Here is a 46,742-nt window from a genome sequence, read left to right as displayed (position 1 = left end):
CTTCAGAATTATTTTTAATCTTTTTTGAGTTTTTTCGATTGTTTTTGATGAACTCCTAATAATACTCTTTACTCCACCTCTTTTTAGCAACTAGAATCTTAATAAATACAGACCTTTTAATTATTCATTCTTCTTAAAAAAATGATTCTTTATCTCGAATTCTTTTTTTTATCTAGATAAACAGTTAGAAAAAAAGGAGTGTTTGGAATTAATAAATAGAAAAATCGTCAGTTACAACTCTCTGAAAACTTAAAATTGTCATTTTATTTTTTTTAAAAAAAGTAATCTTGCTCGTTCTAATTGGAAATAAACGTTAAAAAAAACTTCTTTATACATTATATAAATGCTTAAAGCAGACTTCTAAATTCTAATTCAACTGTGTTAGGGATTGAAATGGCATCCTTTTTATCAGTATATTAATACCCAATACCTATATTATTACCTGAATTTTAGTGAAAAAATAATACCTTTTATATTTAGCATAAAAAGATATAATGCAAAGCCCGACCTTTTTTATGAGAATACCTTTTTGTTCGTTAAAATCCGTGCTTATTATTTAATTCTAAAACACTCCTTATAAACTACAAAAAGGGAACACACTGAAAAAAGAAACAAACTCTATTTTACTTTTTTCGGTTTCTTCTTCTTTTTTCGCTGCTTGGCAAACATCTCTTTATACTTTTCTACATTGACCTCTGCCTTTCTCTCTATAATTGCTGTCTGAAAATCGAAATTTAGTTTGGTTTCTTGCTTCTTCAATACTCCGTCTTGAAATGCTCGCTGTAAAATATCTTCGATTAAGAAATCTTCATTTACAGATTCTGGATGATATTCGTCTTTTAATGATAGCTTAAATATGTTTGCTGTTGAATTATACCAAAAAGCTTTCCAGCCACTTCTTAAGCCTTTTATATTATTAAATGCTGTTTTACCTGTTTGACGATGAATCAATTTTATTAAAATACGACCTTCTGTTCTCGTCATTTTTTTAATTTGTTCTGTAAACTCGCCTTCTATATATTTCTGAATTAATAAGGTATATTTTCTCTTTTTACTTTTAGATTGTATATTCTCTAACCTACTGTTCAAAGTATCTAATCTTTCTGACGCCAATTTTGCAAACGGATATGCCTTCATTACTTTTTTACGAAACCATAAATAATAACGAATATCTTCTTTGGATTTAAATTTTGGCTTTGGTAATATTGAAAACTCATTTAGCTGAACTGTTAACGTATCTCCAGGTTTTACAAATACATAGTCTTCTAAACTTTTAGGCAAAGAATCTATTTCTCTTTTTTGGGCTAAAACCGAAAAAGAACATATCATTATATATATGTATACTATTTTTTTCAAATACTGTTATTTTATTAATGATTTAGAGAACTTAAAAATTTGATTTTTTTAATATAATTAGCTAGAAAACTTAGCTTCTTTCCATACTTCTAATTAATCTTGTCTATAAAATCTTGTTCAGAAATTATTGCTATTCCTAAATCTTGTGCTTTTGTTAATTTACTTGGCCCCATATTATCACCAGCAATAATAAAATTTGTCTTTTTAGAAATTGAAGAACTTACTTTACCTCCATTATCTTCAATTGCTTTTTTAAGTTCATTTCTACTCATTTGATGAAAAACGCCTGAAACCACAAAAACTTGTCCGTCTAATTTATTTGTTTGATTTTCCAAACTTTCTGCTGAAACTTCTAATTGAACTCCAGCTGCTTTTAAACGATTAATTAATTGAATGTTTCCTAAATCGTTGGAAAAATCAATAATACTTTGCGCAATTCTATCGCCAATTTCATCAACATTTATCAATTCTTCAAAAGTAGCAGTCATTAATTTATCAATCGATTTAAAATGTTTTGCCAATTTCTTGGCTACAGTTTCTCCTACAAAACGTATACCAAGTGCAAATAAAACTTTTTCAAAAGGAATATTTTTTGATTTTTCTATTCCTTCAATCATATTTTGAGCAGATTTTTCTGCCATTCTTTCTAACGGAATTACTTGCTCAACTTTTAAATCGTACAAATCTGCATAGTTTTCAATTAGCCCTTCTTTGCGTAACAAATCTACAGTTTCACCTCCTAAACCATCAATATCCATTGCTTTTCTGCTGATAAAATGCTGAATTCTTCCTGTAATTTGTGGTGCACAACCAAACTCATTTGGGCAATAATGTTTTGCATCACCTTCTGTTCTTACTAATGGAGTATTACATTCTGGGCAATTTGTAGCGTAAATTGTTGGCTCAGAATTTTCTGGTCTTTTAGACAAATCAACAGCAATAATTTTTGGAATAATTTCTCCGCCTTTTTCTACAAAAACAGTATCTCCTACTCTAATATCTAATTTTTCAATTTGATCTGCATTGTGCAAAGAAGCGCGTTTTACTGTAGTTCCTGCTAATTGCACAGGTTCTAAATTTGCAACCGGTGTTATTGCACCCGTTCTACCAACTTGATAGGTAATTTCATTTAAAATTGTAGCAACTTGTTCTGCTTTAAATTTATAAGCAATTGCCCATCTTGGCGCTTTTGCTGTATAGCCTAATTCTTCTTGTTGTTGTAAATTGTTTACTTTAACTACAACTCCGTCTGTTTCGTAAGGCAATTCATGACGCTTTAAATCCCAATTATTTATAAAATCAAAAACTTCATCAATAGATTTTGCTAAAGCGATTGTTTCAGGAACTTTAAACCCTACTTTTCTTGCATTTTCTAAACTTTCAAAATGCGTTTTATATTTTCTTTCTGATGTTACTACTTGATACAACAAACAATCTAATGGACGTTTTGCAACTTCTGCACTATCTTGTAATTTTAAACTTCCGCTTGCAGTATTTCTGGGGTTTCTATATTCTTCTTCTCCGTTTTCAACACGTTCTTCGTTCATTTTAATAAAACCATCTAAAGGCAAAATGATTTCTCCACGCATTTCAAAATTACGGACGAAATCTGAATTTACACTTAAAGGAATTGATTTTATGGTACGAATATTTGTTGAAACATCATCTCCTTGAAATCCATCTCCTCTAGTAACTGCTTTTATAAACTGACCGTTTTCATAGGTTAAATTTATAGAAGCTCCATCAAACTTTAATTCGCAAGAATATTCTATTTCTGATGTTCCAAGCATTTTTTGAATCCGTTTTTCCCAATCTAACAAATCTTCTTTTGAATACGAATTATCTAAAGAATACATTCTATTTAAATGAGTAACTGTTTCAAAATTTTTGGTGATTGCTCCTCCTACTCTTTGCGTTGGCGAATTCGAATCAAAAAAAACTGGATTTTCTTCTTCTAATTTTTCTAACTCTTTCAATTTTATATCAAAATCAAAATCTGATATGGTTGCATTATCTAACACATAATAATTATAATTATGGTTATTTAACTCTTCTCTAAGTAAATTTATTTTTTCTTGAATAGTCATTATTTTGATAAGAAAAATTATTTTTTAATATTTAAAATTTGTACATTTAATGCATATTCAAATATGGAATAATCCTAATGAAATACGGCATAAAAATACATAAAATTTCTACAGTTGATGCACTTTCTGACGCTTGGACAATAGAAGATTTTAAAGAGCTGTTAAAAAGGTTTGATTTTGCGAATGATGAAGTGAATGATTTTAAAGAATTACAAGATTTACTTTTTATGGCAATTGCTGATAGAGAGCCAAGTGAAGCTGCTACCATTGTATTAGATTATAGATTATCTGATAATTTAAATGCTGGTCAAATAGATTCTCTTTCTTATGAAATGTTAGTTGACAAAATTTCTGAAGAATACCCCGTAATTAGTTTACACAAAGAACTTTTTTCCATAAACCAACTTTTAAACAAGGCATTTAAGGGTAAATTTCCAAACACAAAAGCAACTATTGTAGATTTTGAAATTACACCTAAAGGAAATGCAGATACCAATATTACCAAAGAAATTGTTTTAAAAAGTATTACTCAAAATTTAGATAGTCATAATTTAATAAAACGTTTGTTTGGCAAACAATTAAGTGCTGAAGAAAAGTTTGAAGAAGCAAATGATGTTATTTGGGAACTTCAAAAAAATGACAACCAATATAAATTAATTACTTCTGATTATTGGATGGGTAAAAATGAGTTTTTAAGTGATAAATTTGAAGCTAATATTGCCTTTTTTGATGAAGAATAATTATTTTATGCTTAAGAACTAAAAACAGATTTTATTACCTTTTAGTGAAAAAGGAAATGTTTTTAAACCCTTTAAGTTTTTTTATAAAACTTGAAGGGTTTCTTTTATTAGCAAAAAATCAAAAAAAAAGATATTGGTTTATAATTATTCTAAAAGCTGATAAAAAAACTTAGCCCTGATTGAACGGTCTGTTTGAGCTCTTTTTTGTTTTTTACAAAAAAAGCGAGTAGTGAAAGCAGGAAATAGCTTCTAAAAAAAGCCCAAAACATTTTATCATTTTGGACTTTTCATACATTTAAGGATAATATTTTACTTTCTTAAAATAAATTGAATTCATCTAGAGTTTTACTAATAATACGTAAATCTTCTAACTTTTGCTATGTGTTTTGCTAAACGCATTACTTGATGAGAATACCCGTATTCGTTATCGTACCAAACATAAACTACAATTGTTTCTTTGTCTGTAATTGTAGCTGTACTATCGAAAATTGATGGAGCTGTTGTACCAATAACATCTGAAGAAACCAATTCTGGATCTAACGAATATTTTATTTGTTCTACTAAATCGCCCTCTAAAGCGTACTTTTTTATAATTGAATTTATTGCTTCTGCTGAAACTGGAACTCTTAATTGTAAATTTAAAATTGCTAAAGATCCATTAGGTACAGGAACTCTAATTGCATTGGATGTTAATTTACCTGACAAAGCCGGTATTGCTTTTGAAACTGCTGCACCTGCTCCTGTTTCTGTAATTACCATATTTAAAGCTGCGGCTCTTCCTCTTCTAGATTTATTGTGCATATTGTCTACCAAATTCTGATCGTTTGTGTACGCGTGAATGGTTTCTAAATGCCCTTTTTTAATTCCGAAATTATCTTCTAAAACTTTTAAAATTGGTGTAATTGCATTGGTTGTACAAGAAGCCGCAGAAAAAATATCTATGTTATCAGAATTGTACTGTTTGTGATTTACACCATGAACAATATTAGGAACTCCTTTTGCTGGTGCCGTGATTAAAACTTTACTTGCTCCTTTAGATTTTAAATGTCTGCTTAATGCTTCATTATCTCTAAAAGCGCCTGTATTATCAATAATTAATGCGTTATTAATATTATATGCTGTGTAATCTATTTCTTCTGGATTATTTGCAGTAATCATAAAAACGGTTGTTCCGTTTATAATTAAAGCTTTGTGTTCAATATCTGTTTCTACGGTTCCTAAAAAATCTCCATGAACAGAATCTACACTTAATAAAGAGGCTCTTTTATCTAAAACAGCTTGTGTAATTTCGCCACGAGTTACAATTGCTCTTAAACGTAATTGAGAACCTTTGCCCATTTTGGTCATTAATTCTCTTGCTAACAAACGCCCAATTCTACCAAAACCATATAAAACAACATCTTTTGGCGTAATGTCTTTAAATTCGGTTGCATTTTTTAATTGCTTTTGTACAAAAGCTACTTTGTCTTCACACCCTTTTGGATTTAAATGACACTCATAAGCTAATTTACCAATATCTAATTTTGAGGATGGCAAATCTATTTTCTGAATTGCTTTTGCAATATTTAACGCATCAATAATTGTAATTGGTTTGTTTACAAATTCTTTAGCATAATTAATTAAATTTAAAACTTCACTCGCTCTTTTGTCTACTAATGGATTTCTAAATAACACTAATTCTATCGATTTATCATACCATAAATCATTTACAATATTTATAAATTTAATAGTAGCTCTTCTTGTTATTGCTTGTATAGCAACTTCTTTTTCGTAATCTAAATTTGTTAGCATAGTTCTTTTAGTAATTTTTATAAATGTAAAAGTATTTCTTTTTTTTAAAACACGAAATCGATTTCGTATAAAAGTTTAGTACATAAAAAAATCCTGATGTTTTAAATCAGGATTCTTTATTAAAATTTATTTTAACAAATTATCTAAAACGTAACATTTCTTTTTCCCCCTCTGTATTTACCATTTCTAATACAATAGAATATCTACTTTTCGCTACACTTTCTAAAAGTTTCACGGCTTCTTCTGCAGTTTCAACTTCTTCATCATTAATTTTTGTGATGATAAAATTCTTTAAACTGTTTTTTGAATCTCTGTCTCCTGTTTCAATAATTTTAACTCCGTATTTAATATTATTTCTTTTTAATTCTTCTTTTGATAAGTTTTTTAATTCCCAATTAAAAGATTTAGAAATATATTGTTTTTCTTTTTTACTTAGTTTAACGGTTTTTGTTAATAATTCTCCGCTTCTATCAACAGTAATATTTACAGTTTCTCCTGGTCTTTTTGCTGTTAATTGACCTCTTAATTCAGAGAATTTAGTAATATCAATATTATTTACTTTTACTATAATGTCATTTTCTTTTAATCCTGCTTTTGCTGCACCTTGCCCTTTTTCTACAGCCATTATTTTTACGCCTTCTATTTTATCATTATCAACCGGAGAAAAACGAATACCAATTACCGCTTCTTGTACAGCGCCAAATTCTAGTAAATCGTCAATCACTTTTTTTGCAATGTTTGATGGAACTGCAAATGAATATCCAACAAAAGAACCTGTTTTAGAAGAAATTGCAGTATTAATTCCTACCAATTCTCCTCTTGTATTTACCAAAGCTCCACCACTATTTCCAGGATTTACTGCGGCGTCAGTTTGTATAAAAGAATCAATTGCAGAGTTACCTTCTAAATCTCTACCTTTTGCACTTACAATTCCTGCAGTTACTGTTGATGTTAAATTATACGGATTACCAACTGCTAAAACCCATTCCCCTACTTTTATAGCATCAGAATCTGCAAAAGGCACAAAAGGCAAATCCATTTCTGTATCAATTTTTAACAACGCAATGTCATTCTCTTTATCTGTCCCTATTAATTTAGCACTGTATGTTTTCTTATTATTTAAGGTAATATCAATTTCGTTTGCACTATCAACAACATGATTATTTGTTACAATATAACCATCCGAAGAAATGATTACACCACTTCCTGTACCAACTTGCTCATATTTTCGTGTTCCATTTCCGTTACCAAAGAAAATATCTAAAGGGTTTGATTGTGTTCTAATTGCTGTGTTTTTAACATGTACAACCGCATTTAAAGATTTTTCTGCAGCAATAGTAAAATCTATTGCAGATGCAGCAACTGCTGTTGAATGACCATCAATAGTTGGCGTATAATTTGTTTGAACTGTTTGCATTTTTTCTGGCACATTCCTTTCAATAACTACATTGTCTTTAAAAAGCATTTTGTAACCACCTAAAGTAATTGCGCCTCCTAAAATTGCCATTCCTAATAAACCAAAAAATTTCTTCATAATTCTAAATTTTTAATTATTCATTACTCAAATATACAGATTAAACTTTTTCAAAAAATCTGTTTAACTTAGTTTTAACTGATTTTAACCACGTTTTAACACAGCTTTTTAATACTTGAAATTAGTATCTTTGTTTTATGAATTTAACATTTTACAAGTATCAAGGAACTGGTAATGATTTTGTGATGATAGATAACAGAACAAAAATCTTTCCAAAAGAAAATACTGACATTATTTCGCATTTGGCTGACAGACATTTTGGTGTTGGTGCAGACGGAATTATTTTAATCGAAAATGATGAAAATTTCGACTTTAAAATGATTTATTTTAATGCGGATGGAAGTGAAACTTTTTGTGGAAATGGCGGAAGATGTGCTGTTGCTTTTGCTAAATATTTAGAAATTATTGATTCAGAAACTACTTTTATCGCTTTTGATGGTGAACATTTTGCTACCATTAATAACAGAATTATTTCTCTTAAAATGATTAATGTTGATGAAATAAAAGTAAATGAAAATTCAGTTTTTGCATATACAGGCACACAGCATCATGTAGAATTGGTTGATGACTTAAATGAATATCCTGTTTTTGAAAACGGAAAAAAAATTAGATATTCTTATGAAAATCCAGGAAGTAATGTAAACTTTGTTCAGCAAATTAATGACAGTACTTTTAGAGTAAGAACGTATGAAAAAGGTGTTGAAGATGAAACTTTAGCTTGCGGAACAGGAGTTACAGCGGTTGCCATTGCAATGCACAAAACGAACAAAACAAACAGCAATTTAATTTCTTTACCTGTTGAAGGTGGCGTTTTAGAAGTTTCTTTTACGGAAGAAAATAGTATTTACAAAAATGTATTTTTAAAAGGACCTGCAAAATTTGTTTTTAAAGGAAGTCTAGAAATATAATGAATACACTTATAGGAGAAAAAATAAATTTAAGAGCTCTTGAACCAGAAGATTTAGAATTTCTATATCAAATAGAAAACAACGAATCTTTTTGGGAAGTTAGCCATACTCAAACTCCATTTTCTAAATACATTTTAAAACAGTATTTAGAAAATGCACATTTAGATATCTACGAAAGCAAACAACTACGTTTATTAATTGAAGATAAATCAACAAAAAAACAAATAGGAATGATTGATTTGTTTGATTTTAATCCGCAACACAAAAGAGCTGGCATTGGCATTCTAATTCATCCTGATTTTCAAAAAAAAGGTTTTGCCTCAGAAGCTTTATCTCTTTTAATAAATTATTCATTTACGTATTTACAATTACATCAATTATTTGCAACTATTACCACAGATAATGATAAAAGCTTAACTTTATTTAAAAAACATAACTTTGTAAAAATTGGCATCAAAAAAGATTGGATTTTATCCGAAGGAAAATTTAAGGATGAAGTTTTATTTCAGTTGATAAAAGAGTAGTTTTGCATTTCAATTAAAAAATAAAATACCTTGGGTAAAAAATTTACATATACTGCTATAATTACCGTTCTATTAATTGGTGGAATTATTGGATACAACTATTATCAGAAAATATTTGGAAAAGCGATTACAAAAGAAACTGTTCTTTTTGTGTATTCTACAGATAGTTTGGTAAATATTAAAGACAAAATAGCTGAATATTCTAAACACCCAAGTACTTTTTTATTAGTTGCAGCAAAGAAGAATTTTTCGAAACCTAAAAGCGGAAGATATATTTTAAAAGAAGGCATGTCTAACAACGATCTTGTTAACATGTTAAGAATCGGTAATCAAACTGCCTTAAATGTTTCTTTTAATAATCAAGATACTTTAGAGAAATTTGCTGGTAGAATTGCAGAACAATTAGAAATTGATTCCTTATCTATCTTAAACTCTTTTACTGATGCAAAATTTTTATCAGAAAATAAACTTACACCAAAATCTGTTTTGCAAATCTGTATTCCTAATAGTTACCAAATTTATTGGAATGTTTCTGCTGATGGATTTAGAGATAAATTATTATTAGAATACAATCGTTTTTGGAATTCATCAAGATTAGAAAAAGCCAAAGCTTTAAAAATGTCTAAAGAAGAAGTTATTACTTTAGCATCTATCGTTCAAAAAGAAACTGCAAAAAATTCTGAACGCCCAATTGTTGCTGGTTTGTATTTAAATCGACTAAAATACGGCTGGCCTTTACAAGCAGATCCAACAATTATTTATAGCATTAGAGAACAAAAAGGACAAGATTTTGCCGTAAAAAGAGTTTTAACGGCAGATTTAGAGATAAATTCGCCATATAATACTTATAAAAATATTGGATTACCACCAACTTTAATTTCAATGCCAGACATTTCTAGCATTGATGCAGTTCTAAATGCAACAAAGCACAAATACATGTACATGTGCGCCAGTATTGATAAAATTGGGTATCATACCTTTGCAAAAACACTTACTCAACATAACAATAATGCCGCTAAATATCATATTTGGTTAAATAAACAAGGTGTAAATAGATAAAAATTAAATTCTTAAATAATTGCGTTTTATTTATTAATATCACATTACGAAACCATTTAGTAATCGTAAATCAATAATGAAAATTGTCATATACTTCGATTACAATAATTTTTATATTTTTTAACATATTGATTATCAATCATTTTAATTTTATGTATTAATTTTGCCCCCGCAAAACAGAAAGTAGAATTATTACATGGTAATCAAAAAGTTTTTATATTTAAGTAGTTCGATTGTAGTACTAGCAACTACAACTTCTTTAACTACTTTAGAAGAAGACAAACCGGTTTCATATCCAAAGTATTTAGAGTATAACATTCCATACTTACAAAAAAACTTTGTAGCTTTTAAACAAGCTGTTGCATTTAAAGAATCTCAAGGAAGATATACTGTAGTAAATACTTTAGGTTATTTAGGCAAATATCAATTTGGTAGAACAACTTTAGAGCGATTAAATATTTATAACACTAGAGATTTTTTACTAAATCCAGAATTACAAGAACAAGCTTTTATTGCTTTGTGTAAAGTTAATAAATGGATTTTAAGAAAAGACATTAAACGCTCTGTAGGAAAAGTAATTAACGGAATTACAATTACAGAATCTGGAATTTTAGCTGCTGCTCATTTAAGTGGAGCTGGTAATGTAAAAAATTACTTAAGAAGTAATGGTAAAGATTGTTTTTCTGATGCTTACGGAACAACAATTAAAAGCTATTTAAAAAAGTTTGGCGGTTATGATGTTTCTAATATCGAGGCAGACAAAAACGCAAAAGCTTAATTACTTCTGAATTATAAAAATAGCTGGCTTTTTATGTAAATCTGGCTTTTGACGCTTCCAATCTTTTACCATCATTGTTTTTATATATTCTGATGGTAATGTGATATCTGCGGCAATACATAAATGCGTTATTGGTGCTAAAGTATCTTTTAACTCAGTAAACATTTTTTCGTTTCTATAAGGAGTTTCTATAAAAATTTGCGATTGATTTTTGTCTTTAGATAATTTTTCTAAATCTTTAATCGCATTTTTTCTAGCTCCTTTGTCAATTGGTAAATAGCCATTAAAAGCAAAATTTTGTCCGTTCATTCCAGACCCCATCATTGCCATTAAAATAGACGAAGGACCAACTAAAGGAACTACTTGTATATTTTTTTGATGCGCCAATTTTACCATACTTGCACCAGGATCTGCAATTGCAGGAACTCCTGCTTCAGACAATAAACCAACACTAATTCCTTTTTGGCAAACATCTAAATAGGTTAAAGTTTCTATTTCTTCTGCATATTTATCTAAAGACATAATGTGCAAAGAAGATTGTTTTTTTTCTGGAGTTATTTTTTTTATAAATCTTCTTGCAGATTTTTCATTTTCTACAATAAAGTAATCTAATTGATCTATTACATTTTTTACTGATAAAGGCATTACTTCTAAAGGTTCTGTATCTCCTAAAGTTGTGGGAATTAAATAGAGTTTACCAATCATTTTTTATATTTTAAATAGCTTTTTTTTAGATTTTTACTAATAAAAAAGCATTTTAACTAGACAATTTGTTTGCTATAATTTCGCAAGCTTCATCTAACATTTTATACACATTTTCAAAACCCTGATTTCCTCCATGATAAGGATCTGGAACTGATAAATTTTTAGTTGGATGTGTTTCGTTTAAAATCAAATGTACTTTGTTTTCATCAGCTGTATTTCTAGCCAACATCAAAATATTTTGATAATTACTTTCATCCATCACATAAATATAATCAAAAGAATCAAAATCTTTTACTGAAAATTTTCTTGCTCTTTGGTTTGTAATATCTATTCCGTATTTTTTAGCAACTTTTATAGAGCGAACATCTGGCAGATTGCCAATATGATAAGCTCCTGTTCCGGCAGAATCTACAAAAACGATTTTATTATCTACTTTTGAAACTAAAATTCCTTCTGCTAATGGCGAACGACAAATATTACCCAAGCAAACCATAAGTACATTTATCATTATAAAATATTTTTTTAGAACGTTAACTTCTTAGTTAAATCGTCAACGTATTTTCTAAATTGTTTATCAGTTTCTGTAAGATTATCTACGGTTTTACAAGCATGTAAAACTGTTGCATGATCTCTTTGCCCAATTTGATTACCAATACTTGCTAAAGAAGTTTTAGTTAATCTTTTTGCAAAATACATAGCTAATTGACGCGCCTGAACAATATGTCTTTTTCTAGTTTTAGATTGTAAAGTAGCAACATCCATATCAAAATATTTAGAAACTTCTTTTTGAATATAATCTATAGAAACTTCTTTCTTAGTATTTTTTACAAACTTATCTACAATCTGTTTCGCTAACTCTATAGAAAACTCTTTTCTATTAAATGACGCTTGAGCAATCATAGAAATAAGAACACCTTCTAACTCTCTTACATTAGATTTAATGTTTTTCGCAATATATTCAATAATATCTACTGGCATTTCTACGCCATCTCTGTACAATTTATTTTGTAAAATAGATATCCTAGTTTCATAATCTGGCGATTGTAATTCTGCTGATAATCCCCATTTAAAACGAGATAATAAGCGCTGTTCAATATCTTGCATATCAACAGGCGCTTTATCCGAAGTTAAAATAACTTGTTTACCATTTTGATGCAAATGATTAAAAATATGGAAGAATACATCTTGCGTTCCAGCTTTACCAGATAAAAATTGAACATCATCAATAATTAAAACATCAATCATTTGGTAAAAATGAATAAAATCATTTCTGGTGTTCGATTTTACTGAATCTATAAATTGTTGTGTAAATTTTTCCGAAGAAATATATAAAACAGTTTTATCTGGATATTTGTCTTTAATATCTACACCAATTGCGTGCGATAAATGTGTTTTACCTAAACCAACACCACCATAAATTAATAACGGATTAAAAGAAGTTCCACCTGGTTTATTAGCAACTGCCATTCCTGCAGAACGCGCTAATCTGTTAGAATCGCCTTCAATAAAATTTGCAAAACTGTAATTTGCATTTAATTGAGATTCTATTTTTACTTTTTGTAAACCTGGTATAATAAAAGGATTTCTTAGTTCCCTTTTACTAGACGAATCTAAAGGCACAGTAACTTTTTGTGGCTTTAAAGGATCTCTATTAGAACTAGGAATTTTTACAATTTGGGGTCTATTACTACTGTAATTATTTTCCATTTTTACATCGTAAATCAATTTGGCTTCATTTCCTAATTGTCTTACTAATGCAACACGTAATAATTTAATATAATGCTCTTCTAACCATTCGTAAAAAAATTTACTAGGCACTTGAATAGTTAACGCTTCTCCAGAAAGTTTTACAGGTTTTATAGGTTCAAACCATGTTTTATAGGCTTGAGGCTTAATGTTATCTTTTATAAAAGATAAACAGTCTGTCCATACGGATTCAGCAGTGAAACTCATTTATTAATATAGTAAATTCTATGGTTCTTAAATATGGTGAAAACCACCAATAATCTCTCTTTTTCTTAAGCACTACAAAAGTGTGAATAAAAAACAGTATAAAAAAACTTAATTGCTATTGATTCTTAATTATTTTTTACGTAGACTGTCAAAAATTTTAATATTTATAAATATTGAAGAAATCATCTACAAAAACAAGAGTTAGATATTCAGAAACAGATCAAATGGGCGTTGTTTACCACGGTAATTATGCTCAATATTTTGAATTAGGCAGAACCGAATGGCTTCGTAAACTGGGAGTTACCTACAAAGCAATGGAAACGAGCGGTATAATGCTTCCTGTAATTTCCTTAACTTGTAACTTTATCAAATCTGCAATTTATGACGATCTATTAACTATTGAAACTTTTTTAAAGAAAAAACCAATGGTAAAAATCGAGTTTGAATATAAAATAACCAATCAAAATAATGAACTTATTTGTACAGGAAGTTCTGTTTTGGCATTTATGAACATGAAAACGATGAAACCAGCAAGATGTCCAGACTACTTATTAACAAGTTTAGGTTTCTAATTCTTTAATTTCTACCTTATATAAATTATCAAAAATCGTAAAAATTGCTTCAGCTTCTTTTTTTCTGATAGAAATTACATACTCGCAAGCTACCTCTAATTTTTGCTTTATAATTTCTATATTTTTCTCTTTGATGATTCTTTGAACGGCATTCATTAAATCGTATTGAAAATTTAGCTGATAATAAACATCGATTGTCTTTTCTTGAATATTTGATGCTTCTAAAGTAATTTGTGCAGAAGTTTTATAAGCAGAAATTAAACCACCAACGCCTAATTTTGTTCCACCAAAATAACGAACAGAAACAATTAAAACATTAGTAACTTCAAAAGATTGTATTTGTCCGTAAATTGGCAAACCTGCAGAATTATTTGGCTCGCCATCATCATTAGCTCTATATTTTATATTCTCTACTCCTATTTGATAAGCATAACAAAAATGCCGTGCAGAGTGATGTTTTTTCTTTAATTCTTCTAAAAATTGTTTTACATTATCTTCATTTAAAACAGGAAATGCATACCCAAAAAACTTACTTCCTTTTACTTTAAAAAGGGTTTCTTCGGATGGCTTTAAAATAGTTTTATAGCTGTCTGTTTCCATTAAGCCAAAGCTACAATTACAATTCCTAAAACAGCCAACAGAACGCCAATTTTATTTTTTAAGCTAAACTGTTCTTTAAAAACTAATATACCTACTAATGTTGATACAATTACAATACCAACATTATTAATGGTAAATAAGGTTGAACTTTCAAAACCTTCCGTTTGTAAAGCTTTTATCAAAAAAACGATAGAAAAATAATTTGGAACACCTAAAATAACACCAGCAATAATATTTTTAACTCCAAAAGATTCTTTCTTTTTAATAGTTTTTATCAGTAAAATAATTAATCCGAAGAAAGCTGCACAAGCAAATAAACTTCCAGAAAAAATAGAAACATCTTCTTTTTCTACATAAGAAAATTGAACAAATTTCAAAGTAGTATCAATTATTCCAGATCCTAAAAACAATAAAACAGGAAACAATAAACCAGCTTTTTTATGCGCAGTTTTTTCTTCTTTTACAGAAGCTAAATAAACAGCCACTAACGCAATTATTATTCCTAAAACCTTTAAGAATGTAACAGATTCACGATACAGAAATACCCCAAAAAACACAGGAATTACTACAGACATTTTTCCTGCAACAGAAGCCACAGAAATTCCGTTTATATGCGCTGTTTTAGCCATAATAAAAAAGATAGAAACAAATAAAGCACCTAAAAGAACAGCACCAAAAAACCAAGGCTGTTTTGGCACTTCTACAATAGAAAAGCTTCTTTCTGCTAAAGTAAAACCTAAGGTTAAAGCAATAATATAATTTACAAAAATTGCTTTTAAAACATCTACTTTATAAATACCAAAATATTTAAAAACAACAAATAACCCTGTAGAAAAAAGGACACTTAAAAATAAATAAATCAATTAATTAAATTTTATCAAACAAACTGGTTACTTCTTCTTTTTCTGGTATTAAATTCCAAACTTTAATACCTAATGTACTCGCAGAATCTGTATTTTCTTTTAAATCATCTACAAACAAAGTTTCATCTGCAACTAAATTATTTGTATTTAAAACAAACTCATAAATTTCTTTATCTGGTTTTCTAAAATTAATTTCGTGCGATAAATAAAATTGCTCAAAACAGTTTTTAAATTCATTATAAAAAACTTCTCCTAAAGAATTTTTAACCCAATTTATGTGCAATTCATTTGTGTTACTTAACAAAAATAATCTGTATTTTTTACTTGCTGATAATTCTTTTAAAAAGTCTAAACGTTTTTTAGGAAAATCTAACAAAATAGCATTCCAAGCATTTACTAAGTCTGCTTTTTCTATTCCGAATTTATCATGATAAAAATTGATAAAATTTGCTGTTGTCATCAAACCTTTTTCGTATTGATGATAAACGCCAATCATTTCTTCTGTAATTTCTGTAACTCCTAAAGCTGCCATTTTTCTATACGTTGCAGGTTTATCTAAGTTGATAAAAATATCTCCAAAATCGAAGATGATGTTTTTAATCATTTTCATATATTTTTAAAATATCGTTTTTAATTCTTGTTTCTGATGTAATTTGTGCAGAAAAAACGGGAGCTTTTATTCCGTTTTTAAAAGAAGATTCTCCTGTAAAAACTTTTGCTTCATCCCATAAATTGGCATCAATAAAAGTTTGTAATGTTTGTGTACCGCCTTCTATAATTACAGATTGAATTTGATGTTTTTGTAAAACGGCAACAATTTGTTTAGCAACGTTTTTAGAGAAATCAATAGTTTCAAAACAAATTGCTTCACACTGTTCGCAATGACAATTTTCTTTTTCTGTAATTACAATTGTTTTTACACTTCCATCAAAAACATTCATTTCTTTTGGAATTCGTAAATTTTTATCCAATACAACTCTTATTGGATTGTTGCCAAACCAACTTCTAACATTTAATTTAGGATTATCTGCAATAACTGTATTTGTACCAACTAAAATTGCGTGTTCTTCGCTTCTAAATTTATGCACTAATTGTTGCGAATAATTGTTAGAAATCCAAACAGGAGCTTGTAAATTTCTTTTTAAAGGAGCTATAAAACCATTTGTAGTTTCTGCCCATTTTAAAATTATAAAAGGTCTTTTTTTCTCTTGAACTGTAAAAAATCGTTTATGATGCTCTTTACATTCTGCTTCTAAAACACCTACAATTACATTAATTCCGGCATTTTTTAAACGTTCAATTCCTTTACCTGCAACTAGAGAATTAGAATCTACACAACCAATAACTACATTTTTAAATTTATGTTTTACCAACAAATCTGCACAAGGTGGCGTTTTACCAAAATGAGAACAAGGCTCTAACGTAACATAAATGGTTGCTTCTTTTAAAAGCGCTTTGTCTTTTACCGAATTTACAGCATTTACTTCTGCATGATTTCCTCCATAGTTTGAAGTAAATCCTTCGCCTATAATTTTATTTTGATATACAATTACTGCTCCAACACTAGGATTTGGTCGTGCAGAACCAATTCCGTTTTTGGCAATTTGTAAACAACGTTTTATGTAAAATTCGTTTTTAATAATGTGCATAAATTATAAAAAGCTGCAATAAATTCTGCTTAAAATTTAATTTTTATTTCTTCTGTTTTATCTACTATAAACTCTTTTTTATAACCAAAAACAACGTAATCTAGTTTCCCTGTAATTCTAACATTTACTTTTTTGGTTAAAAATGAATTGATTAAACCTCCTAAAACACCATTTTTATCAGAACTTAAAATTCTTTTTGTAGATATATTTGCTGTTAATGGAATTGAAAAATCTCTACGAGAAGGAACTTTAAATTCATCAGAAAAAACTTGAGCAACCTCAACATTATTTACAAATATTAAAATATCATCCGTAGAAATTTTACCACTAACATCATTTGGATTTTTAAAATATACATTTGCTTTCAAACGAATTGTATCCGAAGAAAAACTAAGAACTTGTACGTCATCAACCTTTACAAAAACTGGCGGTTTTTTAACAGAACAACTATATAAAAATAAAAATAATCCTAAAAAATAGAGTGCTTTTTTCATCAAAAAATATTAAAAAAATAGGTAACTTGCTTTTGCAAAAATACAGTAATAAATGTCAAGTACAGATTTTATCATAAGAGAAATTATTCATCAAGATAATGCACAAGTTGCAAAAGTAATTAGAGACGTTTTAATAGAATTTGGTGTACCAAAAGTTGGAACTGCTTATGAAGATAAAGCAACTGATTTAATGTTTGAAAACTTTCAAAAACCAACTTCTACTTACTATGTAATTGAACACAATAATAAAATTGTTGGCGGCGCAGGAATTGCACAATTAGATAATTTTGATGGTAAAACATGCGAACTTCAAAAAATGTATTTTTTACCAATTAGCAGAGGAAAAGGTTTAGGTAAAAAACTAATTTCCTGCTGTTTAAAAAAAGCAAAAGATTTAGGATTTGAAAATTGTTATTTAGAAACGCTACCTTATATGGAAGCTGCACGAGCATTATATAAAAAAAATGGTTTTGTAAATCTTGATAAACCTATAGGAAACACCGGTCATTATTCGTGTAATGTTTGGATGATAAAAACACTATAATTTTTTAAAAACGATAAAAGTGAATAAAAAACCATTACACCCTTTTATGACAGTAAGTCTTTATAGAGAAGAATTTTCTACAAAACTTTCTGACATTTATCCTAAAACAGAAATAGATTCTTTTTTCTTTATTTTGATGGATGAATTTCTAAATTTAAAAAGAATCAACATTACTTTACAACCAGATTTTAGAATTCCGTACGATATATTTATACTTTTACAAAACGCTTTAGAACGCTTAAAAAATGAAGAACCAATTCAATATATAATTGGCAATACAGAGTTTTATGGATTTCCTTTTTTGGTTGATGAAAATACGTTAATTCCAAGACCAGAAACCGAAGAATTGGTAGAATGGATTCTTTTAGAAGTTGAAAAATTAGAGAGTTTAAAAGTAGGTAAACCATTAAATATTCTTGATATTGGAACCGGAACAGGTTGCATACCAATTTCTTTAGCAAAAAATTTACCAACTGCAATTATTTCTGCAATTGATGTTTCTTCTGATGCATTAAAAATTGCTAAAAAAAATGCTGATTTAAATAACGTTGAAATTGAGTTTATAGAAACAGACATTTTAAAAACGAATTCTCTTTCTAAACAATTTGATATTATAATTTCTAATCCGCCTTATGTTAGAGAATTAGAAAAAGTAGAAATACAGAATAATGTTTTACAAAACGAACCTCATTTAGCATTGTTTGTTTCTGATGAAAATCCGTTAATTTTTTATGATAAAATTGCTGATTTGGCAAAAAAACAGCTTACTAAAAACGGATTACTTTTCTTTGAAATTAATCAATATTTAGGGAATGAAACGGTAAAAATGTTAGAAAAAAAGGGTTTTAAAAACATTGAACTGCGTAAAGATTTATTTGGTAATAATAGAATGATAAAAGCTATAAATAGTTAGTTTTAATCAAATTAAAAAAGAGCTAAAACTTAACGCATAAATCAACATAAATTAGCACAACACTTATTTACAATAAAGCTTTAAATTCTATATTCTATAACTGGTAATTTTAACATTCACAATAAATGAGGTAAAAAAAATCTCAGGTAAATTAATTAACCTGAGATTTTAAACTGACAAAGTTTAAGGGGAAAGCATTCGTTTTATTCAATTTTATTTCCTTTCTGATCAAAATACATTACATCTCCAAATTTTTCTAGAGTTCCTTTTAGTTCAGAAACTTTTCCTTTAATTGAAATAACAGTTTTAAAAGGATCTATGTATTTTTGAGACATAGCCATAATATCATCTACATTTACTTCATAATATTTTTCTACTTTGCTTTGTAAGTAATCATCTGAAAGATGATATAAATCCTTTTGCATAGCAAACGTAATATAAGGAATTGGCGCAATTGCATTTAAAGATCGTGTATAACTACCAATTAAACTATTTTTAGCAATTTTTAAATCAGAAGCGCTTACTTTTCCATTTCTTAATCGCAACATTTCTAAAATAATGTTTTCTATAGCATACGCAGTTTGATCATTACGAACACTTGTACTTACACTTCCGCTACCACCAACCGCAGAAGCGCCAACAGAAGATCTTATAAAATAACAAAGTCCTTTATCTTCTCTTAAATTTTTATATAAATAAGACAACTGACTTGCACCAAAAATTTCATTTAATACTTGTAGCTTTAAATCATCATTAAAATAAGTATATGCATCTCCTAAATGCCATCTAAAAGAAATCTTCGACTGTACCGCATTTGGCGCATCTACAACCACTATTTTTCTTCTTTTAATAATAGAAGTTTTTTTTGTTATCGGGCTATTTTTAACATAAGGTTCTCCAGGTTTCCAAGCACCAAAATAATGCGTCATTAATTTTTTACATTCTTTTTCTGTAAAATCTCCAACAACTACTATTAAAGAATTATTAGATACAATTCTATCATTTTTAAACTTTTCGATATCAGAAATTGTTAAACCTTTATAGTTCGCCTTTACTGTCTTTTTTGTTTTTGCAACTTTTTCTTCACTTCCAAATAATAAGGAATCTATAATTTTTTCAACAGAAAATTCTTTTTTACGTGTATTTACTTTAGTCGTTTTCTTACGATCTTTCTCTACTTGTTCTTCTCGTCTTTTTTGTATGTATTTATCAGTAATAACAGGATGTAATAATGCATCTGCATAGACATCTAATAAAAGATCTATATCTTGTTTCATACCTTTAATTGTACCGCCATTCATACTTGCATTTAACATGGCACCATAATACTTGGCTATAGAATCAATTTCTCCGTTAGGATATTTTTCTGATAATTTATTTGAATACGCAGAATTTAAAATTTTCTTTTCTGCTAGTCGAGTTTCCTCATCATAACCTGGTAATTCTATATTTACTGATATTGTAAATTTTGGAAAATCTTTTACAGGAGCCAAATAAACACGAAGCCCATTTTCTAGTTGAATAGGAATTAATTTACCTACATTTAATTTTGCAGGCTCATCTGCTTCTGGTGGCATAGAACGGTCTACTTGAGCAAACGTTTTAAAACTACAACAAATGGCAAATATTAATATATAAATGTTTTTCATTTTTTTTGATAAATTATTCTGGGTGATAAACAATTACTACTTGATTCTTTTTATCTAAATATTTTTTAGCAACTCGCTGAATATCTTTACTTGTTACTTTATTTATATTTTCTATCAAATTTTTAATATCTGATGTCTTATTGTATAAATGATAAAAACTAGTAACCTTATCTGCAAATGTTTCTGCGTGATAAAAATAATCTACATAAATAGCTTCGAATTGTTTTTTTACCTGTTGTAATAAAACAGGATTTACAGGTTCATTTTTTAATAATGTTAATTGTTCTTCTATTTTTTCTTGTAAATATGACTCGCTATTTTTATTTTTAACAGTAGCAGTAATACGCAATGTGCCTATTTTTTCCCAAAAATCTGCTGATGCATTAATGCGCTTAATAATTGTATCTTTTTCTATATTTAGATGATTTTCGAAATAAGAATAATCTCTATCTCCAGATAAAATAGCACTTATTATTTGCATTGTCGAAGCATCAGAATTACTTTGTGACATTAATGGATACCCTATTAATATAGATTCATTTTTTAAACCTTTTACAGTTCTTTCTGTATGCTTTTCAAGTCCAGAGATTCTATCAAAATTTTTAGGCCTTTTTATCTTTTTCCCTTTAGGAATATCTTTAAAATAAAGTTTTATCCATTTTTTAGTTTCCTTAATATCAATATTACCAGAAACCACTAAACAGGCATTATTAGGAATATAATATGTTTTTAAAAAAGCATCAAAATCTTCTTTAGAAGCCACATTAAGATCGTTCATAGAACCTATCATATTATGTCCGTAAGTTTCATCAGAAAACATTTTAGACATCATTTCAAAATAAGAATTTCCTAAAGGTTTATTATCATAACGCATTCTCTTTTCTTCCTTTACGATTTCTCTTTCACGATTAATTCCTTCTGGCGTAATTACCGGATGTAACATTCTTTCTGATTCTGCCCAAAGCCCCAATTTAAATTCGTGCGCAGGCAATAATTGATAATAATAAGTTACATCATAACTGGTATATGCATTACAATATCCACCAGCATCTAAAATAATTTTTTCAAATTTTCCTTGCGGGATATTTTTTGTTCCGTGAAATAAAAGATGCTCGTAAAAATGAGCATATCCTGTTTTACCAACTTCCTCATTCTTAGATCCCACATGATATTTAGTACCAACAATTACATTAGGTTCATTTACATCTTTATGAAGAATAACGTGTAATCCGTTTGCTAAATCATATTCTTCTAAATGAACATTATTCATCTTTTGCGCACAAATAAAAAGCGGAATAAAAAAGATGACTATTTTAAATAATGACTTCATTTTTTTGTTTTTAAATTTTTTAAATACTACTAATTCTTACATCAGAAAGTTTGCATTTCAATTAAAAATAGAGTTTAAGACCAACAACCAAGCTTAAATAATCATCGCTTTTTGAAATATAATTAACTGTTTCGTTAGATAAGTTTGTAGCTTTCCAATAATCTCCAGTTACAGAACATTCTAATTTATTTTCATTTTTAAGTTTTACATCAAAACCTAATTTGGTATTAAGATTAAAAGAACTTGTACCAACATAATCTGCAACACTATTACCAATCCAGTCTACATAAATATTATTGGCTGCATAAGGGTTGTTTTGTATATCTAAAACATGATGATATAACCCAGAAATATTTGTAAAAAGCGCCCATTTAGTAGAAACCACTTTATGTAAGCCAACAGCTATTTTAGGTTCTAAAAATTGATAATCGAATTGATATGCATAGTTTAAATCTAACTGCTCTACATTAAAATAATTTACACCTAAACTTACTTTATTTAATAGTTTTTTATAAAATAAAACAGTAGCTTCTGTTTTAAAATTATAGTTTGTAGCATTAAAGTTTTTAGCATAATATGTACCAACTTCTTGCCAAACTTTACCTTTTCCTTTTAAATATTGAGCATTTAAATTAATAGAAACTAAACGGTTCTTATGATACTGATTAAAAACAACATTAAATTGCTGATTTAAAAAACTATACTTCGTTAACTCTTCGTTCTCATCTAACCTTACAATGTTTTTATCAATCCATCGTTCTACGCCATATTTGGTAGCACTTTCTACAGATAAATCCCAATTATTTTGTTTTAGAAGCCAATACAATTGTATTTGAGGTATTACTCTTTTGGTTTGAAAGCCGTTATCTATATTTTTAATATAAGAACCTAAACCGGTGTTTAAATAATAATTTGCAGTAAGTTCTGTGTTATTTTCTGGAAACTTGTTTCCTAGTTCAGAATCTGTTTTAAAAAATTCTGTACTTACAGCTAAACTCAATAAATGCTTTTTGTTAAATTGATAACTAGCAGAAAGCTTTCCATTAATTTTTAAAGCCGTTAGCTCATTTCTAGTATCTGTTTTTCTAAAATAAAAATTGGTATCATAATTTAAATAACCACCTAAACTTAATTTAGAGTTTAGTTTATTAGCTGCACTTATTTCAAAATTATAATTCTGATGATTCCATAAACCTGTTGTTTTCTGAAAAAAATAATATGGAGAATTATATTCTGAAATACCATAGGTTAAATTATTTTCTACATCTTCTATTCTAGTATTTAAATATTCTAAGCCACCATAAAAAGTCCAATTGGTGTTTTCTAAAGGTGCCAAAGAAGCCGTTTTTAAATACAATCCGTTTTGTTTTTTATATTCTTGCGGATGCCTTAATTTCCCCTCAGCATATAAATACTTACCTTCTCCATAAGAAAACTTTGTAAGATTAGATTGATTGATTAACGATGGTATTTGAAAATACCTATTTTCAAACATTTCAAATTGAAAATCTCTCTCAATAACTGACAAACTATTTAAAGTTCTAGCTGTTTGAGAAAAACTATTTAACACAATAAACAATAAAGAGAATGTTAAAAACACTCTCTTTATTGTTACATGGTTTATTTTATTATTCATTATAACCATATTTATCTGGAAAATCTATTGCTTCAAAATCTATAGTTGAATTATTTGTATCTAATAAAATAGTTCTACCAAAACGAGCAGTAGCTACTTCATCAATTTTTCTTCTATTACTTATACCTGTATAAGAAACAGCTCTATCTGCAGTTAAATATGTAAATCCACCATCTATAGAAGAAGGCATACGTTTAAAATCTGCCGCTGCTGAATTATCTAAAATCTCTACACCATCTACAACATTTTCAATAGAAATTTTCATTATTTTATAGGTAGTAGTAGATCCTGGTTTTGTATAATCTACAATACTAGAAGCATCAAAAGTTGCATCACTACTAACTAAAACAATACTTCCTGGTGTAGATAATCTAAAAAAGTTAGTACCTTCAAACATATACGTATTGGTCATGTTTGGTACTGCTGGGTTATCAAACTCGAAAAAAGAATTTCCGGCACGTCCTTGTGCTTCTAACCAATCTATAGAATAATGCTCTAAAGTTGCATCTGTATTATCTAACTCTCCATCTGGATTTGCACTAGCTTCTTTATAATTAATTGCATTAAGTGCTATTACAATACTCTTACCAGCAGCTACTGGGTAATCTGTTCCTGTTCCTGGTATTTGACTCATCACATCTGTATACACATAATTTTCATCTGTTAATACGCTGTAAACTGAAACGCTCCCTGTTGCACCAGAATCTCCAAATAAATTAGCTATATACATACCATCTGCGTATAAAGTCTCTGATGAATTATTAAAAATTTCAATAAATGAATCTTTAAATAGAGTAACAAAACCAGATCCTGATGTGTAAATTTCTTTAAGCACCAAACCTCCGTCTTGGTTAACTGCATCTACTTCTAATGTGGTTGCAACCGTTTCTTGTTTTGCAATTATTATATTATTTGCTGTACCACTTAAAGTATAGTCGTCTGTAGAATGTGCTATTACTGCTGTATAAGTTCCTACAGGAATATCAGAAAAAATTGCCAAACCATTTGCATCTGTATTCATTGTTAAAGTAGAATTATCAATCGTCTGTGTAATTGTTACATCTATATCTGTTAAAGATATATCACTAAGACCACTTGCCAATGTTACTTGAATTTCTAAATTTCCTAAATTAGGAATATCATCTTCATTATCGCAACTAATTGTTACAGATATTAAAAGGAATAATGCAATTAACTTTGTTAAACCTAGTTGTTTTAAAATTGTTTTTTTCATGTTGTTGTTTTACTATTATTGATTTATTTTTATTGAATTACTATTTAATTAATAAGGTTAAATTAAACCCTACTGATATTTTATTATTTAATGTTCTTCTACTTCCTAAAAACTCATAAGTTGGGTTGTTCCATGGAGCGTTATTGGCGTAAAAACTAAAAGAATGCCCTTGTTTAGTTTCTTTACGTATCTGCAAATTAAAATTACTATAAAATGGAGTTGAATCAGAAATATAAGAATTTGCATCTTTTTTTAAATCGTCGAATTCTGGATTCATCCTGTTTTCTTCCGGAATTTCTATATAAGTACCATCTATATCATAATATGCAAATGGATATATATTTGTACGCGTATATTGGCTACTTTCTTTAAAGTTTAGTTCTGCAGAAAGGGTTAAAACGAAACGTAAAGAAGGTATATGTTGTATTAATGTTAAAGTACCAAAACTTCTAATAGACTTTCTTACAGAATTATCATAAACACCATATCTTACAGAATTATCGCCAACAACATAATTAGATTTATCTATATCAAAACCTGTATTTGTTACTACACTTTCTAAATAACTATATCTAAAATTAAACTGTGTATTTGTTGCTTTTATTTTCTCTGGACTTATTGTCGCTTCAACTCCATTAGTTAAAACGTAATAATTGTTATTCATTACTTTTACCGTTCTTGGTATGTTATTTACCTCTCCGGTAAGTTCAACTGTTGGTTGCACACCTATTGGCGCATCTACCACTTCATAAACAGCTTTTGGCAATAATAACAACTCATCTGTTGTAGAAATACCTCTACGCATATCTTTTTTAAAATAGGTGAAATTAAAATTCATGAAAGAAGGTGACCAATCAAAACCAATTTCTTTTAAATCTGAATAATTAGGTTTTAAATGCTCGTTTGTGGGTTGATATACATAGGTTGTTACAATTGCTAAACGTTCTTCTGGGTTCTCTGCATAATATTGAAAATTGATATAATCTATATATGCCCTTCCTGGATATAATTGTACCATTGCTGGTGCCTTGTAAGAAACTCCCCAAGCTCCTCTAGCTGTAAAATTATTATGCTTTGATGAAAAAGACATACGTGGAGACAGCAAGTTATAGCGCTCTAACATATTATCATACCTAAGTCCTAAATTTAATTGTTGCTTAGAAGCATCTCCAGAACGTTTTATAATTGTTTGATGATAAGCTGAAAAAGTTTTAGAAGCCGGAATTTTCTCAAAAGTTGCAGATCTACTTCCTGCAATATCTTGTGTATGTGCAATATTTCCTGTAGCAACTCTACCACTACCAGTATTGTCATCAAAAGAATACTGCAAACCTGTTTCAAAATTAAAATCGAAGCTCTTAAAACTTGCATTTTGAGAAGCATCAATTCTTCCATTTAAATTGATTGGTTTACCTTTTATATCTCTTGTTTGATTAAATGCATTTGCAGAATATGTAGTAGCATAAGTTGCACTTTCTATAGACTCTATAATAGGAAAAGGTCCGTTAATAACATAAGTATCATAAAAAGAATGTTGATTTACAACACTACCACTAAAATTGTAACTTACTTTTCCTAAAAATGATGACCTAAAATCTCCAGACAGTGTAGCTTGAAAAGAAGTACTTTTTACATCAGCTTCATTTTTAAAAACTTCTTCTGGTTCATGACGATTACCATCATCTGAGTGACCTATTCTTAGAGAAGTAAAATGATTCCATTGTACATCTTTAAATACAGGTAATTTCCAACGAAGTCCTAAATTAAAACTTTGATAAAACAACTTTCGTTCTGTTGGCGATCCAGAAGAATACGCGTAAGATAAATCTGTATTTAAAACACCAAATTTATTTAATTCATATCCTTTTGCTACAGACGCTTGATAATTTGTTGATGAAACATTTGCAGAAACAATATAAGGAGATTTACCTACTTTACTTTTTACTAAAATTCCACCAGATGATAAATTACCATATTTTGGTGAGGCAATACCTGTAATAATTTCTACAGATTCTACATTAGCTAATGTTATACTTCTTAAATCTACACCGCCGCCAACAACTGCTTTTCCTCCATCTAAAGTAGATGAGTTTTTTGTTTGCATATTAGCATCTGTACTAATTGCTGCGCCATCAATAATAATAGCTGTACCAAAAGAGTTTACATCAGAACTTACGGCACTTCGTAAATTTGCTTGCTTTGTAGACGTTAAGTTTGTTTGTTCAATTTTATTACCAGGAATTAAACTAAGTACATCGCCTAAATTCATAGCCTGAACTTGTTTCATAGCTTGGCTACCTATTTTATAGGTAGATGTACCTTCTCTACTTACTGTTTTTTTTGCAGTAACTACAACTTCATCTAATCCTAATAAATCTTCTTTAAGAGTAATTTTAATATTAGACAAGTTTGATTCTAAAGACAAATCAATCTCAACTGTTTTATATCCTAAGAGACTAACAGTTAATTTAAAATTTTCATGAGGTATGGTCATCAAAAACTCCCCATTTTTATTCGTAAAGGTTCCAAGGTTTAAATCTTTAACAATTACATTTACATCAGAAAGTGGATTGTTATTAACATCAATAATTTTACCACTAACATCTACTTTTCTAGAAATAGTATTTCTTTCTATTACTATAGTATTGTCTTTAAATAATTCGAAATTATAGTACCTTCTAGGTATTGCTTTTAATAATAATTTCTTTGCTTTAACAACACCTTTCTTTAACTCTACACGAGGTAAATCAATAAACATATCAGAACGATAAATAAAAGTATAATCTGTTTGTGCTTGAATAATGTCAAATATTTGATCTACAGTTACGGTTTTATCCTGATTTATTTTAATTTCCGCATTTTGAGAGATGACGTCAATTGAAGTAAAACTAAATACTGTAGAACAAAATAATAAAAATACTGTCCTCATAATAAAATTTTGAGTTTGCTTTTTGAGCCACTCTTGAGTAAAATTAATTTTCATAAATTTGTAAAGTATTAGTTAATCATTTTAATTAATATTTCTTTGGGGATAAAGCGATGTACTTTGAGCGGTATTTACTTTATCCCTTTTTTTTATTTTAAAATTATTTTGGTATCGTTTACGATATAATTTAAATTAGAGTTTCTTTTAATAGGGCTTAAAATTTCTTCAAGTGTCATTTTTTTACTTAAAACACCATTAAACTTAATCGTTTCTAATTCTTTATTTTCAAAAACAATATCTACATCATACCATCGAGATAAGACCTTCATAATTTCTTTTAACGATTTATTCTTAAAAGAAAAAACACCAGATTTCCAAGCTGTTTCATTGTAAATATTAACCGTTTTTATAGTTATTTCTCCTGTTGATTTACTAATGATAGATTGTTGTCCTACTTTTAAATTTTCATTAAAAGCAAAATTACTAACAGCTACTTTTCCTTCTGCCAATGTAGTATATACGCTAGCTTCATCTTTATAAGCCTTAATATTAAATTCTGTTCCAAAAACTTCTACTTCTTGTAAATTAGAAATTACTTTAAAAGTAGCTCCGTTATGGTTTTTACTTGATGAAACATCAAAATAAGCTTCTCCATAAACAAGTTCTACTTGTCTAGATACTCCTTTTTTAAATGATGTAGGATATTTTAATTTTGTTTGAGAATTTAACCAAACGTGCGTTCCATCGGCTAACATAACTTGAAACTCTCCTCCTCTTGGAGTTGTTAAATAATTGTAAACTATTTTAGGTTCTGTCTTAATTGTTTCAACTTTATCATCTAGATTAATTATTGTTTCTTGCTCCTTTTTATAAATAATCTCTTCTCCATTACTAGCTACTGTATTATTGCTATACGCTTTACCTTCTTCTAAAATAATATTAGAACCATCATCTAATGTTAAAGTTGCTTTATCTACACCAGATTCTACAGTAGTTACAAAAGTGTTTAAAACCTCTACAGGTTGCTCTTTATTATCAAAAACATATATATATGAAAATATAAATACAACCACAGCCGCCGCTGCATATCTAGACCAAACTGGTAGAACTCTTAATTTAGATTTCTTTTTAGAATCAATAGAAAGCTTTATTTTTTTATAAGCTGCATCAAGATCTGGTTTATTCATTGCGGTATCTATATCATAAAAAGCTTTTATATATTGCTCAAATGTATTTTGATTTTTTTCCTTTTTCAGCCACAACCTAAGAGATTCCATCTCTTGGTCTGTAATTGTATTGGCGATATATTTTATTATTATTTTCTTCAACAGAACAACTGTTTTATTAAATTTATATTAACAATACGTTCATTTAACATTAAACCCTTAGTTAAATTTTGTTTTTTTTTATCATATTTGCTTTTTCAAAAAAATAAAACTTAATTTGAAATCTTTTTTAGAAGACTTTACGCTAGCTAAGAACATAAAGAAAGACGATGAAAAAGCATTTAGAACATTGTTTGATCGCTATTATAAAAAGCTTTTAAATTATGCTAATACTTTTACAGGCGACCTACAAGAAGCGGAAGACATAGTACAACAAGTATTTATAACACTTTGGACAAATAGAAAAAAAATAGACACTAAAAAATCTATTAAAAGTTTTTTATACAAGATTACATATAACAGTTATATAGATATTTACAGAAAACAAAAACACAAGGAAAGTTTTTTTGATGAAATTAAAGAACGTGCTTTACGTGATAGAATTAGTGACAATGATGAAATAATAGAACAACGTATTTTAAAATTAAAAGTAGCTATAGATTCTTTACCAAAAAGAAGTAAAGAAATTTTACAAATGAATAAATTTGAAGGATTAAAATATAAAGAAATAGCAAATCAATTAAATATTTCGGTAAAAACAGTAGAAGCACATATGCACACTGCTTTTAAAAAAATACGCGAAACTTTTAAAAGTGATGATCTATTTTTATTTATGCTCTCTAAAATATTTCGATAATTTTTCTTCAAACTATTAAAGAAGACAACAAAAAATCTCAACTATTATAGTTGAGATTTTTTGTTGTTTTCTTTAAATAAACAGTTATTTATCTAATTAACTTTTTATATTTTAAACGTTTAGGCATTAAATCTCCACCTAATCGTTTTTTCTTATTTTCTTCATAATCAGAAAAAGAACCTTCAAAGAAATATATTTGACTATCTCCTTCAAAAGCTAAAATATGTGTACAAACTCTATCTAAAAACCATCTATCGTGGCTAATTACAACTGCACAACCTGCAAAATTTTCTAAACCTTCTTCTAATGCTCTTAATGTATTTACATCTAAATCATTAGTTGGCTCATCTAAAAGTAAAACATTTCCTTCTTCTTTTAAAGTCATTGCTAAATGCAATCTGTTTCTTTCTCCACCAGAAAGGGTATTTACTTTTTTGTTTTGCTCACTTCCAGAAAAGTTAAAACGACTTAAATAAGCTCTAGAATTTACTTGCTTTCCGCCCATCATTACTAAATCTTGACCATCAGAAAAGTTTTCCCAAATTGTTTTCTCTGGATTGATATCAGAATGCGCTTGATCTACATAAGCTATTTTTGCAGTTTCTCCAACATTAAAACTTCCAGCATCTGGAGTTTCCTCTCCCATAATCATTTTAAAAATTGTAGTTTTACCAGCACCATTTGGCCCAATAATTCCTACAATTCCTGCTTGCGGTAAATTAAATTCTAAATTTTCGTACAATAATTTATCTCCAAACGCTTTAGAAACACCTTTTGCATCAATAACATTTGTACCTAATCTTGGTCCGTTAGGAATATAGATTTCTAGTTTTTCATCAACTTGTTTTTGGTCTTGACTCATTAACTTATCATAGTTTTTCAAACGCGCTTTCTGTTTCGTTTGACGACCTTTTGCTCCTTGACGAACCCAATCTAATTCTCGCTCTAAAGTTTTTTGACGTTTAGAAGCCATTTTACTTTCTTGTGCCATTCTTTGAGATTTTTGATCTAACCAAGAAGAGTAATTTCCTTTCCAAGGAATTCCTTCGCCTCTATCTAATTCTAAAATCCAACCAGCAACATTATCTAAGAAATATCTATCATGGGTTACTGCAATTACAGTTCCTTTATATTGTGCTAAATGATGCTCTAACCAATGTACAGATTCTGCATCTAAATGGTTAGTTGGCTCATCTAACAATAAAATTTCTGGTTCTTGTAATAACAATCTACATAAAGCAACTCTTCTTTTTTCTCCTCCAGATAATACGCCGATTTTTTTATCAGCATCTGGAGTTCTTAAAGCATCCATTGCAATTTCTAATTTTGTATCTAATTCCCAAGCATTTGCAGCATCAATTTTATCTTGAAGTTCTGCTTGCTGGTTCATTAATTTTTCCATTTTATCAGCATCAGAATACACTTCTTCTAAGCCAAACATGTCATTAATTTTGTTGTATTCATCTAAAATAGCAACAGTTTCTGCAACTCCTTCTTTAACAACTTCTATTACTGTTTTCTCTGGATCTAATTGTGGTTCTTGTTCTAAATATCCAACTTTATAGCCAGGAACAAAAGTTACATCACCTTGAAAATTCTTTTCTACACCAGCAATAATTTTTAATAAAGTTGATTTTCCTGATCCATTTAAACCAAGAATTCCAATTTTTGCTCCGTAAAAAAAACTTAAATAAATATCTTTTAAAACCTGTTTCCCTGTAGATTGATAGGTTTTTGAAAGTTTATTCATTGAAAAAATTACTTTCTTATCATCACTCATTATATATATTTTATAAAATTATAAATGGATTTTGCTACTAAAAAATGTAGACTTATTTTACATTCTCCCTTTTAAAGCGTTGAAAACCCACGCAATACAGAAAAAACCAATTCCTACTGTTGCAAACCCCCAACCAGCAACATCATTATATCTATAAGCTCCCAATAATATAAGTATAACACCCATAATTAACATTAAAAGAGTTGCCCAACCAAGGACAGCATTTTTATTCATTCCCATATTTCTTATTTAGTTAGATTCGTGGCAAATATCGACAATTATTTTTTATTTAAATAAAGATTCAGAAAATTAAAAATCCTATGTAAACATAGGATTTAAAGTAATTTATTACTGTCTTCTTGTTCCTCTAGAATTAGATCTAGCTCTTTCTCTATTTTCGTTATCTGACTTCTTAGGCTGTAAACTTTCTTTCTTTTTCTTTTGATATTTTAACCATTTTTTTTGTTGCTTTTCTGAAAGTAATTTTTCTAAGGTATCATTTAATTGTTTTTCATTTTCATGAATTTCATCTTTTATTGGACCAATTATTTCACCAACTTTTTTTCTCATTTCTAAACTAGCTTCTCTATCATTTCCTTGTACAACAGAATTAACTGCTAAATCAAAATCTGAGAATTTTTTCGAATTTAAAAATGAAATTTCTTTAATTTTAAAATTATAATCTTTTAAAGCTTTACTTACTAAATATTGATTATTTTCATCTTTAATTTTAAGTTTTTTTATAACTTCTTCAATATCATAATAAAAAACACCAGCAACATCACTAGCACTAAATTTCTTTACTTTTTGTTCTTCATTTTGGTCTGATTCTTGACCTTGTGATCTTCTACCACCACCATTACCACCTCCAGGAGGTTGCGCAAAAAAAGCTGTACTTGCAAAGGCTATCAAAACAACTAAAATTCTCTTCATTTTTTATATATTTTATAATTACAAATTTAAAGGTTGCTTACTTACTTAAAGTTAAATAAACCCTAATAATTACAATTCTGCAGCCAACCTTGCACCTTGATTAATGGCTCTTTTTGCATCTAATTCTGATGCAAAATCGGCGCCACCAACAACATGAACATTTTTACCAGCATCTAATAAAGGCTGATACAAATCTTTTAATGGAGTTTGACCTGCACAAATAACAATAGTATCAACTTCTAAAATTTTTGCTTCTTCATTTTGAGTATAATGCAAACCTTTATCATCAATTTTTGTATAAGAAACTTCGCCAATAAATTGTACTTTTTTCTTTTTTAAAGTTGATCTATGTATCCAACCTGTAGTTTTACCTAAGTTACCTCCAAATTTTCCTTTGCTCCTTTTAAACATAAAAATTTCTCTTGGTGAAGGATGAACCTCAGCTTTTACACCTTCTATTCCACTTCTAGCTTTTAACGTTTTATCAATTCCCCATTCTTTTAACCAAGCATCAATATTTAATGATGTAGATTCCCCTTCATGCGCTAAATATTCTGATACGTCAAAACCAATACCTCCTGCTCCAATTACTGCAACACGTTTTCCTACCGGTTTTTTCAATTTTAAAACATCTATATAACTTAATACTTTTTTGTTTTCAATTCCTTCAATTTTTAACTCTCTTGGTTTTATTCCTGTTGCAATTACAATTTCATCAAAATCAGATTTTAATAAATCATCCGTAGAAACTCTTGTATTTAACTTTACAGTTACATTATGCAATTTAATTTGTTTATTAAAATAACGTAACGTTTCATAAAACTCTTCTTTTCCTGGAATCTGTTTTGCAATATTAAACTGACCTCCAATTTTTTTATCAGCATCAAAAAGTGTAACTATATGACCTCTTTTAGCCGCAATTGTTGCTGCTGCTAATCCTGCAGGACCTGCACCAATTACGGCTATTTTTTTCTTATTTTCTGTTTGATTATAATTTAATTCCGTTTCATGACAAGCTCTAGGATTTACCAAACAACTAGCCACTTTTCTTTCAAAAACATGATCTAAACACGCTTGATTACAACCAATACAAGTATTTATTTCATCAGCTTTTTCTGCCTCAGCTTTATTAACCCATTCTGGATCTGCTAAAAAAGGTCGCGCCATAGAAACCATATCAGCATCTCCTTCTGATAATATTTTCTCAGCTGTTTCTGGCATATTTATTCTGTTAGAAGTTACCAACGGAATTGATATTTCTTCTTTCATTTTTTTTGTTACCCAACTAAATGCTGCTCTTGGAACTGATGTTGCAATTGTTGGTATTCTTGCTTCATGCCAACCAATTCCTGTATTTATAATAGTTGCACCTGCTTTTTCAATTTCTTTTCCAAGTTGAACAACTTCTTCCCAAGAACTCCCATTTTCTACCAAGTCTAACATTGATAATCGGTAAATAATAATAAATTCTTTACCAACAGCTTTTCTTGTTTGTTTAACCAATTCAATAGGAAAACGCATTCTATTTTTATATTCTCCACCCCAAGAATCTGTTCTTTTATTGGTTCTTTTTACAATAAATTCATTAATTAAATATCCTTCTGAACCCATAATTTCTACACCATCATAACCTGCTAATTTTGATAATTCTGCGCAGTTTACAAAATCACGAATTGTTCTTTTAATTCCTGATTCTTTTAATTTAAATGGTTTAAAAGGTGTTATTGGCGATTTTATTTTTGATGGTGCAACACTAAATGGATGATAACCATAACGACCAGAATGTAAAATTTGCATACAAATTTTACCTCCTTCTTTATGTACTGCTTCTGTAATTTTTTGATGATGTTTTGCGTGTTTTTCTGTAGACATTCTTGCTGCAAAAGGACCTGTCCAACCTTGTATGTTTGGGGCAATTCCTCCTGTAACAATTAATCCTACTCCTCCTCTTGCCCTTTCTGCATAATAAGCCGCAATTCTATCAATTCCGTTTTTTTCTTCTTCTAAACCTGTATGCATAGAACCCATTAAAATTCTATTTTTTAAGGTCGTAAATCCTAAATCTAATGGTTCAAAAATGTGCTTATATTTCATAATTTCTTAATTAAATTTATTATGCATGCATAATACTTTGCAAGATATGTTTATTTTTTGAAAATAAAAAACTCAAAATAATTGAAAGGTTGGTATTTATAAAAATCAAAAAACACATAAACTACTTTTTAAGATGCGTAATGACAATGATCAATAATTTAATAGAGAATCACACTGACCTACATCATTGTGGTAAATATGATTAGTCTATAAATTTAGTAGTGCTAATAAGCATTAAAAAAAGGTACACTATTAAAGGTAGAAAGTTATAAAAACAGCAAAATTAATTAAAAATGAAAAATAAACTTTACATTTTATTAGTCGCAATGATGTTATTAAGTATAGGATCATTTGCTCAAAACAACGACGAAGTTGTTACATTAAATCAATACGGACAAGAAGTTGAGGCTGTAGAATTAAATACTGAAGCTAGAAACAGCATATTAACATTCGAGTCAAAAGATAAAAATTATAAATTTTGGTTTGATAATCGGGTGTATTTTGATGGAGGTATGTTCTTTGATAAAGATGCATATAATCCTATTGGAAACGGAGTTACTATAAGACGTGCCCGTGTAGCGATGAAAGTTATAATGCATAAAAATTGGTATGGTGAAATTGATTTCGATTTTTCTGGATCAGCAACAGAAATTAAAGATGCATACATTAAATACACAACTGATGCTGGAGATCTTAATATTAAAGCGGGTCACTTTAGAGAAAGTTTTTCTATGGAGACAACTACAACATCTAGATATGTTAATTTTATTGAGCGTTCATTAATGTCAAAATTTGCACCTTCTCGTCAACTAGGTTTTCAAGCAAATTATATAAAAGATACATATTTATTATCTGGAGGTGTACATTTTAATAATCAAGGTTCATTTGAAGAAGTTGAATGGAGTCAAGATGCAAATAAAGATTATGGTACAGATGAAGGTTATTCGTTTACGGGTAGAGCAGTTTTTAGACCTATTTTGGATGCTGATAAGGTAATTCATATTGGTGTAGCTGCATCCTACAGAACACCAAAAACAGATCTTGAAGTGCCAAATAGCTATAGATTTAGTACAAGATCAATTTCTAATGTAAACCGTAAAAAATATTTAGATACAGACGATATTTTAAATGTAGAAAACAATACTATTTATAACGTAGAATTAGCTGGTGCTTATAAAAACATGATGTTTCAATCAGAATATATAGGAAATGATATTTCTAGAACAAATGGTTTATCAAATGTAAATTTAAATGGTTTTTATGCACAAGCAGGAATTTTATTAAGTGGAGGAAAATATAATTATAATAAAAATGAAGGTGAATTTACTCAAGTTTCTTTAGGAAGTAAAAAGGGAGAACTTGAAGCAGCATTCCGTTTTGATTACATAGATCTTAACGATCAAAATGCAGAAATTTATGGAGGTAGCGCAAATGCTTATACTTTAGGTTTAAACTACCACTTTAATTACAATGTTAAATTTATGCTTGACTACTCGTATTTAGATCATGATAGATATGCTAATGGAAAAGGAAAACTATTTGTAGGTTCTGATATCAATGGAGATCTAACAAAAGATCCTACTAAAGTTGTAGACGCAGAAGGTAAAGGTGGTGATGACTATGGACAATTACAATTTAGAATTGAACTAGACTTTTAATAACAAAACCTAAAACAATATAAAATGAAAAATTATAATTACATACTATACAGCTTATTATTTGTGCTTTTTAGTGCAACCAGCTGTGTAGAAGACGCGGTGTATGAAGGAGATTTACCTGATGTTGCTACTTCGACCATAAAATTAAATGAAATAATGTCTACAGGTTCGCCAGATTGGATTGAACTTTATAATGAAGGTACAACAAGTGTAGATTTATCAGGATTTAAATTAACAGACACAAGTCAAGAATGGATAATTGATAATCTTACAATTGAATCTGGAAGTTATGTTACTTTTGATTGTGATGATTCTAACGTTTCCAATGTTTCTACAAACTTTAAAATTTCATCAGGAGGAGAAGAAATAACACTTTACAATGCTAGTGGAGAATTAATTGATCAAATTACAACGCCAGATATGGCTAGTCAAATTGGCTTAACTTATGGAAGAGAAATTGATGGAGGAGAAATTTGGACTGTACAAAGTGCTTCAAAAGGAGTTGCAAATAGCAATGTTAATAATCCTCCTGTACTAATAGCAGAACCTTTAACAGAATTTACCGAAGTTTATGAAGTTACAGCTTCTGATGCCAATGGTATTGCATCTGTAAAATTAGTTTATTTAGTAAATGGAGGTGTACAATCTATTGAAATGGCCTTGGTTGATGGTGAATACAAAACATCAGTTCCTACATCAAAAGTTGGAGATTTAGTTAGTTATTACGTAGTTGCTACAGATATTACAGGAATGACTTCATATTATCCAGAAGATGGAAGTAATTCACCAGCCGAATTTCTTGTTGAAGGAGGTTTAAAAGAATTAACATTCGAAGGTGCAAAAGCAGGTTATAGAGAAGAAGTTACATTTACTGCATCACCATATTATCCTGAACAAGTTAGTGAAATTAGATTGTATTACTTACTTCCTGGACAATTACAAGATGATGTTAATGACGATAAAACGAAAGTTGAATTAACAAAAAACGGAGACATTTTTACTGGTGTAATTCCTGCTCAAAATACTGATGATGTAATTCGTTATTATTTAAGAGTAGAATATATTGATGACACTAAAACCTATTATCCGAAAGAAGAAAAGAATACAGATGATATTGTTATTAGTGACTTTAATCATGATTTAGGTACTACTTGGCCAAGTTATACTGTAGAAGCAATTACCTATGATGCTGTTGTAGAAACTACTATTAATTCAACTCAAGGACCTTTAACAAGTATTACTTTTCCTACAAACCCAGTTCCAGAAACTGATATTAATTTAGTTTTAGCCTATACTAGCACAGAGACAATTAACGAAGCTAGAGTGTATTTTGCAGTTGGAGATTCTCCTGTTTATATTAAAGCAAATAAAGTATCTGGTGAAGATGATGCTTCTTTTACACAAACAGGGGTTACAATAAATTTGAAAGATGTTTTATCTGATGCTAGCGAATCATTAAGTCAAACTGGAGCAAAAGTTTCATTCTACATTCGTATTGCTACAGATACTGCAGAATATTATTATTCAAATACTGGTGCAATGTCATTAGATAATACTCCTGGTGGTGGAACAACAGATGAATCTGATGCTTTTAAAGCAGATCCTTCACTTTGGAATGTTTATAATGTTCAATAACTAGTATATTTTATCAGCTTATAATGAAAGTTGTAAGCTGATAAAATATCAGTATTAAAAAAAACAATAATAAGTGGTAACTCTTCTAGTAGTGTTTATAAAAATTTAAAGTTTAAAATCTTCGGATATAGAAAGTAATAGTTTATTACCAAAATAAGAAAAAAATATGGCAACATCAGAAATGAAAATAGGCGAAATATCTAAACCTCGTTTTGAGTTTAGAACATTCGGGCAAAATTTTGATAATTCATCCAAAAGAATGGCAAGATTATCAGTACCAATTCCAGAAAAAGTTTGGGAAAGAAAATCAGAAGAAATTTATATTTTATCTAAAACAAACGATATTAATAACACCAAAATTCGTGATGGAAAAATGGATATTAAAACCTACATTCAAACGGTTGATGGTTTAGAGCAATGGAATCCATTAATGAAAAGTGAATTTCCTATTTCTAAAGAAGTTTTAGAAAATGACGTTTTTCCTGCGTTTAAAGTTGAAATGCCTTCATTAACTAAAAATACATATACATTAAAAGAGTTTTTAGCAATGATAGATGCTCATAAAGATCTTCAAAGCGTTAAAGTTAAAAAACAACGTTTTGGATATATGGTAAACAATACATTATGTGAAGTGGGAAATGTACTAATTAATGGCGCAAAAGTAGTAACTATTAATTCGGAATCTACAGAGCTAGAAGACATCAAAAAGACAATAGTAGATTGCCAATTAGAAGGCTGTGAAAACATAAATTATTTACAAGTAATAAAAAGAATAATTGGTTGGATAAATAAACCGTTAGCAAATTAATAAAAAATGAAAAATAGAGAAATAGAACGTAAGTTTGTGGTTAAAAATGATGATTTTAAAAAAGAATCTTTTAGTCAAACTAAAATAGTTCAAGGATTTTTATCAACAGTGCCAGAAAGAACTGTAAGAATAAGAATTAAAGGTGATAAAGGTTTTATCACAATTAAAGGAATAGGAGATAAATCTGGAGCATCTCGTTTTGAGTGGGAAAAAGAAATATCTGTTGAAGATGCCAAAGATTTATTAAAAATTAGTGAACCTGGAGTTATTGATAAAACAAGATTTAACGTAAAATCTGGTACTCATACTTTTGAAGTTGATGAATTTTATGGTGAAAATAAAGGTTTAACAGTTGCCGAAATTGAATTGAATTCTGAAGATGAAGACTTTAAAAAACCATCATGGTTAGGCAAAGAAGTTACTGGAGATGTAAAATATTACAACTCTATGTTAATGAAAAATCCGTATAAAAACTGGTAATAAAAAAAGGTTACTAACAGTAAAATAAAAATAGCCAAATGAGCGCATTACAACAAAACGGATTTGATGTATTAGATATGAAAAACTATCGAATGGAAAAACTTCCTAAAAGGGAGAAATCTAAGTTCGAACGAGTTCTTATGATTATTGGAGCTCCTTTAGCAATCATCTCTTTTATACTTATACTGTATGTTCTAAAAATTCCTTTTTTAGATAATTTAGATACATCTGCTTTAAGCTCAAGTGCTAAAAGTAATTTTAAGGAAATTGGGTTACAAAATTTTATATTTTCAAATAAAGCTATGCTTGCCATTTTTGTAGCCTCATTAATTCTTTGGGTAACAGAAGCTATTCCAAATTACTTAACATCCTTAATATTAATAATCACACTAGTTTTAACAAAAGTGTTACCAGAAGATGTTGCTTACGCGCAATTGGGACATAAAGTAATGTGGTTAAACATTATGTCTTTTGTTTTGGCTAGCATGTTGGTTGCTACAGGTGTTGCCAAAAGATTTGCGCTTTGGTTTATTATTAAATTTGGTAAAAGTGCTTCTTCGGTAATTTTAAGTTTTTTAGTTATTAATCTTGTTTTGTCTTTATTTATTTCAGCAACTACTGCAAAAGCTGCAATATTATTACCCGTTTTTATGGTTGTTGCCGCAATTTATGGTGCTTCAAATGGAAATCAAAATAATGTAGGGCGTAATGTTTTGTTACAAAATTTGTTTCAAAATAATATGGGAGCTAGTTCTTTTTTAACAGGTTCTGGTGCTAACTTATTAGCTGCTTCATTAATTGCAGGAGCAATTGGTAGTGATATATTTTTCTCTCAATGGATGATTGCCTCATTCCCTGTTGCTCTTGGATTAATGCTTATTGCCTGGATAATTGGAACTAAAATTATCTTCCCAATAAAAAAAGAAGATCAAAAACCGAGTATTCCTGGTGGAATGGATAGCCTTAAAAAAGATTTGAAAGATCTTGGAAAAGTTTCTTTTAATGAAATAAAATCCATTATCATATTTGTAAGTATTCTTACGCTTTGGGTAACTGATAAATGGCATGGAATAAGTCCTACAGCAGTTGCATTTGTTGGAGCAATTGTGGCTTTAATGCCAAAAATTGGAATTGTAAGTTGGAACGATGTAGACATACCTTGGCATTTATTATTGTTCTCTGCTGGTGCTTATACTTTAGGAGCAGCTTTTAAAGTTACAGACCTTCCGTCAATTTCTGTAAATGCTACTTTTGATGCTCTAGGTTTTGGTGCAGAAACACCTTTTTGGATATTGTATGTTGTGCTAACAGCAGCGATGATTTTTAGTGCTTTATTTATGCAATCAAAAACCATGAGAGCCATGATTTTTATTCCAATAGCAATTGGTATTGCCACACGATTTAATTACCCAATTATGAGTCTTGCTTTTCCTGTTGCTTTACTCATTGAGCATGTTTATACATTGCCTTTTAATAGTAAACCCGCATTGCTATTATATTCTACAAATCAATATAGTATGACAGATGCTTTTAAATTTGGATTTACAATGCAGATTATTGCTTGGATTACCTCTATACTTATGGCAATGACTTATTTTAAATGGCTGGGAATTACACCTAATGGTTTAGGTCTTTTTTAATCGAAAAGAATTACTCTACATTTTGCTTCAAAATTTGGATTAAATTTGTAATTCTGAGAAAACAAGAATCTAAAATATCATTAAATTAAGTACATGATTCCTTAATACAAAATATGCTGTGATAAAAAGTAAAATAGAAATACATGATAAATTTTCAGTAGTAATTAATGTAACTTACGATACTATTTTTAAAAAGAAAAGATCTAAATACACTACAATTACCTACCTTTTCTTTGCTGATACTCTAAATATAAACAGCAAAACTTATCCTGCTACAAAATTTTATAATGATGTTCGATTATTTCTAAAATATGATGCTCCTAAATACACATTAAATGATATAAATATTGAAGAAGATTCTCTGTTTAAAAAATTAATAAATAATACAGAAAAATTTATCAAAGATGAATCTGTTAAAAATAATACGCATTATAAAGAACAGGTAAAAATGTTTGCTGCAACTTTAAGCAGTTTAATCAGTAAAGAAATAGATTCTTTAATCAGAAAAAAAGAAGTATCACCTGATGATATTACGAGTTTTTTAGAAAAAATAGATTCAATTTTATTAAAATTTAGAAGTCATGTTGTTTTTACGGTAAAAGAATCAACCATAAAAGAAAAAAATAAGAATGCCATTTTTTATGCTGATGAACATATAAGTAATGTTGTAGAGTTGCAATTGATGAAATTGTTCATTTATCTACAAAACAATAAATTTAAATCTCTTATTCTTAATAAGGTTGTAAACTTAATTAATTCTGAGCAAAATTATAAAAAACAAAAGGGTTATGATTCGCCAAAAGATAAAAATATCAATCCAGAAGAATTGCTGTTTAAACGTAATCAATTAAAAAAATACATTGATAGTGTTTTCTTTTTAAAACAAGACATTCGTAAAGATGGCGCTGTTTTTGAACAGACATTATTAGCGCTGGCTGCAGGATTAGCCATGATTTTTTCAACTGGAATTGCTTTTTATTATCAACAAGTTTATGGTAATTTTACCTTGCCTTTTTTCATAGCACTTGTAGTAGGTTATATGCTAAAAGATAGAATAAAAGGTTTTTTTGGTTCATTATTTATGAGTAAATCTAACAACCTTTTTTATAATTATAAAATAAATATCACCAATTCTTTGGGTAAAAGAGTAGGATCGATTAAAGAGGTGTTCTCATTTGCTCCTTATAAAAAATTAAACGAAAAGATAAAAAAATATAGACAAATAGATTTGATTGTTAAAAGTGATTCAGAATCTCTAAATGAGCACGTTATACAATATAAAAAGAAAATTGAAATCTATCCAGAAAAATTTGGAAATGATTTACCTGATGAGAAAATAATTGGTTTAACAGATAGTACACGTCTAAATTTTCATCGATTTATTCAATATATGGACAATCCTAAAAAGGAATATATTTTGATAAAAAAAGGAGAAGTTTACAATAAAATTGCAAATAAAATATACCATATAAATATTATTCAAAAATATTACACAGAAGAAGGTATCGAATTTAATCGCTATCGTGTGATCATGAATAGAAACGGTATTAGAAGGATTGAAAAGATTTCTTTGTAAAAATTATTTGTTATTTCTACAAGGGGTTTAAACCCCTTGTTAATATAAATATCCCATTTTTCCTTGTTGATAATCGCGCATTGCTTCTAAAATTTCTGTTTGCGTATTCATTACATAAGGTCCATATTGGGTAACTTTTTCATTAATTGGTACTCCTGATAAAATCAATAAAGTACTTTGTTTTTTTGCTTCAAATTTGATTGTATTTCCATCTTGATTAAAAGTTATCATTTGGTTTTCTCCTTTCTTTAAAACTTCTGATGCATTTACCAAAACTTCACCTTCTAACAAATAAATTAAAGATTGATGGTTTTCTGGAATTTCAATTTCTAGCTTTCCTCCTTCCTCTGTATTTACTGTAAAAACATTTACTTCAGTTTGCGTTTTTATCAAACCAGATTCTTTATTTTGATTTCCTGCAATAATATTTAACTGTGCTTTTTTGTCATCAGAAAATATTTTTGGAATTTGCTTTTCTTCCAAATGTTGATAATTTGGAGGTATCATTTTATCTTTAGCTGGCAGATTTAACCACAACTGAATTCCTTCTAAATCGCCACCTTTTTTCACAAATTCTTTGGTTGGTCCTTCTGCGTGAATAATTCCACGACCAGCAGTTGTCCATTGAACATCGCCAGCTTTTACAATTATTTCATTTCCTAAAGAATCTCTGTGTAATTGCTCTCCTTTAAAAAGTAATGTTATTGGCTCAAAACCTCTGTGAGGATGTGGTCCTAAATCAAACGGATTGTTGAATTCTGAAATTGCATAAGGTCCATAATGATGTAATAATAAAAACGGATCTACATTTTCAATGCCTTCTGTTGGCAATGGTTGACGCAATTTTATTGGTCCCATATTTACTAAAGGACTTGCTACTTTATGTTGAATTGTTTTAAGTGTTTTCATATTATTTAATATTTCTTCTCGATACAATTCCGATAAAAAACCGGAATTACTCGAACTGACAGTGCGTTCTAACTCTTAACCACTTTTAATAACAATCTGTCACTTCCAGTGAAATTCATTTTTCTAAAATTTTGTATCAAGAAGTTATTATTTTCCGAGGAAAATATTTAATCAAATTTTTTTTATCTAATTTTATCTAACAAATTACTTAATGTTGCGGCTTCTTCATCAGATAAATTATCTAGAAAAGAAATGTTTTTATTATCATCAATAGTTGATAATAATTCTAAACCTTGGTTTGTTATCCTAACATACACGACTCTTCTATCAGCTTCACAACGCTCTCTTTCAATTAAGTTTTTATCACACAATTTATCCATTAAACGCGTTGCATTTGGCGCTCTTTCTATCATTCTATCTTTAACAATTTGCACCTTAATTTTATCTTTTGCTCCTCGTAAAATTCTTAAAATATTAAATTGTTGTGGAGAAATTCCATAAGGTTTAAAGAATTCATTTTCCTTACTATTTAACCAATTGGATGTATATTTTATGTTGATTAAAGCTTTTACTTTATTGCTATCAAACTTAGAATTTATGTCTTTAGATATGTCTCCCATATTTATGCTCTTAATCTTAAATCTTGCATTATTTTATTAAATTCTTCTGTAGTTGGTGTTAAATAAACTTTGTCATCTACAAACAAAGTTGGAAATTTCGCAACACCCTTATATAACTCTTTGCTATGTTCTCTTGCTGCTGCATCTTTAGAAATATCTTTGTATGTATAAGGAACATCTGTTGAGTTTAAAAAATTTTTAAATGCAACTGTATAAGCGTGTCCTTGTTTTCCGTATAAAACTATTTTCATATTTTATAAATTTACAAAGTTTTCAAATTGCTTTACTTGTTCTACTAATAATGATAATAAATCTTCATTAACTATTTTATCATCTTTAAAATTATCATAAAAACTAGGTAAAGAAAAAGTAATTAATTCTTTTGCTCCTTGTCTTGGAAATCTTTGTTCTGCTGCTGCTAAAACAAACTTACCCCCCATTCCTCCAGGAGAAGTTGCCATTAACAATACAGGTTTGTCTCTAAAAATTTTCCCTTCAATTCTAGAACTCCAATCGAATATATTTTTAAAAGCTGCTGCGTAAGAACCATTATGTTCTGCTAATGATAAAATAAAACCATCATAATTATCTAATATAGAAGTAAATTTCTTTACGTCTTCTGGAAAACCATTTTTCTCTTCGTCTTCACTAAAAATTGGAGCTGTAAAATCTCTTAAATCTATTACATCAAAAGAGGTGTTTTGTAAATTCTCTGCAGCAAATGTTGCTAATTTTTTATTGATAGAAGTAGAACTTGTACTTCCTGCAAATGCTAATATTTTTTTCATCTTATTTTATTTTTAAAAATTGTTCTCGATACTATTTTTCAAAAAAGAAAAATCAATCGAACTGACATACTGGAACTGCAAACTGATTACCGAAAACTGTTACTGCCAACTAATTTTACTGAATACTGCTTACAATTTCAGTTTCTCCTTTTACCATTTTGGCAACAGGACATTTACCTGCAATTACTAATAATCTTTTTTTTTGGTCTTCTGTAATTTCATTTTCGAAAGAAATATCTTCTTCTAACCATTTTTTAATTCCTTCTGATGTTTGCTCTTCTTTTTGAAAAACATTTACAGTTATTTTACCAACATTCCAACCTTTTCTTTCTGCATACATTCTTAAAGTGATAGAAACGCAACCTCCTACTGCAGTTAATAAATATTCTACTGGTGTTGGACCATTATCATCTCCTCCTGAAGCTACAGGTTCATCAATTGTTAAAAAATGATTTCTTGTTTTTGCTTCTGCTAAATAGTTTTTATTTGATAAAATTACTTCTGAATTTTTAACCTTCTTCATACCTAATTTTTTTATCTGAAAAATATGATGCTATTAATAAAACCATTGCAACTATTGCTGCTGTTTGTTCTCCATCTTTTATTGTTAAATGCGCAATAATAGCTAGCGTAAATGCAATAAAAAAGCCCAAATAAGCAAATAATTTAACTGTATTATTACCTGTATACCACAAAGCAATAACACCAACTATTTTTGCTACTGCATACGGGTAAATGATATCTGTTGAATAGCCAAAACGAGTAAACATTTTTGCTACTTCTTCATGATTGAAGAAATACATACCCGCTGAAAAAAGTAATAACAATGATAATAATCCTGTTGAAATGAAATAAATATTTTTATAAGTTTTCATCTTGAATGTTTTAAAATTCTATACAAATTTACAAAATAAAAAACTATTTACCAAGGAAAATAAATCCAAGGAAGTATTTCATTTTATGTATAACAAAAAGTTCAAAGAAGTTTAGCCCTGATTGAATGGCATGTTTGAGCTCTTTTATTTCTGCTGATTTTTATCAGCAGAAATAAAAAGCGAGTAATAAAAGCTGGAAATAGCTACAAAAATTACTGATTAAATTTAATAGAATCTATTTGTTGTTGCAAACGTTGAATTTCTTTTACACTCTTTTCTTGCTTAGAAATTAACTTAATAGAATCTAATATTTGTTGATTTTTTTCTAAAATAGTTTTCTCTTTTTCAAAATACACATTCGCTCCTTCACTGGTTCGCCAAGCTTCGTTTAATTGATTGTACAACTCCTCATTCCAAGTACTTGGTTTTTTAGCATTTATCCAAACAACATCTCTATATTCACTATCTACCAACGCTAAATCTGGCGTTGCAGAACCATCAAATTGTTCTGGATTATTATTGCTAATTGTAGAAACTGTTCCTAGAAAAAACATACGTTTTCTACCTGCAATATTTTTAATATAAGGTCTAAATTCTACGGGTGTATTTGAGTTCCAATCGTATTCTTTTTTAGATTCTTTTACTTTTAATGGCATTGCAGAAACGCCTGCATAACCTTGTTTTTTTGATGCATGATCGTAATAATAAAACTTATTTGTTCCGTCTGCAGGAATAAAAACACTGTAACTTAAACTTGTTCTTTCATCGCCAACAGGCTCTAAACCAAACCAATGATATAAGCCACTATATGCGTCTGTTTTTGTGTCTGAAAAATCGAAATCTGTAACATAAGGTTGTGCATTTTGATCTTTTGGAGCAATAGGGATTTTCACTGCACTTTTCATGTTCCAAGGTAAAGGATCAGAAAAACCTGCTAAAAACTTTAAACTTTCTGCTTGCAATCGAGATACTTTTTCTGCCAGCGTATTTTGTCTTGTTAAATATGCAAAGTTTTTCATTTCTTCAGGAGAAATATAGGTTCCTTTTCCTATTGTAATTCTTTCTAAATAATCTTTAAA

44 protein-coding genes (1 of these 44 only partly in view) are annotated in these 46,742 nt (G+C 28.8%); 15 read left to right on the top strand and 29 right to left on the bottom strand.

The features are described 5' to 3' along the window. Positions 1 to 618: 618 nt before the first annotated feature. Both BLT70_RS04730 and ligA read right to left on the bottom strand, forming a co-directional pair. Positions 619 to 1,356, bottom strand: a complete 738-nt coding sequence (locus BLT70_RS04730; RefSeq protein WP_231962816.1) for a DUF4294 domain-containing protein — start codon at positions 1,354 to 1,356, stop codon at positions 619 to 621. Between the two features lie 89 nt (positions 1,357 to 1,445). Then, on the bottom strand, positions 1,446 to 3,443 hold the full coding sequence (gene ligA / locus BLT70_RS04725; protein WP_091892168.1) for an NAD-dependent DNA ligase LigA: 1,998 nt from the start codon (positions 3,441 to 3,443) through the stop codon (positions 1,446 to 1,448). A gap of 77 nt (positions 3,444 to 3,520) precedes the next feature. On the opposite strand from ligA, the gene BLT70_RS04720 reads away from it, so the two are divergent. Continuing rightward, entirely contained in the window at positions 3,521 to 4,183 is a 663-nt protein-coding gene (locus BLT70_RS04720) for a hypothetical protein (protein ID WP_091892166.1), read from the top strand. A 348-nt stretch (positions 4,184 to 4,531) separates the two neighbouring features. Here the strand turns inward: BLT70_RS04720 and BLT70_RS04715 are convergent, their stop codons facing one another. After that, entirely contained in the window at positions 4,532 to 5,974 is a 1,443-nt protein-coding gene (locus tag BLT70_RS04715) for a glyceraldehyde-3-phosphate dehydrogenase (RefSeq protein WP_091892164.1), read from the bottom strand. Positions 5,975 to 6,113: 139 nt separating this feature from the next. Continuing rightward, positions 6,114 to 7,508, bottom strand: a complete 1,395-nt coding sequence (locus BLT70_RS04710; RefSeq protein ID WP_091892162.1) for a S1C family serine protease — start codon at positions 7,506 to 7,508, stop codon at positions 6,114 to 6,116. A 137-nt stretch (positions 7,509 to 7,645) separates the two neighbouring features. Between BLT70_RS04710 and dapF the strand changes: the two genes are divergently transcribed. From dapF to BLT70_RS04690, 4 genes are all read left to right on the top strand, one after another. After that, complete coding sequence (dapF, locus tag BLT70_RS04705; protein WP_091892160.1) at positions 7,646 to 8,416, top strand: diaminopimelate epimerase; 771 nt, start codon at positions 7,646 to 7,648, stop codon at positions 8,414 to 8,416. Further along, positions 8,416 to 8,940, top strand: coding sequence for a GNAT family N-acetyltransferase (locus BLT70_RS04700; protein WP_091892158.1), 525 nt, complete (start codon positions 8,416 to 8,418; stop codon positions 8,938 to 8,940). The genes dapF and BLT70_RS04700 overlap by 1 nt, the downstream gene beginning before the upstream one ends. Before the next feature lie 30 nt (positions 8,941 to 8,970). Beyond that, positions 8,971 to 9,999, top strand: coding sequence for an endolytic transglycosylase MltG (mltG, locus tag BLT70_RS04695; protein ID WP_091892156.1), 1,029 nt, complete (start codon positions 8,971 to 8,973; stop codon positions 9,997 to 9,999). 196 nt (positions 10,000 to 10,195) lie between these two features. Then, positions 10,196 to 10,777 (top strand): peptidoglycan-binding protein LysM, encoded by a 582-nt coding sequence (locus tag BLT70_RS04690; protein WP_091892154.1) that lies wholly within the window; start codon positions 10,196 to 10,198, stop codon positions 10,775 to 10,777. On the opposite strand, the gene BLT70_RS04685 is transcribed toward BLT70_RS04690, so the two are convergent. Genes BLT70_RS04685 through dnaA form a run of 3 tightly spaced genes read right to left on the bottom strand, consistent with a single transcriptional unit; the run spans position 10,778 to position 13,435 of the window. Continuing rightward, positions 10,778 to 11,482 (bottom strand): SAM-dependent methyltransferase, encoded by a 705-nt coding sequence (locus BLT70_RS04685; protein WP_091892152.1) that lies wholly within the window; start codon positions 11,480 to 11,482, stop codon positions 10,778 to 10,780. Positions 11,483 to 11,534: 52 nt separating this feature from the next. Further along, on the bottom strand, positions 11,535 to 11,990 hold the full coding sequence (locus tag BLT70_RS04680; protein ID WP_091892151.1) for a low molecular weight protein-tyrosine-phosphatase: 456 nt from the start codon (positions 11,988 to 11,990) through the stop codon (positions 11,535 to 11,537). 14 nt (positions 11,991 to 12,004) lie between these two features. Then, positions 12,005 to 13,435, bottom strand: a complete 1,431-nt coding sequence (gene dnaA / locus BLT70_RS04675; protein ID WP_091892149.1) for a chromosomal replication initiator protein DnaA — start codon at positions 13,433 to 13,435, stop codon at positions 12,005 to 12,007. A 173-nt stretch (positions 13,436 to 13,608) separates the two neighbouring features. On the opposite strand from dnaA, the gene BLT70_RS04670 reads away from it, so the two are divergent. Further along, positions 13,609 to 14,007: a thioesterase family protein gene (locus tag BLT70_RS04670; RefSeq protein WP_091892147.1), complete on the top strand. Its 399-nt coding sequence runs from the start codon at positions 13,609 to 13,611 to the stop codon at positions 14,005 to 14,007. Here BLT70_RS04670 and BLT70_RS04665 read toward each other — a convergent pair. The 5 genes from BLT70_RS04665 to BLT70_RS04645 are packed head-to-tail and all read right to left on the bottom strand — an operon-like array spanning position 13,996 to position 17,613. Beyond that, positions 13,996 to 14,607: a YigZ family protein gene (locus tag BLT70_RS04665; protein WP_091892146.1), complete on the bottom strand. Its 612-nt coding sequence runs from the start codon at positions 14,605 to 14,607 to the stop codon at positions 13,996 to 13,998. The two genes, BLT70_RS04670 and BLT70_RS04665, sit on opposite strands and share 12 nt — an antisense overlap. Then, positions 14,607 to 15,470, bottom strand: coding sequence for an EamA family transporter (locus BLT70_RS04660; RefSeq protein WP_091892144.1), 864 nt, complete (start codon positions 15,468 to 15,470; stop codon positions 14,607 to 14,609). Before BLT70_RS04660 ends, BLT70_RS04665 begins: the two co-directional genes overlap by 1 nt. A 4-nt stretch (positions 15,471 to 15,474) precedes the next feature. Continuing rightward, positions 15,475 to 16,074 (bottom strand): HAD-IA family hydrolase, encoded by a 600-nt coding sequence (locus BLT70_RS04655; RefSeq protein ID WP_091897415.1) that lies wholly within the window; start codon positions 16,072 to 16,074, stop codon positions 15,475 to 15,477. After that, entirely contained in the window at positions 16,067 to 17,119 is a 1,053-nt protein-coding gene (gene ribD, locus BLT70_RS04650) for a bifunctional diaminohydroxyphosphoribosylaminopyrimidine deaminase/5-amino-6-(5-phosphoribosylamino)uracil reductase RibD (protein WP_091892142.1), read from the bottom strand. The genes BLT70_RS04655 and ribD overlap by 8 nt, the downstream gene beginning before the upstream one ends. Positions 17,120 to 17,148: 29 nt before the next feature. After that, a complete protein-coding gene (locus BLT70_RS04645) occupies positions 17,149 to 17,613 on the bottom strand; it encodes a hypothetical protein (RefSeq protein WP_091892140.1) in 465 nt (154 codons plus the stop codon). Between the two features lie 52 nt (positions 17,614 to 17,665). Between BLT70_RS04645 and BLT70_RS04640 the strand changes: the two genes are divergently transcribed. After that, positions 17,666 to 18,157 carry a GNAT family N-acetyltransferase gene (locus BLT70_RS04640; protein ID WP_091892138.1) on the top strand — a complete coding sequence of 164 codons (492 nt, stop codon included), beginning with the start codon at positions 17,666 to 17,668 and terminating at the stop codon, positions 18,155 to 18,157. Between the two features lie 46 nt (positions 18,158 to 18,203). Continuing rightward, positions 18,204 to 19,070 (top strand): peptide chain release factor N(5)-glutamine methyltransferase, encoded by an 867-nt coding sequence (gene prmC / locus BLT70_RS04635; protein ID WP_091897412.1) that lies wholly within the window; start codon positions 18,204 to 18,206, stop codon positions 19,068 to 19,070. Positions 19,071 to 19,273: 203 nt separating this feature from the next. Here the strand turns inward: prmC and BLT70_RS04630 are convergent, their stop codons facing one another. The 6 genes from BLT70_RS04630 to BLT70_RS04605 form a co-directional block, all read right to left on the bottom strand. Next, complete coding sequence (locus tag BLT70_RS04630; protein WP_091892136.1) at positions 19,274 to 20,719, bottom strand: pitrilysin family protein; 1,446 nt, start codon at positions 20,717 to 20,719, stop codon at positions 19,274 to 19,276. A 13-nt stretch (positions 20,720 to 20,732) separates the two neighbouring features. Further along, complete coding sequence (locus BLT70_RS04625) at positions 20,733 to 22,049, bottom strand: pitrilysin family protein (RefSeq protein WP_091892134.1); 1,317 nt, start codon at positions 22,047 to 22,049, stop codon at positions 20,733 to 20,735. Positions 22,050 to 22,110: 61 nt separating this feature from the next. Then, a complete protein-coding gene (locus tag BLT70_RS04620; RefSeq protein WP_157691836.1) occupies positions 22,111 to 23,685 on the bottom strand; it encodes a DUF6850 family outer membrane beta-barrel protein in 1,575 nt (524 codons plus the stop codon). Next, positions 23,678 to 24,919 carry a DUF4876 domain-containing protein gene (locus BLT70_RS04615; protein ID WP_091892131.1) on the bottom strand — a complete coding sequence of 414 codons (1,242 nt, stop codon included), beginning with the start codon at positions 24,917 to 24,919 and terminating at the stop codon, positions 23,678 to 23,680. The genes BLT70_RS04620 and BLT70_RS04615 overlap by 8 nt, the downstream gene beginning before the upstream one ends. 40 nt (positions 24,920 to 24,959) lie before the next feature. After that, positions 24,960 to 27,848 (bottom strand): TonB-dependent receptor, encoded by a 2,889-nt coding sequence (locus tag BLT70_RS04610; protein ID WP_172824390.1) that lies wholly within the window; start codon positions 27,846 to 27,848, stop codon positions 24,960 to 24,962. Positions 27,849 to 27,994: 146 nt separating this feature from the next. Next, complete coding sequence (locus BLT70_RS04605; protein WP_157691835.1) at positions 27,995 to 29,173, bottom strand: FecR family protein; 1,179 nt, start codon at positions 29,171 to 29,173, stop codon at positions 27,995 to 27,997. A gap of 115 nt (positions 29,174 to 29,288) precedes the next feature. Here BLT70_RS04605 and BLT70_RS04600 point away from each other — a divergent pair, with 115 nt between their 5' ends. Continuing rightward, complete coding sequence (locus BLT70_RS04600) at positions 29,289 to 29,867, top strand: RNA polymerase sigma factor (protein WP_157691834.1); 579 nt, start codon at positions 29,289 to 29,291, stop codon at positions 29,865 to 29,867. A gap of 88 nt (positions 29,868 to 29,955) precedes the next feature. Here BLT70_RS04600 and ettA read toward each other — a convergent pair whose 3' ends face one another. The 4 genes from ettA to BLT70_RS04580 all read right to left on the bottom strand — a co-directional run bounded on the left by ettA (position 29,956) and on the right by BLT70_RS04580 (position 34,677). Continuing rightward, positions 29,956 to 31,647 (bottom strand): energy-dependent translational throttle protein EttA, encoded by a 1,692-nt coding sequence (gene ettA / locus BLT70_RS04595; protein WP_091892123.1) that lies wholly within the window; start codon positions 31,645 to 31,647, stop codon positions 29,956 to 29,958. A 57-nt stretch (positions 31,648 to 31,704) separates the two neighbouring features. Continuing rightward, on the bottom strand, positions 31,705 to 31,887 hold the full coding sequence (locus tag BLT70_RS04590; RefSeq protein WP_091892121.1) for a CAL67264 family membrane protein: 183 nt from the start codon (positions 31,885 to 31,887) through the stop codon (positions 31,705 to 31,707). A gap of 108 nt (positions 31,888 to 31,995) precedes the next feature. Continuing rightward, on the bottom strand, positions 31,996 to 32,580 hold the full coding sequence (locus BLT70_RS04585; RefSeq protein WP_091892119.1) for a hypothetical protein: 585 nt from the start codon (positions 32,578 to 32,580) through the stop codon (positions 31,996 to 31,998). A 69-nt stretch (positions 32,581 to 32,649) separates the two neighbouring features. After that, positions 32,650 to 34,677, bottom strand: coding sequence for an FAD-dependent oxidoreductase (locus tag BLT70_RS04580; RefSeq protein ID WP_368086348.1), 2,028 nt, complete (start codon positions 34,675 to 34,677; stop codon positions 32,650 to 32,652). A 290-nt stretch (positions 34,678 to 34,967) separates the two neighbouring features. Between BLT70_RS04580 and BLT70_RS04575 the strand changes: the two genes are divergently transcribed. The 6 genes from BLT70_RS04575 (at position 34,968) to BLT70_RS04550 (ending at position 42,471) form a co-directional block, all read left to right on the top strand. Then, positions 34,968 to 36,332: an OprO/OprP family phosphate-selective porin gene (locus tag BLT70_RS04575; protein WP_091892115.1), complete on the top strand. Its 1,365-nt coding sequence runs from the start codon at positions 34,968 to 34,970 to the stop codon at positions 36,330 to 36,332. 24 nt (positions 36,333 to 36,356) lie between these two features. Continuing rightward, positions 36,357 to 37,967 carry a lamin tail domain-containing protein gene (locus BLT70_RS04570; RefSeq protein WP_091892113.1) on the top strand — a complete coding sequence of 537 codons (1,611 nt, stop codon included), beginning with the start codon at positions 36,357 to 36,359 and terminating at the stop codon, positions 37,965 to 37,967. A gap of 166 nt (positions 37,968 to 38,133) precedes the next feature. Then, positions 38,134 to 38,775, top strand: a complete 642-nt coding sequence (locus BLT70_RS04565) for a hypothetical protein (RefSeq protein ID WP_091892111.1) — start codon at positions 38,134 to 38,136, stop codon at positions 38,773 to 38,775. Positions 38,776 to 38,781: 6 nt separating this feature from the next. Then, positions 38,782 to 39,255 carry a CYTH domain-containing protein gene (locus BLT70_RS04560; protein WP_091892109.1) on the top strand — a complete coding sequence of 158 codons (474 nt, stop codon included), beginning with the start codon at positions 38,782 to 38,784 and terminating at the stop codon, positions 39,253 to 39,255. 38 nt (positions 39,256 to 39,293) lie between these two features. After that, complete coding sequence (locus tag BLT70_RS04555; RefSeq protein ID WP_091892108.1) at positions 39,294 to 40,895, top strand: SLC13 family permease; 1,602 nt, start codon at positions 39,294 to 39,296, stop codon at positions 40,893 to 40,895. 118 nt (positions 40,896 to 41,013) lie between these two features. Then, positions 41,014 to 42,471 (top strand): hypothetical protein, encoded by a 1,458-nt coding sequence (locus BLT70_RS04550; RefSeq protein WP_091892106.1) that lies wholly within the window; start codon positions 41,014 to 41,016, stop codon positions 42,469 to 42,471. A gap of 39 nt (positions 42,472 to 42,510) precedes the next feature. Here BLT70_RS04550 and BLT70_RS04545 read toward each other — a convergent pair whose 3' ends face one another. From BLT70_RS04545 to BLT70_RS04515, 7 genes are all read right to left on the bottom strand, one after another. Next, positions 42,511 to 43,380 carry a pirin family protein gene (locus tag BLT70_RS04545; RefSeq protein ID WP_091892104.1) on the bottom strand — a complete coding sequence of 290 codons (870 nt, stop codon included), beginning with the start codon at positions 43,378 to 43,380 and terminating at the stop codon, positions 42,511 to 42,513. Positions 43,381 to 43,562: 182 nt separating this feature from the next. Continuing rightward, on the bottom strand, positions 43,563 to 44,000 hold the full coding sequence (locus tag BLT70_RS04540) for a MarR family winged helix-turn-helix transcriptional regulator (protein ID WP_091892102.1): 438 nt from the start codon (positions 43,998 to 44,000) through the stop codon (positions 43,563 to 43,565). Positions 44,001 to 44,002: 2 nt separating this feature from the next. After that, positions 44,003 to 44,251, bottom strand: coding sequence for a glutaredoxin domain-containing protein (locus BLT70_RS04535; protein ID WP_091892101.1), 249 nt, complete (start codon positions 44,249 to 44,251; stop codon positions 44,003 to 44,005). 3 nt (positions 44,252 to 44,254) lie between these two features. After that, complete coding sequence (locus BLT70_RS04530) at positions 44,255 to 44,788, bottom strand: NADPH-dependent FMN reductase (protein WP_091892099.1); 534 nt, start codon at positions 44,786 to 44,788, stop codon at positions 44,255 to 44,257. A 115-nt stretch (positions 44,789 to 44,903) separates the two neighbouring features. Then, a complete protein-coding gene (locus BLT70_RS04525; RefSeq protein ID WP_091892097.1) occupies positions 44,904 to 45,311 on the bottom strand; it encodes an OsmC family protein in 408 nt (135 codons plus the stop codon). Beyond that, on the bottom strand, positions 45,298 to 45,663 hold the full coding sequence (locus BLT70_RS04520; protein ID WP_091892095.1) for a DoxX family protein: 366 nt from the start codon (positions 45,661 to 45,663) through the stop codon (positions 45,298 to 45,300). The genes BLT70_RS04525 and BLT70_RS04520 overlap by 14 nt, the downstream gene beginning before the upstream one ends. A gap of 212 nt (positions 45,664 to 45,875) precedes the next feature. Continuing rightward, positions 45,876 to 46,742, bottom strand: the 3' portion of a protein-coding gene (locus BLT70_RS04515) for a hypothetical protein (protein WP_091892093.1). The gene runs 825 nt beyond the window's last position; the window shows 867 of its 1,692 coding nt (coding positions 826-1,692); its start codon lies off the right edge, out of view; the stop codon is at positions 45,876 to 45,878.

This window comes from Polaribacter sp. KT25b (genome assembly GCF_900105145.1).
GTDB lineage: Bacteria > Bacteroidota > Bacteroidia > Flavobacteriales > Flavobacteriaceae > Polaribacter.
Note: the sequence above shows the minus strand (reverse complement) of the source record. Positions and strands in the feature narration are given on the sequence as shown.

Coding starts and splice junctions, on each gene's coding strand:
- ligA (WP_091892168.1), bottom strand. CDS start 3,443: ATGACTATTCAAGAAAAAATAAATTTACTTAGAGAAGAGTTAAATAAC.
- BLT70_RS04720 (WP_091892166.1), top strand. CDS start 3,521: ATGAAATACGGCATAAAAATACATAAAATTTCTACAGTTGATGCACTT.
- BLT70_RS04715 (WP_091892164.1), bottom strand. CDS start 5,974: ATGCTAACAAATTTAGATTACGAAAAAGAAGTTGCTATACAAGCAATA.
- BLT70_RS04710 (WP_091892162.1), bottom strand. CDS start 7,508: ATGAAGAAATTTTTTGGTTTATTAGGAATGGCAATTTTAGGAGGCGCA.
- dapF (WP_091892160.1), top strand. CDS start 7,646: ATGAATTTAACATTTTACAAGTATCAAGGAACTGGTAATGATTTTGTG.
- BLT70_RS04700 (WP_091892158.1), top strand. CDS start 8,416: ATGAATACACTTATAGGAGAAAAAATAAATTTAAGAGCTCTTGAACCA.
- BLT70_RS04690 (WP_091892154.1), top strand. CDS start 10,196: ATGGTAATCAAAAAGTTTTTATATTTAAGTAGTTCGATTGTAGTACTA.
- BLT70_RS04685 (WP_091892152.1), bottom strand. CDS start 11,482: ATGATTGGTAAACTCTATTTAATTCCCACAACTTTAGGAGATACAGAA.
- BLT70_RS04680 (WP_091892151.1), bottom strand. CDS start 11,990: ATGATAAATGTACTTATGGTTTGCTTGGGTAATATTTGTCGTTCGCCA.
- dnaA (WP_091892149.1), bottom strand. CDS start 13,435: ATGAGTTTCACTGCTGAATCCGTATGGACAGACTGTTTATCTTTTATA.
- BLT70_RS04665 (WP_091892146.1), bottom strand. CDS start 14,607: ATGGAAACAGACAGCTATAAAACTATTTTAAAGCCATCCGAAGAAACC.
- BLT70_RS04655 (WP_091897415.1), bottom strand. CDS start 16,074: ATGATTAAAAACATCATCTTCGATTTTGGAGATATTTTTATCAACTTA.
- ribD (WP_091892142.1), bottom strand. CDS start 17,119: ATGCACATTATTAAAAACGAATTTTACATAAAACGTTGTTTACAAATT.
- BLT70_RS04645 (WP_091892140.1), bottom strand. CDS start 17,613: ATGAAAAAAGCACTCTATTTTTTAGGATTATTTTTATTTTTATATAGT.
- BLT70_RS04640 (WP_091892138.1), top strand. CDS start 17,666: ATGTCAAGTACAGATTTTATCATAAGAGAAATTATTCATCAAGATAAT.
- prmC (WP_091897412.1), top strand. CDS start 18,204: ATGACAGTAAGTCTTTATAGAGAAGAATTTTCTACAAAACTTTCTGAC.
- BLT70_RS04630 (WP_091892136.1), bottom strand. CDS start 20,719: ATGAAAAACATTTATATATTAATATTTGCCATTTGTTGTAGTTTTAAA.
- BLT70_RS04625 (WP_091892134.1), bottom strand. CDS start 22,049: ATGAAGTCATTATTTAAAATAGTCATCTTTTTTATTCCGCTTTTTATT.
- BLT70_RS04620 (WP_157691836.1), bottom strand. CDS start 23,685: ATGAATAATAAAATAAACCATGTAACAATAAAGAGAGTGTTTTTAACA.
- BLT70_RS04615 (WP_091892131.1), bottom strand. CDS start 24,919: ATGAAAAAAACAATTTTAAAACAACTAGGTTTAACAAAGTTAATTGCA.
- BLT70_RS04610 (WP_172824390.1), bottom strand. CDS start 27,848: ATGAGGACAGTATTTTTATTATTTTGTTCTACAGTATTTAGTTTTACT.
- ettA (WP_091892123.1), bottom strand. CDS start 31,647: ATGAGTGATGATAAGAAAGTAATTTTTTCAATGAATAAACTTTCAAAA.
- BLT70_RS04590 (WP_091892121.1), bottom strand. CDS start 31,887: ATGGGAATGAATAAAAATGCTGTCCTTGGTTGGGCAACTCTTTTAATG.
- BLT70_RS04585 (WP_091892119.1), bottom strand. CDS start 32,580: ATGAAGAGAATTTTAGTTGTTTTGATAGCCTTTGCAAGTACAGCTTTT.
- BLT70_RS04575 (WP_091892115.1), top strand. CDS start 34,968: ATGAAAAATAAACTTTACATTTTATTAGTCGCAATGATGTTATTAAGT.
- BLT70_RS04570 (WP_091892113.1), top strand. CDS start 36,357: ATGAAAAATTATAATTACATACTATACAGCTTATTATTTGTGCTTTTT.
- BLT70_RS04565 (WP_091892111.1), top strand. CDS start 38,134: ATGGCAACATCAGAAATGAAAATAGGCGAAATATCTAAACCTCGTTTT.
- BLT70_RS04560 (WP_091892109.1), top strand. CDS start 38,782: ATGAAAAATAGAGAAATAGAACGTAAGTTTGTGGTTAAAAATGATGAT.
- BLT70_RS04555 (WP_091892108.1), top strand. CDS start 39,294: ATGAGCGCATTACAACAAAACGGATTTGATGTATTAGATATGAAAAAC.
- BLT70_RS04545 (WP_091892104.1), bottom strand. CDS start 43,380: ATGAAAACACTTAAAACAATTCAACATAAAGTAGCAAGTCCTTTAGTA.
- BLT70_RS04540 (WP_091892102.1), bottom strand. CDS start 44,000: ATGGGAGACATATCTAAAGACATAAATTCTAAGTTTGATAGCAATAAA.
- BLT70_RS04535 (WP_091892101.1), bottom strand. CDS start 44,251: ATGAAAATAGTTTTATACGGAAAACAAGGACACGCTTATACAGTTGCA.
- BLT70_RS04530 (WP_091892099.1), bottom strand. CDS start 44,788: ATGAAAAAAATATTAGCATTTGCAGGAAGTACAAGTTCTACTTCTATC.
- BLT70_RS04525 (WP_091892097.1), bottom strand. CDS start 45,311: ATGAAGAAGGTTAAAAATTCAGAAGTAATTTTATCAAATAAAAACTAT.
- BLT70_RS04520 (WP_091892095.1), bottom strand. CDS start 45,663: ATGAAAACTTATAAAAATATTTATTTCATTTCAACAGGATTATTATCA.